Here is a 57,671-nt window from a genome sequence, read left to right as displayed (position 1 = left end):
CGATTGATTTTCAAGTACGGGAACCCGTGACGCCGCTTTTTGGCGCGTTAAAACACACCAATCAAATGTTGGAATTCCAAGTGACGCAAGAGTATACCGGACAACAAAAGCACATTTGCTGCTTACTACCGATGTGGAAAGATGTATTAGATTTTGATACGAAGCATCCACTTGAACACGCCACAGTAAAGAAGATTCTCCCAGAGCAAAGTCCAAATCCTAAATATTCTGGCGTGGCAGCAGTCGTCAATGTCGGCATGGATGATAATTGGACCGGACACAAGCTAGCGCAAGCGAACCTTTTTGGCTATGGCAGATTGATTTGGAACAATGAATTAAGCACAGAAGCTATCCTTTGCGAATGGATCGATTTGTCCTTTGAGTTAGATGATTCTGCAAAAAAACGACTACTTGCAATCCTCGCTACGTCCTATCAGACCTATGAAAATTATACTGCCCCACTAGGTATCGGTTTTATGGTTCGTCCCAATCATCACTATGGGCCTGATGTCGATGGCTACGAATATGATAGATGGGGGACGTATCACTTTGCAGATAGAAAGGGCATTGGCGTTAATCGAACGTTAAAAGACGGCACCGGCTATGTAAGGCAGTATGCGGATGCTTGGTGTGAAACATACGAAAATGTAGAAACTTGCCCAGATGAACTTGTCTTATTTTTCCACCATCTACCATACGATCATGTCTTACAAAGCGGCAAAACGATCATTCAACACATCTATGACACACATTTCGAAGGCTATGAAAAAGTAGAAGAATATGTTACCGAGTGGGCTTCCTTACAGGGACAAATCGATGAAGAAAGTTATCAAAACGTCGCCGAACGATTGCAAGAACAAGTTCGTTCTGCTAGAGATTGGCGGGATCAAATCAACACGTATTTTTATCGTAAAAGCGGCATTCCAGATGCACATGGACGTCAAATTTATGCGTAGAAAGAGAATCAAGTGCTAGGCTTCAAAGAAGAAATAGCCCGTTTAGATTACTAAGAAAAAAGATTTCAACCAGAGGTAAAATTTTTTGTAATATAAGTTAGTTTATCCAACTTACTAAAAAGAATCAGGAGGAAGAGTGATGAAAAAATGGAAAAAACAATTGATAGTGGTAGGTTCTTTGCTTTCGATATCGTTGGTGTTGGCTGGATGCAATGCTGGGAGAAAAAAGACTGAGACAACGGGGAGTGGTGATCGAGTAGAAATCAGCTTTAGTTGGTGGGGAAATGACGATCGCCACCAGGCAACCCAAGAGATGATCGCTCATTTTGAAAAGGAGCATCCTGAAATTGCAGTCAAAGGAGAGCCGAGCGGCTTTGGCGATTTGGATCAAGCCTTCACGACGAGGTATGCTGGCAATACTTTGGCGGATATCACGACTTTACTCTACAATTGGGTGCCGCAATTCGGGCAAAATGACGGGTTTTATGATCTTAATACAATCGATAGTTTGGATCTGTCCACCTATGATCCTGATTTTTTGGCATTCGGACAAGTTGATGGAAAGCAGGTTGCCGTTCCTTATGGGGAAAATACTTTAGTTATGTATTTAAACAAATCCGAATATGAAAGACATGGTATTGATGTCACTACGTTGAAGACGTGGGACGATTATGTGGAAGCCGCTAAGAAGTTACCAGAAGGGACCTTTTGTGTCGTATCCCCAACTTGGCGTTTTCCAGTAACCATTTGGTTGCAACAAAAGACTGGAACGTCTGAGTTTGATGAACAAGGAAATATGAATTGGACAGAACAAGACTATTTAGAAGCGATGACTTGGTATAAGGAAATGGCAGATGCTGGGGTCTTCGTTTCAAGACAAGATTATTTAGAAAATGTCGGCTCAGAACCGGTATCCTTAGCCACCAACAAAAAGTGGATTGAAGGACAATATGCGGGCGGCATCGATTGGAATGCCAGTATGTCTTCTAATTATGAAGCATTGAAAGAAGTAGGGGATGAAATGGTCGTCGTTGACTACCCAATCGCAGAAGGCGGCACCGAGGTGAATTTAATGTCAAAACCTTCACTGCTTTTTGCCGTTCGGAAAAATGTCGAACATCCAGAAGAAGTAGGCACATTTTTAAATGAATTTTTAAATGGCGAGGAAGCAAATAAAATTTTGGGTCTTTCCAGAGGGATTCCTGCTTCTAGCAAAGCGATCGAAGTATTGACAGAAGATGGACAATTATCAGGTGTGATGAAAGAAGGCTTTGAGTACGCCCAAAGTGTCGCAAAAATCAACCAGACGCCGTTCTATGAAGATGGTACCTTAACGACTATTTACACTGCAGAAATGGAAGCTGTCGAATTAGGACGAACGGATTTAGAAACAGCTGCTCGCAACGTTTACACGAAAACAAAAGAACAAGCCGAAAAGCTTGCGAAAGACTATAAATTGCAATAGACAACTATCCGCATACTTTATGGGGGGTGAATGGCTTTTGTTTGCTTCCATGAAGTGTCGTGAATCGTTGTCAAAAAGATTGGAGGGATTTTATGAAAAAGGAAAAAGTGGGCTTGATCTATGTAACCCCTTGGCTGATTGGCTTTTTACTGTTGACCGCTTGGCCGATCTTGTCTTCATTTTATTACTCACTGACCGATTATTCTTTGGCTCGTGTCGGACAGACACCTGCATTTTTAGGCATTCAAAATTATGTGAATCTCTTTAAGGATCAAACGTTTCTTGATTCGATGCGGGCGACATTAATTTATACAGTGTTTACTGTACCTTTTCAACTAGGGTTTGCGTTGTTCGTTGCGTTTATTCTGAATTTCAAATTAAAAGCCATCAATTTCTATCGGACGGCGTATTATATTCCCTCGATTCTAGGAGGAAACGTGGCCGTTGGTGTGCTTTGGCGATCAATGTTTCAACCAGAAGGTTTGGTGAATATTTTTCTAGGAACCGTTGGCATCGAGCCAATTAACTGGTTATCGACACCTACAGGCGCAATGGTCGTCTTAATTCTCTTGAAAGTGTGGCAATTTGGTTCCTCAATGTTGATTTTCTTAGCTGCATTGAAGGAAATCCCCCAGGATTTGTATGAGTCCTCGAGTTTGGACGGCGCATCAAGGGTGACCCAGTTTTTCAAAATTACGATTCCTTTGATCACACCAACCATTTTTTTCAACTTAGTGATGCAACTGAACAATGCCTTTCAAGAATTTAACGGCCCTTTTATTGTCACCGGTCGTGGTCCCCTCAATGCCACGTATCTGTCCTCAATGTTTATTTATGATAAAGCATTTAAAGAATTTGATATGGGCTACGCAAGTGCGGCAAGTTGGGTATTGTTTGCGTTGATTGTTTGTTCAACGGTTCTTCTTTTCACGAGCCAAAAACGATGGGTCTATTATTCTGATGGAGGTGGGAAATAAATGGAGGCAACCCCTATAGCATCTGCAAAAAAGAAGCACTCGAATAAGCATGGTCAAGCACTGATTCGCTATGTTTTGTTGACGGTCGTTGCACTGATTATGCTGTATCCAATTATTTGGATGGTTGGAGCGTCCTTCAAAACGAACACAGAGATTTTCACATCAATCGGCTTCATTCCTTCAACGATTGATTTCCAAGCATATATTGATGGTTGGAACACCAAGGGCGATTATACGTTCACCTTGTATTTTATCAATACCTTTAAATACGTCATTCCAAAGATTCTTTTTACCGTTGTCTCGGCGACTCTTACAGCCTATGGATTTGCTCGGTTTGACTTTCCATTCAAGAAAATCATGTTCTCGTTGTTAATGGCAACGATGTTTTTACCTCAAGTCGTAACCAGAATCCCCTTGTATCTCTTCTGGAATCGCTTGGATCTATTAGATACGTATGTTCCGTTACTGGCCAATTCATTTTTAGGACAAGAACCCTTCTTCGTGTTCATGATGATCCAGTTTATGCGTTCAATTCCACGGGATCTCGATGAAGCAGCGATCGTTGACGGTTGTTCTTCTTTCGGTGTTCTCTGGCGTGTCCTGATTCCGGCATTAAAACCTGCACTGATTTCTTGTGTGATTTTTCAATTCGTTTGGAGTTTCAGTGATTTCTTAGGTCCATTGATTTATATCACTTCACAAGACAAATTCCCAGTATCTCTTGCGTTGCGGCTCAACGTTGATCCATCTACTAATACCCCATGGAATCAAGTGTTTGCAATGTCGGTGATCTCATTATTGCCAGCAATCATCTTATTCTTCAGCGCGCAAAAGTATTTTGTCGAAGGTGTTACAAGTTCGGGTATCAAAGGATAGGAGGTAATTATGAATCCTTTCTTTCACGCTATTTCTGAGTGGACCGTTACCATCGTCCACTCAGCCTATCGGCTTTTGGTTTATCAGCTGTATTTCATCCTGTCGAATAGTTTACTCCTGATGCACTTGTTTTTTCTTCGACTGACTCTGAATAATATTGTCTTCTTTTGGGTACCCCTAGTATTTTTTATTGCAAGTCTGTCCGCTCAATTCGGCTTATTTAACAACCCAGAGCATTTATCGATTACAAAGAACTATTTTCAGTACTATCGAGAATGCTTGAAGAAAAACTGGGGATTATATTTCTTGTATTCTCTGATCATTCTCTTGATCCTCTTTGGACTGAAAACACTGATATTATATCAACGCTCTGTTATGTTTTTGCCATTTGTCCTGACGAGCTGTTTTTTATTAAGCAGTATGCTCTTTGTGTTACTGATCTCAAGCGATTCTCGCGTCACTCAAATCCCATTTAAGAAGAAAATAGAATGGTCGTTGCTGATAAGCTACCGTTTGCCTTTAGTCACGGTTTATAATAGTGCATTTATTGGACTGTCAATTTTGTTAATGCAGTATTTCTCTTTGGCGTATCTTTGTTTTCTTAGTGGTGCAATCAATTACGGCGTGTATCGTAATTTGATTCGACGATTTTCACTTGATTTGTTTTTTGAGGAGTGGGGCAACAAGGGCGAACGGCTTGAAATGAATACTAATCAAAAACTGTAGCTTAAATTTAAAAAAAGAGGTGTTCCTATGAAAATAAAAAATCCTGTCTTATCCGGCTTTCATCCTGATCCGTCCATCATCCGAGTAGGAGATACGTACTATATAGCTAATTCAACGTTCGAATGGTTCCCTGGGATTCGTTTGCACGAATCAAAAGATTTGGTCCATTGGAAACTGCTGGATGCTCCTCTCGATTCAGTAGAGATGCTAGACATGAAGGGAAATCCGTCGTCTGGTGGAATATGGGCACCAGACTTATCCTATGCAGACAATAAATTTTGGTTGGTGTTTACCGACGTCAAAGTTGTGGATGGGGCATTTAAGGACATGACCAACTATTTGACTACCGCAACGAATATCCATGGACCGTGGACTACACCGATTCGATTGAATGGTGTTGGCTTTGATCCCTCTCTGTTTCATGATGAGGATGGCAGAAAATACCTCGTGCAACAGACGTGGGATCATCGAGAGTATAAAAATCCTTTCAATGGCATTACACTGACCGAATTTGATGTAGAAACCATGCAGTTGAAACCAGAAACTGCTCGAATGATTTATGAAGGAACGAATGTAGGATTAGTTGAAGGACCGCATCTATACAAAATAAATGGGCGTTACTATTTATTTGTGGCAGAAGGTGGAACTGACTTTACCCATCAAGAAGTCGTAGCTAGGTCCTCTTCACTGGAAGCTGATTCGTTCGAGACCGATCCTCATGGACCGTTTCTAACCAATTACGATACGCCTCATTCATACTTGCAAAAGCAAGGACATGGGGCGCTTGTGTCTACTCCTTCAGGCGAATGGTACTATGCATCACTATGTGCCAGACCCTTACATCGAGAAAACGAGTCGGTGACAAATCCTCGCGGATGGTCAACTTTAGGACGTGAGACCGCCATTCAAAAAGTTGAATGGGATTCTGAAGACTGGCCAAGAATCGTTGGTGGACATGGGGGACAGACAAGCGTGGAGGCACCTAAAGATGCAGCACCTACCGAAGTTTTGAGTAGCCGCTCTCATTATGATGACTTTAGTGAGAAGCAGCTAAATAAAAACTGGCAGACCTTTCGTGTACCATTTTCAGCAGAGATGGGCAATGTAGGCGATGGGAAACTAGAACTAATTGGAAAAGGAAGCTTAACAAATCGCCATGATCTTTCAATGATCGCACGCCGTTGGCAAACCTTTTATTTTGATGCAACAACAAAAGTAAAATTTGATCCATTTTCTTACCAACAAATGGCAGGACTAACCAATTACTATAATGACCAACACTGGTCCTTCGTTTTTATTACTTGGAATGAAGAAAATGGAAAAGTAATTGAAGTAGCCGAAAATAATCAAGGAACCTATACGTCCTACTTAAGAGAAAATGCGATTACCATTCCAGATGCTGTGGATTTTGTATGGTTCAAAACAAAAGTCCGCAAGCAGACCTATAGATATGCCTATTCCTTTGATGGAGAAACATGGCAAGATTTACCAATCGAATTTGATTCTGCTATTCTCTCGGATGATTATGTATTACAAACTTGCGGCGGCTTCTTCACCGGAGCATTTGTCGGACTAGCAGCGGTTGACTATGCAGGCTATGACACAAAAGCTGTGTTTTATGAATTTGATTATCGAGAGATGGATGAGGAAGGGCGCAGTTAATTATTATATTGATTTAGAGTAAACTCATTTTTTGTGAGTTTACTCTTTTTCGCTAATTTCTTTCAGCTGGCGGAAAAAATGAATACTCCTAATTCCTGCATTTTTTTCAATCCTGATTGGCGACCTTAGTTTTCCGAGATTCCCCTAAAAAGCTCATCTAACAGCTCTTAACCTTATATACATTTACAAATTTAACTCTTATCTTTTCGCTTTTAGTTAGTTAAAAAGCAAAAAATAAATGTGAATCCGAGCTATTTTTAAATAATTAACTAGATAATCTTCCGATTGGAACGGTTAAACAGTGAATGATTGTTAGAAAAGAGATTGGGGAATGCAAGTTGTGATAAGTAAATTCATAAAAGAAGAATGCTAGAAAAGTAGAGAAAAAACAGGATTAATGAAATAATCGAGATCCTTAATTTTTAACAATTTTCGTAAACCATAAATGAATTGACGGAAGCTTAGTGTGGGTGAAAGAATAATTACAAAAAAATATTGACTTAAAAAAATGGCTGTGGTAATCTATAAACGAAAATAGTGGGAACGTTTCCAAAAAGCATCTTCGTTAAATTTTTATTTTTTTAAACGAAAATGGAAACGTTTCTAAAATGTATTGGGAGGAGATCGAATTGGAAAAGACATTGGGACCAGGTGGTGAGATAAGGGCGGTACAACGAGATAAAAAAAATATCTCGAAGTGGGAAAAATTAAAGAAACAGTTGCGGCGTGATAAGTGGATGTACTTGTTGCTCTTACCAGGTATCATCATGACGTTTATCTTTAAGTATGTGCCAATGTACGGTGCTGTGATTGCATTTAAAGACTATAATCCTATGCTAGGAATTTTGGAAAGTCCTTGGGTAGGACTAGATCACTTTAGGGAATTTATCAGTTCACCAAATTTTACGCTTTTGCTGAGCAACACATTAAAAATTAGCATTTATGGTTTATTGTTAGGTTTTTTTCCACCAATTATTTTAGCACTGAGCTTGAATCAAATTATCAATAAAAAAATAAAACAGAAAATCCAGTTGATTCTATATGCGCCGAATTTTATCTCAGTAGTTATTATCGTGGGGATGCTGTTTTTGTTCCTATCCGCAAATGGACCTATTAATGGGTTAGTAGAAAAGGTTACGGGGCAACCAATTATGTTCATGTCTAATCCAGCTTATTTCAGAACGATTTATATTTTATCGGGAATTTGGCAAGGAATCGGCTGGTCATCCATTCTTTACACCGCGACGCTGGCGGGAGTCAGTACCGATTTATATGAGGCAGCAAATATCGATGGGGCAAATATTTTACAAAAGATTTGGCATATCGATTTGCCTGCATTGAGGCCTGTGATGGTGATCAGCTTCATCTTGGCCGCCGGCGGTATTATGAATGTAGGATATGAAAAAGCCTACTTGATGCAAACTTCAATGAACATCCCTGCCTCAGAAATCATTTCCACTTATGTATACAAAGTCGGCTTGCAATCAGGTGATTATGCCTACTCTGCTGCTGTTGGTCTGTTCAATATGATTATTAATGTCGTTTTATTACTGATTGTCAACAATATAACCAAGCGGCTAAACGATGGTCAAGGCTTGTAATGAAAGGAGAAAATTATGAATAGTGCTTTATCAAAAATCGACCGTCAAATCTTATGGTTGAATCGAGTGATTGTAACTTTTTTAGTCGTCATCACCATTGTTCCGCTGATTTATGTACTGGTAGCTTCTTTTATGGACCCAGCTACTTTGATCAATAAAGGTATAAGCTTCAATCCGAAAGATTGGACAATACAAGGATATCAACGGGTATTTGCAGATGATTCCATTTTACGCGGTTTTGTAAATTCGTTGTTTTACTCTTTTAGCTTCAGTTTATTGACTGTATTTATTACGATGATCACTGCGTATCCTTTGTCTCGACCTAACTTGGCGGGGAAAAAGATTATTATGACTTTTTTTGTCATTACAATGTTCGTGGGTGGCGGCTTGATACCTACCTATTTATTGGTAAAGAACTTGGGCATGTTAGATAGTGTATGGGCGATTATCGTACCAGGTGCTATAAATGTGTGGAATATTATCTTAGCCCGTACCTATTTTAGTGCTTTGCCAAAAGAACTTTCTGAAGCTGCTACTATCGATGGCGCCAATGACTTGCAAATACTGTTCAAAGTCATGCTTCCATTAGCTAAACCAATTATGTTCGTATTGTTTTTATATGCCTTTGTTGGGCAATGGAACTCATATTTTGATGCCATGATTTACATCAAAGATCCCGACTTACAGCCGTTGCAACTCGTATTAAGAAATATTTTGATCCAAAACCAACCCTCACAAGACATGGTGGGAGCCAATACTGCCATGGCAGAAATGAAACAAATTGCTGAGTTGATCAAATACGCAACGATCGTCATTTCTAGTCTGCCATTAATCATAATGTATCCTTTCTTCCAAAAATATTTTGATAAAGGTGTTTTAGTTGGTTCTGTTAAAGGGTAAGAATTGTTCACTATTTGTATGAATAAAAATTATAAAGGAGATTTTAAGATGAAAGCAAAATGGATGCTGCCAATCGTTTTTACTTCCGTACTAATTTTGGGGGCTTGTGGAGGCTCAAAAGAAAAGAGTAAATCAAGCCCTGATTATGAACTAGAAAATGTCTCTTTTCCATTGAAAGAAAAAGTATCTTTAAAAATGATGTCTCAAAGTGCCCCTTTGGCTCCCAATGATCCTAATGACAAATTGATTTTCCAACGATTAGAAGAAGAGACCAATCTCCATATTGATTGGACAAACTACAGTAGTGATTTTGCCGAAAAAAGAAATTTGGATATCGCTAGTGGTGATTTACCAGATGCCATCTTCAACGCCGCTGCAGGTGACTATGATTTATTAAACTGGGCGGAAAGTGGTGTTATTGTACCGATTGAAGATTTGATCGAAGATTATATGCCAAATCTGAAGAAAATTTTTGATGAAAACCCCGAATACCGACAAATGTCTACTGCACCTGATGGTCACATTTACTCTATGCCTTGGATTGAAGAATTAGGCGAAGGAAAAGAGTCGATTCATACAGTAAATGGGATGGCTTGGATCAACAAGGAGTGGTTGGATAATTTGGGTCTTGAAATGCCGCAAACCACTGATCAGTTGATGACTGTGTTGGAGGCTTTCAAGACGCAAGATCCAAATGGTAATGGTGAAGCAGATGAAATTCCTTTTAGCTTTATTAACAATGGAGGAAACGAAGACTTAAAATTTTTAATGGGGGCATTCGGTCTAGGTGATAATGATGACCACTTAGTCGTTGATAACGATGGCCAAGTACAATTTACTGCTAACAAAGAAGGGTATAAAGAAGCCATCAAATATTTCAATGAAATGAATAATAAAGGTCTTATTGATAAAGAGGCTTTCGAACAAGATTGGAATACGTATGTTGCCAAAGGGAAAGAACATAAGTATGGCGTGTACTTTACTTGGGATAAAGCAAATATCACGGGTGCAGATGATAGTTATGACGTCTTGCCAGTCTTAGCGGGACCAGATGGAACGAAACACGTTACTCGTACGAATGGCATGGGTTTCTCAAGAGATCGTTTCGTAATTACTAGTGCGAATAAAAACTTGGAACTTACAGCTAGGTGGATAGATAAAATGTATGAACCGTTACAGTCTGTCCAAAATAACTGGGGAACCTACGGTGATGAAGCACAGGCGAATATTTTTGAATTAAAGGATGGTATGTTAAAACATTTGCCTTTAGAGGGGACAGCACCGGGGGAACTAAGACAAAAAACCGAAGCTGGAGGACCATTAGCAGTTCTTGATTCTTATTACGGCACAGTCACTACTATGCCAGATGATGCGAAGTGGCGTTTAGATTTGATGCATGACACGTATTTGCCATATATTACAGAAGACAATATCTATCCACGTGTCTTTTTAGAAAAAGAAGAAACAGATCGATTAGCAAAAATTGAAACAGATATGTGGGATTACATCTATCGCAAAAGAGCAGAGTGGATCACCGGCGGTAAAATCGATGAAGAATGGGAAGAATACCTTGCTGAATTGGAACGTGTAGGTTTGGAAGAATGGATTCAAATAAAACAAACTGGCTATGATAATTTTTTGAAGGGAGCACAATAAGTGTTAGTAGAAGAAACGGCGATTTTGGATAAAGCAAATCGATTTATTGAAATGATGCGAGGAAAAGTTAACCCTCAGTATCGACAAAACTATCATTTTTCCGCACCCATCGGGTGGATAAATGACCCCAATGGGTTTATATATTACAAAGGGCATTACCATCTCTTCTATCAATACTATCCTTACGATAGTCGATGGGGGCCCATGCATTGGGGGCATGCGCGCAGTAGTGATTTGGTCCATTGGGAAGATCTACCAGTAGCGTTAGCCCCAGATCAACCTTATGACAGCGGCGGGTGTTTCTCAGGAAGTGCAATTGAAAGAGACGGAAAACTATATTTAGTTTATACAGGCTGTCAAGAAATTGATGGTATTAGCCATCAGCATCAATGTTTGGCGGTCTCTGAAGATGGTATTCATTTTAGCAAATACAGTGGTAATCCTGTGGTAGCAGAAAAACAGCTAGGTGAGAATGGGCTGATACAAGAATTTCGTGATCCTAAAGTAATTGTTCACAACGATGCTTACTATATGGTAGTAGCTACTAAATCTACACAGTCTACTGGTAGAATAGTGATGTTTCAATCGTCAGATTTGTATACTTGGCACTTTTACTCTGTGTTGCTAGAAGGGACTTCAGAGCAAGGAATAATGTGGGAATGTCCTGACTTATTCCATTTAGACGGACGAGATGTCTTAATCATGTCACCGATACAAATCAAGAAGAACGGACTGGAATATCATAATATCAGTTCTACCATGGCTTGTATTGGTGAGGTAGACTGGGAAACAGGTCAGATGATAGTTGATAATTTCCATGAAATGGATTTTGGAATGGATTTTTATGCACCACAAACAACAACAGATCCTAATGGTGGACGGGTGATGATTGCTTGGATGCAGATGTGGGATCGTACATTGCCTACACATGAGTTAGGCCATCTTTGGGCAGGCTCTATGAGTTTGCCCCGAGAGTTAAGAGTGAAAAAAAATCGATTGGTACAAAAACCCATCTCAACTGTATATAGTCATTTAGTTTATCAACAAGGCAGTGAAAATATCGCAGTGACTGACACATCAGTCGTATTTCGAAACGCACTGTCGGATTCTTCATATTTACATCTAGTCGCAGATTTGGAGAAAGCAGAAGTTTTTACAATTGAATTACTGCGGTCTAAGACGGATTGTCTCAAACTAACTTATGACACTGCTAAACAGGTTTTTGAATTGGATCGTCAGAAACTAGGAAGAGAGCTTACAGGGGCGGAAGAAGAATCTCTGAATGTCCGAAAAGTTGAAGTACCTTTGATTGATAATCAGCTCGTTCTTGAGATTTTTAGAGATACCTCATCAGTTGAAGTCTTTATTAATGGTTTAGAAGTTATGACGGCTACTTTCTATGAGCTGGAAAAAGCTCGAGATATCTTGTTTCATTCGATTGGAGAAAGTCGTATTCAAGCTTTTGAAACAGCGAGTGTGAAATAAATGTTTGATTGCTTAGGCGGTGTATCAATTATTTAATAGGTTTTGAAGGATAATATTTTTAGAAAAGAACAGATAGCTAGATTTCCCATGACTTTGCTATTAGTATTTTGAAAAAATTAGTAATTTATGACAAAATTCATTATACTAAACTTGTGCAGAAATGTGAGGGATCAACTATGAAAGCAACAATGAAAGATGTCGCAAAATTAGCAGGTGTCGGAGTAGGAACTGTTTCCCGGGTATTGAATAACGGCTCTGTTAAAGCTTCTACTAGAGAAAAAGTTGAAGCAGCAATGACAGAGTTAAACTATCAACCAGATTTTTATGCCCGGGGGTTAAAGATGAAGCATACGAATACGGTTGCTTTGATTCTACCCACTGTATGGCATCCATTTTTTGGCGAATTTGCCTACCATGTAGAAACAGCATTAGAAAGACAAAACTACAAGCTTTATTTGTGTAACTCCAGTGGGAATAGTGAAAAAGAACAAGAATATATCCAGATGGTCAGCCAAAATAAAGTAGACGGCATCATTGGAATTACTTATTCAGATATCGATGAATACATTTCGAGTAATCTGCCTTTTGTTAGTATTGACCGTTATTTCACTGAAGAGGTGATTTATGTGACCGCTGACAATGCGGCCGGTGGACGTTTGGCTGCAAATGAACTTTATCGCCGAGGATGTCAGAATGTAGCATATATCGGTGGGTACCAAGAAACACCGAATGAAACGAAGAGTCGTCGAAAATATTTTGAGATCGAGTGCCGTCAACTGGGGATTTCCTATAAAGCGTTAGATATGTTAGAACCTTTAGACCATCTCTCAGAACGTGTAACAAATTTTTTGTTAGAGAATTCCGATATCGATGGGATTTTTACGATCAACGATCCGATGGCATTAGCTGTCATTGGTATGCTTGAAAAAATAGGGAAAAACGTACCAGAGGATGTCCAAGTTATCGGATTTGATGGTCAAAAGATGACAGAAGGAGACCCTTATCTCGTATCAACAATTGCCCAACCTACAAAGCAAATGGCGGAAGTGGCAGTGGCAAAATTAATTGCTGTCATTAATGGAGAGACAGTAGAAAAACGTACCGTATTGCCGATTGAATTTGGCGAAGGTGGCACAACGAAACCTTTAGTGAGAAACGATTTTGCTTAGTGCAAATACGTTTCTTTTTTTGAAAATGAGTGAATGAAAGGTGTAGATAAAATGTTATATGGTGGAATAGAAGCTGGTGGAACAAAGTTTGTCTGTGGGATTGGTAATGAACAATTACAAGTGATAGAACGGAAAAGTTTTCCTACCACAACACCAGAAGAAACGATGAAGCAAGTGTTTGATTTCTTTGATAAGTACAAAGGAAATATCGCATCAATTGGTGTAGGAGCATTTGGGCCAATTGATATTCAAATCGAATCAAGAACTTACGGATATATCACCAACACTCCGAAGGTAGCTTGGCAAAATTATCATTTTGTAGGAGCTTTGGAAAACGCCTTGTCGGTTCCCATCTATTGGACTACCGATGTAAATGCTGCTTGTTATGGAGAATATATGGCAGGGTATGGAAAAGGTAAAAATAGTGTTCTTTATTACACCGTTGGTACTGGTGTTGGTGGTGGTGCTGTAGTCGATGGAAAAATAGTCACAGGTTTCAGTCATCCTGAAATGGGACATATGCTCTTACAACGTCATAATGAAGATCAATTTGAAGGAATCTGTCCTTTTCATCATGATTGTTTGGAAGGGTTAGCCTCAGGCCCCGCGATTGAAAAACGCTTTGGAAGAAAAGCCCAGACCATTTCATTTGATCATCCTTATTGGGCGATTGAGGCAGATTATCTTGCTCAGTGTGTGTATAACACAACTTTACTATATGCACCGGAAGAAATAATTTTAGGTGGGGGTGTAATGAAACAGCCGCAACTACTCGAGTTGATTCGCCAAGCGTTTAAAGAAAAAATGGGTTCCTATGTGGATACCCCTGCTCTTGAAGAATACCTACTAACTCCAATGCTTGCTGACGATGCAGGTTTGATCGGCTGCTTAGCTTTAGCAATAAAGAAGTTGGAACAATAGCAGCATGTTAAAGAACGTGTGAGAGAGTTTTTATAGCAGTTAGGATAGATAAAAAGGTTAACTAAAATGAGAGCTAGTAAAAAGGATGGCTAATAATAGATGTTCATATATATTTTTTGCGTAATCGAATGTCGCAAATAAGAATTTTTTCTTTCGTTCTCGTCTTCAGTTATATTGTTGTCTAGCTGCCTCAAAATTACTTCTTAGTGCTTGTTTTTTTTCTATTAGCCCGAGCAAAGAAAAAGGAAACAGAATGTCTTATTAAAGCCAATTAGGCCTACGCCTAATTGGCTTTCTATATTCCTGTGCTAATTGTGTTTGGGTGGGATGAATATCCTTTTTATTAATAATAGTGACGGTGTAATGAACGGTTTTGCTAACGGTAAAGATTCAACTTTCTACAAACGCGAACATCCTTTGAATTTGATTTACTAAAAGCTGGGTAGCTTCTCATCAGTCATTCTCTTCATTGGGGTTAATAAAGTGTTGTCAGTCATCCTGCCCTATTCTCAACAAGTACCTGCCTAATGCCTTCTTCAAACGTTGTGATCTTAAAATGAGGAAATGCCTTTTTGAATTTATCAGAGACAAAAAGATTATCCACCGTGTATCTAGGTAATAACTCACTTAGTTCGCGCGCGTTTTTACTGAATAGCTTAGCAAGTTTAAATTGCCACAAAGGAATGACACGGTATTTCAATGGTTTGCCTTCAATTTTTTCGGCGAGATCGATCATGTCTTGGAAACTATGAGGTGTATCACAGGGCAAATGCCAAGTCTGGCCATAGGAACTAGGCGTATTTCCGATAAGGGCCATTGCTCGGCTAGCATCAGGTGTCCATATAAGTGTGCGTAAAGTGTCCTTATTGACAGGTATTTTGACGGGAGCATTGTGGACTATATTGTTTAAGACGAGTGTATTGGTAATGCTCTGGGTCTTGCCTGGGCCGTAAAACTCGGGGGCTCGACAAATCACCGCATCTAAACGGCCACTTTCCATCTCGGATAAAACCAATTGAGCCATTTTAGAGCGTACGAGGGACTTCCTGCCTGCTGGAGAAAATGGCGTGTCTTCCTTTTGGGGGGTACGATCCTTTGGATACATATAAGTATTATCAAAAAAAACCAGTTTGCTCTGTGCTTCTTGGCAAGCGCGGATGACATTTTCTGTGATTTTCATAAAATTGGTTTCCCACAGCTCTGCATCCATCGGTAACCCAACAGTGAAGTAAACAATCTCACTATGTTCAATCGCTTTTTTCGTTTGCGAAAAGTCCATCAAATCTGCGGAAACGATCTGATCTGTAGGATTGATTTTTTGAGGCTTCCGGCTAACTAGCCGAAGCTCATTTGTGTAATTTTTGTATAGTTCTTTTGCTAGTTCATAGCCGATTTGTCCATTGCTTCCTAAAATTGTTTGCATGACTGTACCTCCTCAAGATATAGTTTTGCTACAGCACGTACAGAAAAAGGATTTTGGCCAGTGATGATCCGCCCATCTTTTAGGGCAAATGCTTTATAAAAGCGTCTTTTTTTGAATTGAGCGTTTCTTTCTTCTGCGGCGGTTTGATTAAAGAAAGGAACTTTGTTCATTTTCCCGGCGAGAAATTCTTCGGTTTTCGTAAATCCTGTGATTTTTTTCCCAGAAATCAAAAAGCTTCCTTCTCTATCTTTTATATTTAGTAAACCAGCGATTCCGTGGCAAACAGATAAAATATACCCATTGTTTTCATAAATGGCTAAAGCGAGTTCTTGCAGCTCTTTATTATCAGGAAAATCCCACATGACACCATGCCCTCCGGTAAAATAAATCGCATGGTAGTCATTTGGATTTACTTCTGCGGGTTTTTTCGTTTGAATCAAGCCGTTTTGAATGAAATTTTCTTCCAGATAAATGTTCATAATGGCTTGATCTATATATTTCATGCTTCTTGGATCTAGAGGAACAAAGCCTCCTAATGGACTTACGAAATCAACATCAATCCCTTGTTGATAGACTTCATCTAGAAACTCGGCACTTTCTCCTAACCAAAGTCCGGTAGCCTCGCTCGTGCCAGCATATTTTTGAATGTTTGTTTCAACAACTAATACTTTCTTCATGAATGGTCCCTCTCGTTCATAATGTGAAGGACTTTCGTTAAAAAGGATTGGAGTTTTTTTATTTCTGTTTGCTCATGATCGAGATAGTAATAATTTTTTGTTCCTTCTTGTCTGAAATTCACGATTTTGGCTTCTTTTAAGATTTTCAAATGATGTGAAATGGCGGGTCTAGATAAATTGGTGGCCTCTAATAAGGAAGTGACCTGTAAGCCAGCACAATTTTCCGCTTCTAGCAACCGAATGATGATAGCTTGTCTTTTTTTGTCACCTAGCGCGATTAAAAAATCACTTAACTCAGAAAAATCTTGTTGCAGATTGGCATAATCTATCATAATTGTCTCTCCATTATCGTTTAAAAGTTTAAACCATTAAACCATTTAAAGGAGATTTTTGCAATGAAAGAAGCTCGAGAGCATTCCTCTTCTCCACCATCGCTAAGGAGATTAGAATGTTCTGTAAGCAAATAGATAATAATGGAAAAGCATAAGAGCATTTGATCCTTTTTTGTGTATAGAAGCAACTTATTTTTTTATGAAGTGATTAAGAGCCGTGTCTTGCTCATTTTTTGTTGTTGTGTTATGTATGTAACATCTAGACAAAAGACGTAGTGAGATATGAGGCGGAGAATATGAGAGACTTACAGTTAGCATTTATCAGTAATCGCACAACTAAGCGCTTATTTCGAGTTTTGAGTGTGATGGAGCGAGATCGTTTATTTACAATTGGTGAAATGGCAGAAAAGATGCAAGTCACACAACGCACAATTGCAAATGATCTCAAGTATGTGAAAGACTATTTTGGTGATTGTATCACCCTAACTTCGGGGAATAGTGGCTTTCTTTTTGAAGAGAAAAAACCTTCCGTGTACCAAGAAAAGAAACAAGATTTGCTAGAAAATGAGTGCTTATTTGAAATCATCGGTCATATTTTTCAAGGGGAATTGATGGATATTGACGAGTTGGCCCATCATTATCATTTTTCTGAGAGCACGTTTCGACGGTTGTTGGGTCAATCGAACAAAATATTGAGCAGTTATCGGTTAAAATGGGTGTCGAATCCATTGACAATTGAAGGGAGCGAAGCGGATTTACGGAAATTCTTCAAAGACTTTTATTACGAAGGGATTGATACTGCCCATACCCTTGTTCCCGACCCCGCATTGCATGAGTTGGTCTTAACCCAGTTAAACAACAAACTAGGACAATATGATATTGGCTCTGGAACAACACCAGCTGCTTTTTACTATACTTTTTTTATTGCAATCAAACGGGCGAGCCTTGGTTTTCCGATAACAGTCCCGAAATACTTGATTGAATTAGCCTACAAAGGAAATAGCTTCTCCCTCCTGTATTCTTTAAAAGACGGAATCAACAAGCTTTACGGCGTAGAACTAGCGAAGGAAGAATTTGCATGGATTTATTTAGTTACTATTTGTAAACGTACCTTAGATCGAGAAGCATCGGAGGAAAAGTTCTACCAGCAGTTTCATCAAGGATCAGAAATTGCCAAACTTACGGAGGCTTACTTACAAGAGTTTGAGCTCACAAATGAGAGCTATGCCAAGATAAAAATTTTCTTGCAATCCTTCTTTTTGTCTAGAAAAGTGAACTATGCGTTAGCTCCTGCATTGAACAAAGAGGCACAGGACATCAAAGAATCTCTCATGCGTTCTGACAATGAAAACTATCAACGGAATTTACGATTTTTAAAGAAGCATCAAAGAAAAGACTTTTTGGCTGCGCCATATCTTGAAGATATTTGTGTGAGTTTAACGATCTACAGTGATTTGATTTTTGATTTTTATTCACCGACAAAAAGAATTTATTTTCTTCTAGAAGGTGATCACTTCATCTGCCAACAGATTCGAACTCGTGCAATGCAACAGTTTGGTACAAAGCACACGTTGACCTTTTTGCCATTGCAACATCTGACACAAGAAATATTAAATGCCGATCATATTGATTTGATTGTCACAAACTATAATCGGTACCTCTTAGACTATATTATTGAAACAGATTACTTGTTATTGAAAGCTGTCCCAGATGAGCATGACTGGCGGAATCTGGAAAGAAAAATTGATCCGTATCGAAAACCATTTCTCTAATCTCCGTACACTCGTTAAAAGTATTAACGAGTGTTTTTTTTCATTTATTTCATCCGAATATGAAAATGTTGATTCCCATTTTATCTAAAAATCATGTAACCTTTATCATGTAAGAGATAGGTATGCATACAAACTTACAGACAAATGTATCAAAAACCTTCGTTTTTTAGAATAGACATTTGTTGTTTATTCTCTAAAATAGAAAACCTAATCTAATAACTTTTCCATGACATTCGATCGGATCGAATGTCTATTTTTGTTCTAATCTAAAAATCGAAGAAATTTGAGACTAATTAAGAAGTAGATATCTCTTTATTGGTTTAGGAAGGTTGTTTTTGGTGTTTTTCATCCATAAAGTATTCCACTTATTAAGTGTACAGACCTTTCTCGTTAAATGTTCTGAAATTTTTAAATATTGAATCACATTAGTACGAAAAACGAGGTGAAAGTGATTTGAATATATAGATCACTTGGTTAAATGACCTTATATTTATATGTTAGGAGGTGGTCAGGTGAAGAAAAGATTATTGACTGTATTATGTTTTTTGGTTGTTCAAGTTTTTCATCCTATTATTGTTTTTGCCGAGGTTCATGTTCGTCAAGAAGACGAAATTGCTCAATCCAAATCATCAAGAGAAGAAATAAATGAATCAGATAGTGACGAATATTCAGATGATACACTATTTGAGAGTGAGACATCAAAAGTAGTAGATAGCAATATATCAGAAAATTCACATGACAATGAACTAAAACAAGAAATAGAGTCTGTGGCAGTGGCACAAGAAAAAAGAGATAGTAAAGTTACAGACTCGATTTTAGTCAGAGGGATACCTACAGATCAAGGGTTATGGGGGACTGTACCTTGGTCTTATTACGAAGGAGAAGGAACAATCATAGTAGGTGGCGGAACAGCAGGGGCGGCAAGAGAGTCGCCATGGTGGCAGTATCGTCACATTCGCAAAATAATTTTTGAAGATCAAGTGATTTTACCTAGTAACTCGTCGGGGATGTTTAGGGAATTACAACTTTTAGAAGTCATAGAGAATGCAGACAAACTAGATGTTTCTAACGTCACTAATATGGAGAGTATGTTTCAAGTTACATGGCGGTTAAGGGAAATAGATGTTAGTAATTGGGACACGTCAAATGTGACTAATATGAGACTTATGTTTGGGAATCTGGCGGCCACACCCGCAGCTTTTACTAGGTTAGACCTTGCATCGTGGGATACATCAAGTGTCACGGATATGAGTCAAATGTTTATGAATGCTCAAAGTCTTACCACCTTAGATTTAAGAGCATGGGACACATCAAATGTCACGGATATGAGGGACATGTTTCTTCAAGCCAATAGTCTTACTACTTTAGATTTAGGAACATGGAACACATCAAAAGTTACGAATATGAGCCGAATGTTTAATTTAACCCGATCTCTCACACGATTGAATCTTAGTTCATGGGACACTTCCAGTGTTACAAATATGAGTCAGATATTTAATAATACTAATTTAAAATCATTGACACTCGGAGAAAACAGCTTGTTTTCAGCTGACACTCAGCTTCCAGCGATTCAACAAACAGACGGTTATACCGGTGGGTGGAAGTTGGAACCAGGTACAGAAAATCTTGGGATCAGGTATGCCAGTTCAAGTGAATTCATGACAAGTTATGATGGCCGTTTTCCAGGTACGTATACATGGGAAATATTTGAAATGTGGGGATCCGTTCCATGGCTATATGATGGTATCTCAGAAACGATCATCTTGTATGGTGGAGAAGCTGGAGCAGTTGCAACTGCTCCTTGGAAAACTTATCCATCGGTCAAGAAAATCTTAGTCAATGATTCTGTTACTTTACCAAGAAATTCTTCCTTCTTATTTGATGGACTAGCAGAATTGGAATCTATCGAAAATGCTGATAAGTTTGATGTTTCTCAAGTAACAGACATGAGATTCATGTTTAGTCAGGTCCGTGCACTGAATATACTAGATGTTAGTAGTTGGGATACTTCTCAGGTAACTAATATGCGAGCGATGTTTCAAAATGCGAATTCTTTAAAGAAGATAGATGTTAGCAATTGGGACACTTCACAAGTAACAGACATGGCATTCATGTTTACCGAGGCGAGTGACTTAGAAGAAATTGACGTCAGCAACTGGAACACCTCTAGTTTACTGTCTACACAAACTATGTTTAACAATGTGAATTTAGAGGAAATAGATGTAAGCAACTGGGATACTTCTCAGGTAACTAATATGCGAACGATGTTTCAAAATGCGAATTCTTTAAAGAAGATAGATGTTAGCAATTGGGACACTTCACAAGTAACAGACATGGCATTCATGTTTGCCCAGGCGAGTGACTTAGAAGAAATTGACGTCAGCAACTGGAATACTTCTCAGGTAACTAATATGCGAACGATGTTTCAAAATGCGAATTCTTTAAAGAAGATAGATGTTAGCAATTGGGACACGTCACAAGTAACAGACATGGCATTCATGTTTACCAATGCAAGTGACTTAGAAGAAATTGACGTCAGCAACTGGAATACTTCTCAGGTAACTAATATGCAGAGTATGTTTGGTAATACTAACACATTAAATAGAATAACATTAGGAGAACAATCTATTTTTTCTGCTGCTGCAAACTTACCAGCAATCCCAAGTACTGAACAATATACTGGACGCTGGACGCTAGAAGAAAATTTGTCGGGTGATGGTTCGGTTATAACTTTTGAAAACTCAACTGAGTTTATGGCTAACTATGATGGTAGTTCCCCAGGAACCTATATCTGGGAGCGAGTAGCTCCAGAACAGCTTGTCGCAAGCATTGATCGAGTAAGCGATCAGTCCCAAACTATTACTGGATATGCAACAGAGTCCGTAGATGAGTTGACTATTAGTTACCAAACGACGTCTGGAGATAAGGTAGTTCTTGAAAAAGATGATCCTCGAATTGTTTGGGGCGATTATCAAGAGTCAAATCAACAAGTCCGACAGTTCCAAATTGATTTGATAGGGAATGAACGTCTTGAGACCGAGACAAAGGTAACGATTACAGTTTCGAAACCTTCTGTTGAAACGACCGGTGATAGAACGGAAGAACAAACAGTCATAAAAGGAATTAATTATCGAGCGAATAACTTCACTTTAGACCGTTTCAAAATTAATGAATTAAGCACGCAAGAAGAATTAGATGCTTTGATCCTTCAAGAAAGTCGCGCGCAAGCCGTAAATGTGTTGACGGAAGCGGATATGACGGATGACTTTCGCATCGTAGAAACGGATCTTACACGAGAAGTGGACGAAGACGGCAGTTACTTCGCTGTTCTTGAGGTGGGGAATAAAGCCTACCAGATGACCATCGGTATCGATGTGACATCGAAACTGGAGCATATGCGAGTGACAATCCCGACCAAAATGGTCTTTGAATCCTTGTACAATACGGCGGAATCGAATCGTAATTTTGAAAGCCAAGCGTATGAGATCCGCAATCAATCGCCACTTGCTGTGGATACCTATATCAATCAATTGGCGATCGATGATAGTGCCGGAATCGTCTTGTTAGAAGAGGGAGAAGATCCCCTCGATTACGCTGAAAGCGAAGAGGAAGACCCAACCCTTACTTATGACGATATCTCAACCCCGCTGTTGCGACTGAACCTAAAAACGGAAGAAACCCAGATTCAACTCTATGAAGCGATGGAAGAACAACACTTGGTTCGCTTAGAAGAAAGAAGTCGCGTGCCGATTTCCTTAACAGGGGATTTCTATGGGAATTACCCGCAATGGGTCGTTGATTCAGAAGCCGATCAAGGCGGATATTATGAAGACTTGCTCGTACCGAATTATCGCATCGTCTTACGCTTTGTTCCACGAGACTAAGAAAAAAAGATCGTACCAAATGGGAAGGAGGTGAATCCATTGGAGCAAACGAATCAAACCGAAAATAAAAAACGACGGAAATGGCTCTGGTGGTTGTTGCTATTGGCCGTACTTGCCGGTGGACTCGGGTACTATTTCTATCAATCAAAAGAAGCAGTTCCGTTGATCAGTGCAGACCTTTTGCCTGAATCTGGCGATGCCACCGATCAGCGATTATCTGAACGGGCGCAGGAAATTGCAGATGCGAATTATTTCACCCTGCAAATCAATCCAGAAGCCATTTTTGAAGATGGTAAAAGCACGGGATCCATCGAAATCGTTAATCCAGGCACCAATGTGTACCCAATCGCCGTGGATATCTCTTTACTGTCGAGCGGGGAAGTCATCTATTCTTCCGGTGCGATCTATCCAAATCAATTTGTTGAAAATGTCGCCTTGGCGACACCATTGGCAAAAGGCGAGTATCCTGCCAAAGCCACCATCAATATTTACGACCCTGAAAGCAAAGAAAAACAAGGGGTCACTGAAGCTGAATTAACGATTATCGTTAAGAATTAAAAAAAGGAAAAGTGAGGAAATAAAAATGAAAAAATTTGTAGCAGCTATTCTAAGTACAGCAACGATCGCAGGAGTAATCGCAAGCGGCACCACCGCTTTTGCGACACAAACTATTGACGGACGTGAAGGCGATACGTCAGGAGATGTCCAAGTAAACGGGATCATCGGTGAATTCGATAATACAACACCTGGACCAAATCCCGATGATTTGAACCAATGGATCAATGTAACGATTCCAACGACTGCTTTGTTCTATACGACAGAAGCGTCAAGTCATACAGAGATCGTTTCGCCTACGTACACAGTGACAAATAACTCAGCAGTTGGTGTGATCGCTTCTGTTGCAGGCGTTGATACACCATTGAATATGTCTGAAGTAGACTTGTTAAACGTAAACGGGATTGAGTTGTTTGAAAACGGCACACCAACTGTAACAGAAACAGAATTGTTTACCCTTGAAGGCAACCAAGGAACGAATGAAGGGACGTTTGCGTTCACTGGTGAAGCAACACCTGCCAATGCATCAGAAGAATCAAACCCAAGTTTCAAATTGGTCTTGAGTTTTGCGCCGGATGTAGAGGAAGACTAAAAACTGAAATCCCAGTAAAGAAGGGATCTATCGTATGAAAAAACGAAAAAGAATCATTTTTTTCATCGCTGCATTACTGGCTCTGACTGTCTGGGATCTATCAGAAACCATTGTCGCAGAGGCGACAACAGGGCAGGTCACTGTGACTGGTCGAATTGGTGAAACAGCGAAGAAAGAGGAAGAAGCAGACGATGACAATAAGAAAACGATCGTCGCAGATGCTTCTCAAATCGGACAAGGGAAATTACCGCAAACAGGTTCTTCAAACACAAGCAGTTTGATCATCCTGGGGTATGCACTCATAGTATTTTCTATCTTATTACTATTGAGTAAAAGCAGACACATTTATGGAACGACTGATTACTATAATTAGTGAACAAATAAATGAGTAGGCAGAGTATTCTATAATTACTTATGCCCTATCAGAACACCTCGATGGAGCTGATAGGGCAGTTTTATTTAATTGTTATAAAAAGGAAGGCAAGATAATAGCGTTTTGCTGATACAAATAAAATTTTAGGAAAAATACATAGAAAGAGGGGCAAATGAATGGACGGTGGAAACAACCACGAACCCTTTTCTTACTACTTCAATTTTAAGAAAATAAAAAAAGGTATTGAACGTGAAAAATTGGAAGCATATTGCGAAAAACACCTAACTGAATTCGGTCAGCTGATTGAATCGATTTCAAAAGATAATTTCTGGGAAGTGCTCCCAAAAATTCTAGGACTTGATGCAAAGATGAATCTAGTTTCAGAATTATCTCGATTCGACGATTTCTCAGCAGATGAGATTATTAGAATTACTGAGAATGATTACAAGACATATTTCAAAGAAATCTGTGGTTATGATCTAAGTGTAGAAAAGAAGAATTCTATCGTATTCAATGTGTCATAGGTTTTGCATAAATAAAAATTATCTTAAAAAAGGCTTCGAAAAAAAAATTTTTTGAAGCCTTTTTTTGTTTTCCGCAAGTATTAAGATTAAGAACTAACGCTACTGTCTAATGACATAGTTAAGGGAAAACGTAAAGATCTGATGTCAAAGCTAAACCTTAAAGGAAAAGATAGGAAAAAAACGAATAATTGGGAAGTTACTATTTTTCGCTAATGAATTTAGACAGCAATATTATGGAGATAAAGGAATCACGATTAAGAAAGTTCACGATTGATAAAAACTTGCTAATAAATGAAACTATTTGACCTGTTCTTTCGTCATACCCTATAGAACAACGAAAGAGAGGAAATACTATGAGAAAAAAATTATTGTTAATAGCTATATTCTGTGCACTGATTCTTACGTTAGTAGTGGGTGCCATGTATAAGTACCTAATGAGTCAAGTGTATGGAGAAGAACAAACAAATTTTGAAACGCAAGTCGAAAAAACAATTAAAACTGAATTTTTTGATCGTGATATCACTCAGATTGAAGAATCAAAGAGTGGCGATAATCAATACAATAAATATTACCTGTACTATTCTGCGACTGAAAATAAAAATATTATAAAACAATTGGAAGCTCAAACTCAGGTTGCCTCGAAACAATTGAAGGATTCTCGGTCAATGGTGCTTTCCTATGTCAATGAGGAAAAGGTGAATGATGCCCTTATTAATCGACAATTAGTAACAAAGGAATATATTTGGGATGATAAAACAAAGTCTTTGAAATATTTAGGTGAATTAAAAGAATTATCTGAAATACTCTTATCCAAAAATCGAAATGAACCTCGGTTAAAAGATATTGTCAACGATGAATCAGACTTGCTTGCGATAAACAGAATTGTACAAGAACAGCTACTTAGTACTCGAACTAAATTAAAATCGACAATTGATGAAGAAGAATTAGATCAAGTGTTAACAAATGACTTTTTAAGCAAGGATAGTAAGATAACCATTCTCCCTCACTCAATACAAATCGCTTTTGATAAAGAGGTCTTAGGGGTGACAAAGATGAATGTCGACATTGAAAAAATTCTGCCTTTTATTGATCCAGCGATCGTTTCTGATAATAATCTGCCAAAAAAATCCTTAGACCAAAAAAGAAACTATGTTGCGCTCACCTTTGATGATGGACCTAACGATACGTCTACGAAAAAATTACTAGGAGAGTTAAAAAAAGAAAAGATCAAAGCGACTTTTTTTGTTTTAGGTCAGATGGTTGATAAGAACCCAGAGGTCGCGAAAAAAATAGTGGGAGAGGGGCATGAAATTGGCAGTCATTCATACACTCACCCAGACTTAACTCAAGTAACTCTGGATAAAGTCAAAGAAGAAGTACTGAAGACTGATAAGGCAATATTTCATGCTACAGGGGTATTGCCAAAACTCTTTCGACCACCTTACGGAGCAGTAAACGGTGCCGTTGCCAAAACCATCGGATTGCCTATTATTCAATGGAATGTAGACTCTGAAGATTGGCAAGTCAAAAATAAAGATTTGATTGTAAATAAGGTAATTGATACTGTAGAAAATGGATCAATCATTTTGATTCATGATATCCATGAACGTTCCGTAGAATCCATTCCAGAAATGGTAAGTCAACTAAGAAAAAGAGGCTATGAGTTTGTGACTATAAGCGAATTGCTCTCTTATGGACAAAAACCACTAAATCAGTATTTTGGTTTAGCTGACCAAAGAGAAATTAAATAGCAGTCTTTTCTAGTCCCTTGGAGAGTTGTTGAAGGAGTGATCTTTATTTTTAAGAATAGAAGTCAAACAAAAAAAGTGCGCTATTATGAGCATCTACTAGAAGAACTGATAGAAGGTAAATATGATCAAATGTATCGAATTGCCTACAGTTATGTTTATGATCATGAAGATGCTTTAGATGTCCTGCAGGATAGCTTTCAAAAGGCGTTAAAAAGCTTTAGAAACACAGTAGAAATTGATAATTTTCAAGCATGGTTCTATAAAATTTTAGTAAGAACCGCGATTGATCAATGGCGAGTGAAGAGACTAAGACCATTTGGGTTAGCCTTTGAAGAAACTATAGAACTAAGTCATTTTCGTTTCGATCAAAGTGAATTTCTTGAACTAAAGGAAATTCTAGAGAGAACGCCTAGTCCGGAAAGAGATATCATCATTTTAAAATATTTTGATGGATTTACCTTGCAGGAAATTGCTCAAATACTTAATTTAAATGAGAATACGGTGAAAACGAAGATGTACCGTTCTCTTGTTCAATTTAAGCATCTTTTAAATTAAAAAAACAAGATATGAAAAGGAGAATGAGCGAAATGAAACAGCACACGTTTGATGGAGAAAACCAGGAACAATTAAAGCGTGAAATAGTTGCACGTTTTCAAATAGAAAAGGCAAAGGTATACGAAGAAAAGAAGCGAAAAGTACTTAGAAGAGGCGTCGAAAGCGTGATCTTGGTGGTTTTTAGTTTTTTGATTATGCTTCAAAATACTACCTTTAGAGGTTTTGCATCAGAAATACCTATTTTGGGGGATTTGGTATCAATTATAACTGGGGAAACGCTTCTGTTCAGTCAAGAGGAAGCAGAAATCACTATTGATGTGCCTAAGATAACAGAAGAAAATCAAGTGTATTCGCAATTAAATGAAAAATATCTCCGTGAAGGACAACGAGCATATCAAAGTTATACAGACGTAATAAATAAGGTGGACGAAAAACAAATGTATGTCAGTGGTACCTATGATGTGAAAGTCAATGATAATCGATTTTTAGTAATCGACCGTACGTTTGAAGAGACAGTGGGGAGCACCAATGTCGAACATCGATTTGATACATTCGATAAAAAGAACGAGGTCTTATTATCATTAAAGATGTTATTTAAAACGGAAAACTATTTAGAGGTGCTGGCTCAGGAAATTGAGCACCAAATGAAAGAGCGGATGAGAGTAAATAGCGATATCAAATATTGGGTTTTAGACTATAATGATACAAATTGGTTGGAGAATGATCCGAATTTTTATATTAATGAAAATCATGAACTAGTTATTTCGTTTGATAAATATGAAGTTTCGGCTGGATACATGGGGACACAAGAGTTCATAATACCTACTACAGTATTGAAGCCGATCTTAGTTGACGCAAATTATTTTAATTAGATCGATAAATCAGTTTAAGCTTATTCGGAAAATGATTTCTGGATAAGCTTTCTTTTTTTCGCTAGCAAGAGCGGAAAATAAAGCCTACTTTTCTAATTGGCTGTGATACCATGAGGGAAAAAATCGACGAACCCAGGGCTCTTTTATACACGTTTACTAAAAAGGCAATAAAAAGTCCCTTGTTGTCTGCTTTTGTCAGTAACTTTTCCACAGTGTGGAACTCCCTAGCCTTACTACCATTATTGAATTTGAAAATAATTAGAGGTCTAATTATTAGGTAGCGAATCTTTTTATTGACTTTCCTTTTTAACCGGTGTATATTCTTTTCGAATAGTTAGATATCTAACATTTGGCAAAGGGGGAGTCGTTTTGGAGGAACTGATCGTTTCGAATTTGATGCGGTCCATTATGAATAAGTCACGGGAATCGATGGAACTGCGTATAAAAGACCTGGATATCAGTCAACAGCAAGGAAGAATGATTGCGTATATCGCACAAAATGAAGACAAGGGATTGATTCAGAAGGATTTGGCCCAAGTGTTTCAACGTCGTGATGCCAGTATCACAAGTATGCTTCAAGGGTTAGAAAAAAAAGGGTATATCGAACGCCGCATCCCAAAAAATAATGAGCGGCAAAAAAATATATACGTTTTACCTAAAGGAAAAGCGTTGATTGATCAAACCAATGAAGCTTTTTATGCGGCAGAAAAAGAACTGGTCCAAGCACTGAATGCAGAAGAAGTCGAAGAACTAACTCGTTTGTTAAGAAAAATCGATCAAAGTCTATGAGCAATAAGCAGTCAATCACTGCTTATTGCCTTAAAGTTAGAATTCTAACAGTTAACTATCTAATAGAAGGAGGAATCATCATGGAAGAAGTCACAATGAATGAATCCAATATTTACTACTTAAGCGAAAGTCCGGTGCGAAAGGCAATTGCCCATTTATCGATCCCGATGATGGTTGGTATTTCAACCACGACGATCTATAATTTGATTAATGCCTATTTTATTGGATTGATCCATGATACCAATATGATGTCGGCGATTACCTTGGCGATGCCCATTACGATTCTGTTGATGGCGGTTGGGAACATGCTGGGTGTTGGTGGAGGAAGCTATATCACACGACTACTAGGCAATGGAGACACTCAAAAGGGCAAGAAAGTTGCCGGCTATGCGTTTTACTCAAGCATCCTGCTCGGTGTGATCATAGGGATTGTCACAGTAATTTTCATGGATCCGTTTATTCATTTACTAGGAGCAAGTGGGCAGACATTTTTGTATACAAAACAATATTCACTGATTTTGTTTGTAGGTGGAGCATCGTTCATTTTAAATTTTGCTTTGGAACAGTTGGTGCGTTCAGAAGGGGCATCAAAAGAATCAATGTACGGCATGTTTGTCAGTGTTGCAGTGAGTATCCTACTGGATGCATTATTGATTCTCGTCTTTAACCTACATGTGATCGGTGCAGGGCTATCACTAGTGATTGCGAATATCGCTTCAACAACGTATTATGTCTGGTTCCTAGAAACGAAAAGCGAGACATTGAAGGGCTTTTTAAAGAACATGAAACTTTCAATCAAAGATCAGCTAGAAGTTTATAAAATAGGGATATCCGAGCTGTTTAAATCAGCTTTCATGATCGTCACCACATTATTATTGAACAATTTTTCTGCTGAATATGGAGACAATGTTGTGGCTAGCTTTGGTATCGCTGTTCGAATCACGCAATTACCGGAATTTTTAACAATGGGTCTATTTTTGGGCGTCATACCGTTATTTGCCTACAGTTTCTCTGCCCATAACACGAAACGAGTGAAAGAAGCACTGAAAGAAGTATCTTTGTGGATAGGTGGGATCTCCATCCTTTTTGCATTGATTGTGTATTGGTTGCGAGTGCCTGTGCTGGGGTTATTTACAAGTGATCCTCGTGTGATCCAAGTTGGCTTAACGATTTTAGGGGCCCAGTTGGTTTCTTCGATCTTTAATGGTTTCTCTGGTTTATTCACGGGCATCTTTCAGGCATCTGGACTAGGTGCTCAGACCGGAGTGATGTCCACGATTCAAGGAACATTCTTTATTCCGATCGTTTTATTGCTGCATCATTTCTATGGATTGGATGGATTGATTTGGTCAATGACGATTACAGAAGGTATCGCGTTTGTTGCGGGTGTCTTAATGATGATTCCTTATCTAAATAAACTAAATAAGAATGATCTGCCCGCCATGCAAAACCAACAGCGTATATGAATCAGATACATTCGGAATATTTGTTTATGGAAGAAAGGAAAACGAAAGGTTTCTTTTCGAACATCCTATAAGGAAAGCCCAACGAAGCAAATTTCGTTGGGCTTCTTTACTTGCTATATATTTCCTTTTCGTTAAAGTAAGAGGAGATGTTGATTCTGTTGTACTTACTATTGAAAAAAACTTCATTTCAAGGATAAACGATCTTTTTCATGTATCAGATAGAAGAAAAGCGTCTAAAACAAATGCTATTAGCAAAATTATCAAGCGATTGAGGAATCTACTATGCAAAAAAAAATTTATAAAGTTGTCTCTGTCTCGAATAACAGTCGTCTGTTTGCGATTTTAATGGCTTTTTCAGGTGGGGCATTAGATGTCTATTCTCATAATTACTTTCATGGATTAGTTGCTACTCAAACTGGGAACATTATTTTGATGGCTTCGAATTTATCCCAATATAATTGGCAGCAAATGCTGCCTAAAATCGTATCGATCATTTTGTTTACGGTAGGATTTTTATTAGGTATTCTTCTAAAGCGCAGCAATTTCAGTCATTATTGGCGCAGTTATACCATGTTGCCTGTTATTTTATCGAGTTTGATCATTCCATTATTGTCTCAAAATCTACACCTTTTTAAAATTGGTCTGCTTGCTTTTGGCAGTGGCTTGCTGATGCTGACGTTCACTGGAACGCAAATCGAAGGAAATCCTTATACGATCATGATGACCTCAGGCAATTATCGGAAAATGCTAAATGAATGGTATCTGTATCTGACCTCACGGAATAAAACGTCGCTTCAAAGACGCAATGCCCATAACTATACGATCGTCGTGCTCTCATTTGTCATTGGTGCTTGTTTACTAGCCTTTGTCAGTCTTGTTTTAAAAAAATATTCAATTTGGATCGTAACCTTCACGTTTCTGCTTGCTCTTTTTATTGAAATCCATCAAGCGAAAAAGACGATTCGATAGTCAAAGAAAAACCGTCAGAGGGACTCCTGCTGACGGTTTTTCTTATAAGCTGAAACAGGAATATTTTTTAGAATGTCCTCACAGCTCCGCAATCTTCCGTACGGTATTGATGGTTCGAATCGTAATCTGTTTGCCGACGCTGGTGCTGGCTGTTTTTTTCCACCAATTGGTTTTTTGATAGTCTTTGCGGAGGTAAGACCAGAAGACGACGTCTTTGTAAGGGAAAACCTGTTCAAGCTCGGCATTCGGAGCCCCGAGTTTTTCAGATAACTCCTCGTAGGTCAGCGAAGGCATCAAAAAGATCAGGTTGTCATAGATGGTTTTATCTTCCGTTCCTGACCAGTCGGGCATATGGGTCAAGCGTTCCTGCAGCTCTGATTGGCGAATGATATAAATAGCGATATCAAAGGAAAAGTCGCGTTTGACCATTGCTTTAATCGTTTCGGCAAGGGCTTGTGGATCATCCTCTTCACTGGAAAAAATCACATTGCCGCTATTCAAATAAGTGACCACATTGCTAAACCCCAATTCTTCAAAACCGGCTTTCAATTCTTTCATAGAAATTTTGTTCTTTCCACCGACATTGATGCCTCTTAATAAAGCGATGTATCGTTGCATGGATAACCCCTCCTTTAAACCCCTTCTTTTAGCTGATTATAGAATGGATGGAGCGGAAGCACAATCCTGGCTTCTCAGCTACCCAAAATACGTGAGCGAGAAACGACGAATGCAAGCTTATTGGTGGAGTGGCTATGGCGCATGTATTTTTGCGCTGCTAATTAGTAAAAACGAATAAACAGCCTGTAAATGATAACAACCCTCACAAATCTGCTCAAGCAAGCGAATTTGTGAGGGGCACTTTCAGTCGTTTTCTCTGTTTCTGGCTTCGTTGCTAATCCACCGCAATCCTCACAGACACGGTCTGTACGGGGACATCATAAAAGGGATCTTCTCGTCGGCCTAAAAAGTCTTGGGCTTGTTGAGGGAAGAGGGCGTACATCAGCACGTCTTCTTCGCTTTTGGCATACTCAGCGATTTCTTCCCGAAAGGCTGGCAGTTGTGGTGCCAGTAGATCAGCTGGTCTGACGGTGATCACTTCAGCATCTCCGATGATTGTTTCTTTGATTTCGTCGGTGATGGGTGCTGGCGATTGACCGTAAAGTCCTTTGACGTAATCTTTGATCTCACTTGGGACAAGTTTGTAACGTTCTCCTGAAATCACATTCATCAAGGCTTGGGTACCGACCATTTGCGACAATGGGGTCACTAGTGGCGGATAGCCCAAGTCTGCTCTGACTTTTGGTACTTCTGCTAGGACTTCTTCATACTTGTCTTGCAATCCTTGTTCCGTCAATTGGCTGAGTAGGTTTGACAACATGCCACCAGGTACTTGATAGATCAAGGTTTTAGGTTCGATATCTTTGACTTTCGGGTTCAGTAGTCCTTCTTCGCGGAAACGATCACGAACGGGATTGAAATGTTCAGCAATCTCAGCGACTTTCTGCAAATCAAGTCCCGTAGCAAAGCCGCAATCTTCTAAGGCGATTGCCACAGATTCGGTTGCTGGCTGACTGGTGCCGCCAGCAAAAGAGGAGATGGCGGTATCAATGATGTCTGCACCGGCTTCCGCAACTTTCAAGTAAGTCATCTCAGCGATGCCGCTGGTGGCATGGGTATGGACTTCTAGCGGCAGATCGACGGCATCTTTGATTCGGCTGACCAGCTCATAGCCGGTTTGCGGCGTCAAAACGCCGGCCATATCTTTGATACAGATGGAATCGGCGCCGAGGTTTGCCATTTTGTTGGCAAGGTCAACGAAGTAATCCACGGTATGGATTTGGCTAGTAGTATAAGAGATTGCCGTTTGACAGTGTCCACCGGCTGCTTTTGTGGCGCGGATGGCGGTTTCTAAATTGCGAACATCATTTAAGGCGTCAAACAAACGAAGAATGTCGATGCCGTTTTCGACCGATTTGGTCACAAAGTCAGCAACGACGTCATCGGCATAGTTTTTGTAACCTAAGAGATTTTGTCCCCGTAAGAGCATTTGCAATTTGGTATTTTTCACTTCTTTGCGGATCGCCCGCAATCTTTCCCATGGGTCTTCATTTAAAAAACGCAGACAAGCATCGAAGGTCGCGCCGCCCCACATTTCAAGGGCATGATAGCCTGCTTGATCCATGGTTTTTAAAATCGGCAGCATATCACTGGTAGGCATTCGCGTGGCGATCAGACTTTGTTGGCCGTCCCGCAAGACGGTTTCGGTAAATTGGATTTTTTTCATTCTTTCACTCTTTCCTGAATGATTTTACGGATCTGCTGCTGTATATCTGCTACGCTATGAGTTCTAGAACGGCCACAAACTTTGGCATCTTGTTCACAGACGTAGCAGCTTCTTGCCGGCAGTCCGATTTCGGTGCGGCTGATAGGTAAAAGCTGGTCTTGGTTTTTGGCTAAGACATCCAGATCCACCAATCGACCATAAGGATGATGGGTCTCAATCTGAACCATCATTCGTTTTAGTTCATAAGGATCTGTGGGCAGTACGAGATAATATTCCGGTCCAGTTTCCAAACTACGGTAGAGGTTTGCCAGTGGAATCAGTTCCTTGACGGCCTCTTCGATTTCCGTAATGAGTTCTTCAAAAACGGCGGTCAATGGGACAGAATTTTTCACGGGACCGGGAATATTCATGGTGGCAACAAGCAATGCCGCTTTTTCATCCGCAGCGAGAAGCTCCCGTTGAAGGGAGTTTCTATTTTCTCGCGCCTGCAGCATATCGGTTAGCGTCACAGGGGTTCCTGAAAATAGGGCATCAGACATTTTTGACCACATCAATGATCGTGCCATCGCGGTATTCGATCAAAGCGACGGTTTTTTCCCCGTACTTGATTGGTTCGGGTTGACCGACAATGCTGTAGGCTTTTTCTTTTAATTCTTCAATGGTGTATTGGGGAATATCCAATGCTTCAAAATGGCTGATCAGGTCTTTGCGAGCTGGATTGATGGCGATCCCGATTTCTGTGACGACGACATCAATGCTGGCGCCTGGCGTGACGATCGTGTTGACGGTATCGACGATCGTTGGGATCCGTCCCCGCACAAGAGGAGCGATCACTAAGCTCATTTTGCACGCCATACTGGTATCTGAGTGGCCACCAGAAGCACCGCGGATCACACCGTCAGAACCGGTGATGACATTGATATTGAAATCCGTGTCGACTTCCAGTGCGGAAAGAATGGCGGTATCCAATTGATTGATAAACGCCCCTTTGCTTAATGGTGAGGCATACATATTGGCATCGATCTCGTAATGATTGGCGTTTTTCCCTAGCGATTGTGCGGAAGGGTGATCAAAGTCTTGGACATCGATCAGTTTTTCCACTAATCCTTCTTCTAACAGTTCCACCATGGCATTGGTAATGCCGCCGAGGGCAAAGCTGGCTTTGATCTCATCTTTGATCATTGCTTCGCGTAAAAAACGAGAAACGGCTAATGCGGCACCGCCTGTTCCGGTTTGGAAGGAGAAGCCTTGTTGGTAGTAAGGCGAGCTCGTGATGACCTTGGCTGCATACTCAGCAATCAGTAATTCCTTTGGATTTTTGGTAAAGCGGGTCGCACCTTTTGCGATCCCTGCAGGATCACCGATGGCGTCGACTTCCACGACATAATCGACATCCGTTTGGGGAATGCTGATTGGGGTATTTGGAAACGGCACCAGGGTGTCGGTGATGATCACGACTTGGTCGGCGTATTTTGCATCGACCATCGCATAGCCCAATGAGCCACAGGTTGCTTTTCCGACGGTACCATTGGCATTGCCATACGCATCTGAGCTAGGCGCCCCTAAGAAGGCGACATCGATGTGGATATCGCCGGCGGCAATCGCACGAGCCCGACCGCCATGAGAACGGATAATGACTGGGGCATCCATAATGCCTTCGGAGATTGCGGCACCGACTTTGTCCCGCAGACCGCTGGAGGTGATATTGGTAACGACCCCAGATTTGATATGTCCGATCAATGGTTCATGGACATTGGCGATGGAACTAGGGGCAATCGCAAGATTCTTGATGCCCATTTTTGCGATCTCGTCCAAAACGAGATTCATGATAAAGTCCCCTTCGCGAAAATGATGGTGGAAGGAGATCGTCATGCCGTCCGTTAACCCTGTTTTTTCAATGGCTTCACGAATACTGCCCAAGACCTTGCTTTTGCCCGGCAGGACTGGCTCGATCTTGCGACTCGCTTCTTTGTAGGCATGGATATTGGCTGTTTCATTTTCGAAGACCCCGTATTGGTTGGCATAGCATTCAGGGATGTCTTTTCCTGCTTTGTTTAACACCATAATTACACTTCCTCCTCGGTAATCAATTTCGCTGCTTTGGCAAGGGCAATCACGCGTTCCGCTCGCTCAACGATTGGTTTATCGACCATTTTGCCATTCAAGGAGATCACACCAGAACCTTTGCTTTCGGCTTCACGAATGGCCCAGATCACTTCTTTGGCCTGTTGGATCTCGGCTTTTGAAGGCGCATAGATCCCATTGACTAGGGGAATCTGCCGTGGATTGATCACTGATTTTCCGTCAAAACCAAGCTGCTTGATGCGAGTCGTTTCAGCGAGAAAGCCATCGGTGTCATTGATATCAGAAAAGACGGTATCGATGGCGGCGATCCCTGCAGCTCTAGCTGCATGCAAAATCATACTGCGGGCAAACAACAATTCTTGCCCATCTGGGTAGCGACGGGTTTTCATATTGGTGACATAATCTTCTGCCCCTAAAGCGATCCCGATCAAGCGGTCGGAAGCTGTGGCGATGTCTCGGGCATTTAAAACGCCTTCGGCCGACTCGATGGCAGCCATCATTTTGGTGGTTCCTACAGGCAGATCGTTTTCTTCTTCTACTTGTGTGATCACAGCGGCAACGTCAATGATATCTTGGGCGGTTTCGGTTTTCGGTAGTCGAATGACGTTGACCCCCGCTAGGACCATCGCTTCGATATCAAGGGCACCCACCGTGTCGAGGCCGTTGATGCGCACGACGGTTTCGATGGCAGAATAGTCAAAGGTTTTTAAGGCAAAATGCACCAGGGTCCGAGCAGAGTCTTTTTCATTCAAGGAGACCGCATCTTCTAAATCAAACATAACGGAATCGGCGCCATACAATGGCGCATCCCGTAGCATGGCAGCGTTAGCTCCTGGTACAAACATCATCGTTCTTCTTAAACGTTCCATGTGTCGATCTCCTTCCAAGCATACTGTTCTTGTTCGGCTGCCCGATGAACGGCTGTCAGAGTTCGGGCTTTGATGGTACAGTCCAATGCGCCTTTATCGGTGGCGGTGATTTTGGCCTGTGTCACGCCTAGATGGTTCAGCGTCTCAAGGATGACGGCGCGAATTTGTTTGCCGAATTGTTTTTCGACACTGCTATCGAGGGTCAGCTCGATGGTTTGGGTTGTGGTGGGCTCGATCGCGATCAAGATATCACTGGATTCAACGGAGCCGGCAACCGCACTTTTTTTGATTTCCACTTATTATCACCTCTAAATATAGTTATGCTGCATTAAAAATGAGAACGTTGTTTCTGGCAAAAATTGCTGCAAGGAAGGTATATCTTTTTCTGCAATCGCTTTCCGAACTTTAGTAGCCGAAACGGTTGATTGGTTGATCTTCAGACGGTCGATCACGATCAGTTCAAGCTCGGGAGAAAAAACGGCAGCCATGGCCTCATTGTAGAGTTGGGTCACGGGTGAGTAAGGCTCTGAGCCTACAAAACGCGTGGTGATCGCCAACAGCGGGGCAATTTTTTCTTTGAAGAGGGTTGCATCAAAGGCGGCTTGTTTTTTGGCAATCGCCTCAGGTGCTTGCTCTTTTAAGAAATAACTGGGAAAAACTGCCGAAGAGACGAGATAGTTGTTGGTCGGCAGCACCGTTACATTTGACAGGTGAGCCAAGCCCTCCGTCACCATCTGCAGCCGTTCACTGGCAGAAAACTGTGAGCGGTCTTCTGACAAAACGAACACATAAACCTGCTCTTTTTGACTCGCAGCTGTTTCAACTAAGTACAAATGTCCCTTGGTAAAAGGATTGGCGTTCATCACGATCGCGCCGTTGTTTTGTCCGATTCGCTGCCGTTGCAGTTGTTGGGCATAGCTTTCATAAGAAGGAACGCCTTGTTCCATGAACAAGATGTCTTGCGCAGCGAGCACTTCACGAAACCCGAGAGATTCAAAAAACAGACGATTTTTCGGTGCTGTATAGACGAAGGACTTGGTATAGCCCTCGTCTTTGATATGATCGCTAAGGTGCGAAATCAATTGCGTCAACAGCTGTTCGGAGCGTTTTTTTTCACAGACCACCACATACTTGATGATATTGGCATAGCAAGAAGCAGTAGCAATCAAGGTTTGCTGGTCAAAAATGCCGACGGTATAGGCTACTTCTTCACCGACGGCTAAGCCAGCACGGGTGATCAATTTTTGCCATTGCAAAAAGACTTCCGGATCTTTTTGCAGCCAGATTCTTTTTAGGGTATACATACAATGCCTTCTTTATTTTTTTACTGGGAAGAGCTTCGACAAAAGCAAGGATGCGAAGTAGATGATCAGGATCACGACAAAGACGCCGCCCCAACCGAATAACAACAATTCAAATGAAGTCAGTAAATCTTGACTCATAATTTTCCTCTCCTTTCTAGTGACCTAAGCAATCAGTGCCAGCAGTAAGCCACCGGCGATGACCGAAGCAATCTGTCCTGAAACGTTGGCACCGGCTGCATGCATCAAGATAAAGTTTTGCGGATCTTCATCTGTCGCCATTTTTTGGATGACACGACTAGACATTGGAAACGCAGAGATACCAGCTGCACCGATCATTGGGTTGATTTTTTCTTTACGGAACAAGTTCAGCACTTTCGCAAACAACACGCCGCCGACCGAGTCCATAATGAAGGCAACCAGCCCTAAACCAATAACCATCAATGTATCGACTTGTAAAAATTCTTCATATTGCATTTTCACAGAAATTGATAAACCTAGGAGGATACTGATGATATTCACCAGTTCGTTTTGAGCGGTGATGGACAAACGATCTAAGACACCACATTCCCGCAAGAGATTTCCGAACATCAAAAATCCGACCAATGGCAATGAAACAGGAGCAATCAACCCTGCTACGATCGAGATCACGATCGGGAACAAAATTTTTGCCGTTTGCGAAACTTCACCGGCACGATACGTCATGCGGATTTTTCGTTCGTGCTTGGTCGTCACAGCTTTGATGGCTACCGGTTGAATGATCGGTACTAGCGCCATGTAAGAGTAAGCTGCTACCATGATCGCACCCATATATTTCGAGTTCAGCGTATTTGCGACAAAAATCGACGTTGGTCCGTCAGCGGCACCGATGATCCCGATGGAAGCTGCGTCGTTTAAATCAAAACCAAGCAACACGGCAACGATGATCGTAAAGAAGATCCCGAATTGCGCAGCGGCACCAAACAATAAAAGAAATGGATTTTGCAGCAATGGACCGAAGTCGATCATCGCACCAATCCCGATAAACAAAAGCAAAGGGAACAATTCAGTTGAGATCCCCATATCAAACAATACTTGGAACGGGCCAGCTTCTCCACCAGCACTTAACACACCTGAGTTCGGGAAGTTCACTAACAACGTGCCCAATCCCATAGGGACCAACAAGGTTGGTTCATATTCTTTCTTGATCCCCAAATACATCAATAGACCACCGATGAGCATCATAACGATCCGTCCCGGCTCCGATCCTAACCCGACTACACCTTCAATTAACGTTTCCACTACGTCACTTCCTTTTCAATAAATTAGCCGATCGTAATCAGCAGTTCTCCTGGGTTGACCATATCGCCCGCATTGACTGCAATGGCAACCACGGTTCCGGCTTTTGGTGCCACGATCTCATTTTCCATCTTCATGGCTTCTAAAATCATCAACGACTGGTTTTCTTGTACAGTATCACCTACATTGACCAAGAGACGTAAAATCGTTCCCGGCATCGGAGAATGAATCGGCTCGCCATCAGCAGGAAGCGTAGCTGACGCTGGCTGTGGTGCTACTTCTGGTTCTGGTGTGCTGACTGCCTCTGGTTGAGCAGGTACCGCTGCAGGAGCCGGTGTTGGCACTGCTGGGGCAGGAGCGGTAGGTTGCGGGGCACCGATTTCTTCCATTTCGACAAGGTATTCTTGCCCATCGATCGCTATTTTAAATTTACGTAACATGTTTTTCCCTCACTTGTTTTCATTTTTTTTGGCTATTTTTTTGATTGTGAACTGAGAATCAGGCAGCTCTCCTGCGGCAATACTGGCGGCAATCAGGGTGACTCGCTTAAATTCAGGATTGCGTTTCTCAATTCTTCGAATGACAAACTGACTTTCAGGGGAACACTCGGCACCTAGTGCGGCGGCTATCAGACTGACTAACGGATAATCTTCTGCAGGCGCCGGCTGATAGCCCGACACTTCTTGCCAATCAGACGCGGGTGGGTCCGCTATCATTTCCCTTGGCTTCAGAGGAGGACTGACAGGCGCATCTGGTTCATCATGCGTTTTTTTGAACAATCTTTTAATAAGATTCATGGGTTTCTCCTTTCTCAATGATTCGTTCCCTTTCATTATAGAAACTCCCGTTCAATCAGCGAGATTTATTTCGGCTGAAAATTGTTTTTTCAGTGTTCCTTTTTTGAGAAAAGAGTGAAAAATCGATATAAACGTTGATTTATCAAGGTTTTTCTTGCGTTAATATTCTGTTAAGAACTTTTTAAACGAAAAATAAGATTTGAAAAGAGAAATTGTTTTTTTGCTGTTCTTTTTTTAAACGGGTCTTTTTTTCTATTTCTTGATTGTTTATTCTTAGACGTGTAAAGCATTCAATAACATTATTTCCTTTAAGAAAAGAAAAATATTCACAAACTAGTGACGCTTGTCGCTAACAAATTACGGGCCTGTAATTTTTTTAAAATGTTTTTTGACAACGCTTACACATTTCGATGCATGAAAGGAAGAAGAAAATGTTCTTAACAATTTTGTCCTATGCCATGATTATTGTCTTCATGTTTGTCATCATGAAGAAAAAAATGTCACCCTTTACATCCTTAGTAATTATCCCATTACTATTTACCCTCGTTGCGATGGTTGCTGGTGTTTCCGAAAAAGGCAACATCGGTGATTTTGTCCTTGAGGGCATCTCGACAACAGCCAACACAGGAATCATGTTGCTGTTTGCGATTTTGTACTTTTCCATTATGTTGGATGCCGGTTTGTTTGATCCAATCACGAAAAAAATGATTTATTTTGCTAAAGGCGATCCGATGAAAGTCTTGATGGCAACGGCAGTCGTTGCCGCTGCGGTCTCTTTGAACGGTGATGGAACGACCACTACCTTGATTTGTTGTTCTGCGTTTATTCCCATCTACAAGAAGCTGAATATGAAAATGATGAACCTTGGTGTCTTGATCATTTTGCAAAACACCATCATGAACTTATTGCCATGGGGCGGACCGACTGCCCGAGCAATGGCCGTGCTGGAAGTTGATGCGGATATTCTTTCTTATTTGTTGCCAGGAATGATTTTGTCTCTGTTATATGTGATTTTCTTCGTGGCTCGCAGAATGGGGATCCAAGAACGGAAACGTTTAGGGGTTACGGAACTGACGAACGATGAGATATTAGAAATGACGACTGTGACTGATCCTGATACATTAGCGATCCGTCGTCCGAAAAACTTTGTCTTCAATGGTATCTTAACGATCGTCTTGATTGGCTGGTTAGTAGCAAGCTCCTTTATTTCTAGTATCGCTTTACCACCAATCTTGTTATTCCTTGTAGGTACTTGTATCGCATTGATGGTCAACTACCCAATTTTGAAAGATCAATCGTCACGGATCGGTGCCAACGGCGGCGATGCTGTTCAAGTAGTAATTTTAGTTTTTGCAGCAGGCGTCTTCATGGGCTTGTTCCAAGGCTCTGGGATGGCTACTGCCTTAGCGAATAGTTTCACGCAAATCATTCCTAAACAATTGGCTGGTTTCTGGGGCATAGTTATCGCCCTGATCTCTGCACCTGGGACTTTCTTTATTTCCAATGATGGGTTTTACTTTGGGGTTCTACCGGTCTTAGCAGAAGCGGGTCGTTCGTATGGCTTCACCAATATGCAGATGGCCTTGGCGTCCTTAATGGGCCAAGCGTTCCACTTGTTAAGTCCATTGGTTGCCTTCATCTACTTGCTATTGCGCTTGACTGGCTTAGATATGGGGCAATGGCAAAAAGAAGCGGCGAAATACGCACTGGGGATTTTCGTGATCTTTGTCGTTACGATCGTACTATTGGGTCATATGCCGTTTTATATTCCACAGTAACTTCATAAAGAAACTATCGAGCAGGCTGCCATTTTGCTCGGTAGTTTTCCTTGTTTATCGATATATCTATTTTTTCCCAAAAATCTCATTTGTTTTTAGTATGATAGGAGTAAATCATGAATCCAATTATTGATGCAGTAAATAAAAATCTGGATCTGACCAAAAATAAACCATTAAAAGATTTGATCTATGAAGCGTTCAAAAAAACCATCATTTTAGGAGACATTCCCGCAGGCTCTCGCATCAATGAGAAAGAATTTTCCGATACGTTAAACATCAGCCGGACCCCAATTCGTTACGCCATGACGCAGCTGGTGGCTGAAAAACTGGTGGAACACGTACCAAAAATCGGCATCGTCGTAAAAGGGATCAGTATCAAAGATGCTTATGAGATTTACGATATCCGCAAATCATTGGATACATTGGCGACTATCAAAGCAATGGCCTTGATGAGTGAGGAGGATTTCCGGGAGATGCGCTGCTTGTTAGAACATGGCGAACAGCTGAATCGTGAGGATGATGTGGATGGGGTCTTGAAAAACTTTTCTGACTTCAATGCGTTTATTTACGAAAAAAGCCAGATGCTGCGGTTAAAAAGTATCGTGCTGGATCTGCAAGCGTACCTCGTTTATTTTCGTGACATTGCGATTCGCTCTTCTAGAAGAAGGGATGCGGCATTGGCGGAACATTGGCTGATTTATCGCGGCATGAGAACCAATGACACGGAACAGATCACGTTGTTGACCCATGAACATTTGGATCACTCCCTGCAATTTATTCTTGCTGAAATGGAGCGAAGAAAAATTGACTGATTCCCGTCTTTTTATCGCCAGCAGCTATGCAGTCAATGCGCTGCATTATGAGGTAGCGTTAGCACCCAAGCCTGGTTTAGTAGATCCTTGCTCCTCTGGTGCGCATCAGGACATGAATGTGTTTACCTTTATCAATAGTATCACTTGTTTGGCGCCTTTTTTTCAGCGCTATAGCCAAGCTGGCTTTGCCCATACAGGCGCCCTGATCCAGCTGTTTGACCAGTTACGTGGGATCGGTCAAGAAGCAGAAGAAGCGATGCTTCAGGCAACCAAAGGCATCAATACCCACAAAGGGGCGAACTTTTCCTTTGCAGTTTTGTTGGGGGCGACAGGAGTCTATTATCAACAGCATGACAAGGCTGTGCTGACGGCTGAAGATACCAATCAGATCCTGCAGCTTGCCGCCGACATCTGCCAGCATTTGGTCAAGCAAGACCTGCAGCAAATCACCCACAAAGACCAGTTGTCTTACGGAGAAAAAAATTATTTAACCTACGGCACGATGGGGATTCGTGGAGAAGCCGCAGCTGGTTATCCAACGGTTAAAAAATTGCTGGAGTACTTACGGCAGCAACCACAAAAAACCTCCGTTTCCTTGTTGCGAGGGTTGGTCTATCTAATGAGTGAAACCGAAGACAGCAACCTCGTCCACCGAGGCGGCTACGAGGCGATGAAGACCGTGCAGCAGGAAATGCAAAAAATTCACCAAGCCAATCTGTCGGATACAGACTTGCTTCGTGAATTAACGACCTATGATCAATTGTTGATCGCACGCCATTTGAGTCCTGGCGGGTCGGCGGATCTTTTAGCCTTGGCCCTTTATTTCTTGCAGCTAGAAGGCGTCTCCTTCTGGTAAAAAGGTATAGCCGATCCCCCAAACGGTTTTCAAAAAACGGGCTTGCTTCGGCTCATCTTCAATTTTGTTTCGCAGATGATTGATAAAAACCATCACGGTATTGGCATCGAATTGGCCATCTTGCCAAACATTGCTGTAAATCTGTTCTTTCGAGAACACTTGATCCGGATTTTCCATGAAAAAGCGCATCAGCATGATTTCTTTTGAAGACAACTTGATGGGCTGGTCATTTTTGAAAAACTGATAGCGTTTTTGGTCAAAACGAAACATGCCGCTGCACAGATCCCCTTCCGGTTTGGCGATCCCTTTTTCTCGCAGCACGTTGCGGCGATCAAGAATCGAAACGATTTGTGCTTTTAAGAGTGCTGGTGAAAAAGGCTTCGTAATGTAGTGATCGGCACCGATCTCATAGCCGTTGATCATATCTTTTTCGTCACTTTTACCGCTCAAAAAGACGATCGGCACCGTGGGGTTTTCTTCTCGAATCAGTTGTGCCAAATGATAGCCGTCATTTTCATGCTCCAAACTGATATCCAGTAAAAAAAGATCAAAGCTGACACGAGAATTGATCGCAATCGTTTTTTCAACGGAATCAGTCTGGTAGATCAAAATGCCCGTCGATTGTAAAGATTTCCAAATCAGCCGCCGAATAGCAGGGTCATCATCAACGATTAAAATTTTTTCATCTCGCAAAATATCCGCCTCCTGTATCAATAGTATTATAGTAAATATGAAAGGGGTTTACAATGAAACCGCCATCAAAGTTTTGGCTGTATTTAAGCGTGGTCGCTACCTTATTCATTACATTGATTGGACTTATTTTTACCTTTACAAGTTATAAAAGCGCACAAAGACAAGCTGAAACCGTCGGGTTGCGGCAGTTAGAAACGGTCAACCAAGCGGCGATCAAGCTGATCAGCCGTAGTATCGAATCGTACCACATGGCTCTTGCCAATTATGCCGATGACCACCTTGAAGGCGCCGCCTTGGCTGATTTGCAGCGTCCCTTAACGTTACCAGTGATCAATTCCGCGAACAATGCCATGGTCGGATTGTTTTTGATCGACCAACAAGGTCAGGTCATCGCCCAAAATACCGCAACGGCGGTCAATAAACCAGAAGACCCGCCGGTGCAAGAATTGTTATTCAAAGATCCATCCTTAGACAAAGTATTGGCGGGTCGGCAGGTACAAAATGGGCAAGTCTATTTCGATGGTAAAGAGGCCTATTTAAATGTGTATCAGTCCCTAACCCTTGACGACAAAGAAGCGGTTCTTGTGATGCCTTTGAATCTGCAGCGCATGTATCATCATGAATTTACCACCGATCGCAATGTCTCCGGCTATACGATGGTCAAAAACGCCGATATGCGGATCGTTATGCACCCATCGGACGAACAAATTGGTTTTTCCATCGTTGAGAGCCGCAAAAAAGAATTTCCAGAGCTGGATTTCACCGATCTTGAGCGCTTGGAGCAAGAACAAATCGACAATGAAGAAGGCACCTCCGTCTATTATTCTTATTGGTGGAACGAAGAAACACTGCAAAAAGTGCTGAAATTGGCTGCTTATCAATGGATCACCATCGGCGACAGTCGGCTGATCGTCGCCAGCAATGCCGATTTTTTGGAGCAAAGCGGTCTCTTTTTACAAGACAACTTGATTTTGATTGGCCTACTGGGTTTGTTGTTTGTCATTATGATTTTATTGACCGTCCTGATCAAAAACTACATGAAACGCAATCAAGCCTATGTCGAAAACCAAGCACTGAAAGAACGACAACGGCTGTTAAAAGAAAAGCACGAAATCGAAAAAAACATTTTGCAAGAATCAAAACTGGAAACCATTGGCTTGCTAACGACCTCAATCGTCCATGACCTAAACAACTTTTTGACGCCTATGATTGGTCATCTGCAATTGCTGATCGAGGAAAACCAACACGATGAAGTCTTAGTGGAGGACTTGCAAGAAGTCTGCAAAGCGGCGGAAAAAGGCAAAGAGTTATCCAGCAATGTGCTACGTTTTTCGAAACTCGAAAGTGCCGATAAAACTGTGCAGTCGATCGCTACTACCTTGACAGAAGCCATCGATACTATGCGCGCACTGTTGCCAAAAGCCTTTTCCCTTACGTATGATATCCAAGAAGTAGGATATGCCGTCTACGAGAAGATCGATCTGCAAGTCATTATTTACAATTTGTTGATGAATGTGTACCAAGCAAATGCCGATTGCAGCATTCGATTGAGTCACACTTCGACAGAGAGCGCCACCTTTCCGTTTCGTAAGAAAGCTTTCTCCGCACAACAGGAGTTTGCTTTGATCGAAATCGTCGACAACGGTCCCGGCATACCAGAAGCAATCCAAGAAAAAATCTTTACCCGCTTTTTCACGACCAAGAGTGCCACTGGCGGTACTGGTCTAGGACTCTTCACTGTCTCTTCAATCGTGGAAAAAAACGACTGGTTGATCGATGTTACAAGTACGCCTAAAGGAACCACCTTTTATATTGGTATTCCTCTAACTGATCCCGAAAAAGCCACTGAACCCAACTGATCCGACGGGCTAGTTTCAGTGGTCTTTTTCTTGGGCATGCTGGAAGGCATTGATTTTTTGCAGGACTAGCAAGACCAGTACCAAGACAAAAATCGCTAGAGCAAAAAATAGGGCATCGTTCGCCATGCCTTGCGTTAACAATAGCTCGCGCAAAATCGCAGTAATACTGATCAAAATCAAGTAACGGACGGGAATATGGTGTCCGTCCTTCATATACCGCAGCAACATCAAAATGATTTCTAACAAAATGAATAACGTGGCAATTTCTTCAATCAAAAAGGACAGGTGGGGCGCTTCACTTAAAGGAAAGAGCGTCGTGCTGATCATAAAAATCGCTTTTCCCATAAAAATCAAGACGACAACGACTAAGATCGCTAACATGCTATCAATACAGATACTGATCACTCGCTCGAACATCCGGTTCAATTTTTCCATTTGTCACTCCATTTCTGCTTTTTCTTTTATTATACAAAAGAAGGCGCAGGACAAAGGGAAAAGAACAGTGAAAGAACAATCGCGGCAATATCTTTTTGACCGCGAACTTAACGGTCATTCTATGAGCGGGACCTTTGTGGCAGCTTTGAATAGCAGAAAGTAGCGAGGAAAATATAGTATCTTTTTCCGATAAAATTAGAAAAAGATGAGAATTGATAGTTAAAATATACACAAATTATTACGAGACACTTAGTTTCTTTTTTTGTTACAATGGTTAAATAAAATAGAACGCTGTTGAAACGTTGCTTAAACAATGTTTTTATCGCTATCGAATAGAAAAATAGTCCGATCGCAAGATGTTTACCATTGTTAATAAAGTAACAAGTTAAGCGGGGTTCGCAAGAAAAATGCTTCTTTTCTCATCATTTATGACGGGGATCAGTGAGGAGAAAAGGGCAAAAAGAAAAACGGAGGGAAACAAATGAAAAAAAGTGGATGGTCAAAATGGGTGATTGGGGCAGCCTCATTATTGTTGCTTAGTGCATGTGGTGCCGATGGCGGAACAAAAGCCAGCAGCAGTGCGGCAAGCTCTTCTTCAGAAAGTGAAGTCACTTCAGGTGCTTCCCAACAAGAGTATACCGATCCAGTAGAGTTAAAAGATCAATATGATATCGTCATCGTTGGTGCTGGCGGTGCAGGGATGGCAGCAGCCTTGTCGGCTAAAGATGCTGGAATGAATCCAGTCATTTTAGAAAAAATGCCGATCGCAGGCGGAAATACCTTGAAATCTTCTGGCGGAATGAACGCATCAGAAACCAAATTCCAAGAAGCCCAAGGCATTGAAGATTCGAATGAACAATTTTTTGAAGATACCCTTAAAGGTGGTAAAGGAACCAACGATCAAGCATTGCTACATTATTTAGTAGACAACTCTGCTTCAGCGATTGATTGGTTGGATTCAATGGGGATCACTTTAGACAATATCAGTTACAGCGGCGGTGCCAGTGTAAAACGGATCCATCGTCCTCACGACGGTTCAGCAGTCGGTACGTATTTGGTGGATGGCCTGTTGAGAAACATTCATGAGCAAGAAATTCCTTTATTTGTAAATGCTGATGTGACAAAAATCAATGAAACAGACGGCAAAGTCACTGGCGTCAACGTGAAAATCAATGGCGAAGAAAAAGAAATCGCTGGTGATGCAGTGGTTGTTACTACTGGTGGTTTTGGCTCCAACAAAGAACTGATCGAAAAATATCGTCCAGATCTGAAAGGCTATGTCAGCACGACTTCTGAAGGAAGTACAGGCGATGGTATCAAGATGATCGAAGAATTAGGCGGCGCAACGGTTGATATGGATCAAATCCAAGTCCATCCAACAGTGGTTCAAGATACAGGTATGTTGATCAGTGAAACCGTTCGTGGAGAAGGCGCCATTTTGGTGAACCAACAAGGAGAACGTTTCTACAATGAATTAGAAACCCGCGACAATGTTTCAGCTGCCATCACAGATCTGCCAGAAAGCTATGCCTACTTGATTTTTGACAATGCGTTAGCAAGTAGAGCCAAACAAGTCGATTACTACAAAGAACAAGGTGTAGTGGTAGAAGCTGACACCATCGAAGCGTTAGCTGAAAAAATCGATGTCGATCCAGCAACCTTGAAGAAAACTTTAGATACATGGAACCAAGCAGTGGCAGACAAAGCCGACAAAGATTTTGGTCGTGAAACGGCGATGGACTATGATTTGACGGAAGGGCCATTCTATGCGATTCAAATTGCACCTGGGATCCACCATACAATGGGCGGCGTCAAGATCAATACGAAGACCCAAGTGTTGAAAGAAGATGGCACACCAATCACTGGCTTGTATGCAGCAGGTGAAGTGACCGGCGGTATCCACGGACAAAATCGAATCGGCGGCAATGCTGTAGCCGACATTATGGTCTTTGGTCGCCAAGCAGGCGCGCAATCCTCTGACTATGTGAAAGAAAATGGGAAATAAGCGGCTGTTTTTTCCTAAAAAAGATCGTCTATAAAGAAAGAAACTTGGAACGAATCCTCTTAAGTGATTAGGAGGAGAATCGTTTCAAGTTTTTTTGTATTTCTAACTGAAAGGACGGAAAACTAGTCATTATAATCTTATAATGATTAAGTCGTTTATCATACATATATAAATAAACTATTTATATATGTAGGGTTTGCTTTTCAATGAATCGGAATCAAGGAATAAACGGATAGGATTGGTTTATTCGATGATAAAAAATTTTAGGAGGCAGAGTATGAAAAACGCATTGGTAAAATGGTCGGTCGGGGTGGCAATCTTACTTGGAGGGACCTTGTTCTTCACAGGGAAACAAGTATTTGCTCATGGTTATGTGGAATCACCGGTCAGTCGGGGCTATCAAGGGTCTTTGGATCGCAATACGTTAGGGTGGAGCGCTGCGTTTGAGAAATATGGCAATGTCATTTCAAACCCACAATCATTGGAAACTAAAAAAGGCTTTCCAGAAGCAGGACCAGTAGATGGTCGCATCGCTTCGGCAGATGGTGGACTCGGACAAATCGGGGACTTTGTTCTTGATGAACAAGGAACCAATCGTTGGACCAAACAAGACATCAATCAAGGACCATTGCGGGTCAATTGGCATTATACAGCGCCTCACAAGACCACAAAATGGCATTACTATATCACGAAACCAGGTTGGGATCAAAACGCGCCACTTTCAAGAGATAGCTTGGAATTGATCGCTACTGTGAATCACGATGGTTCGGCTGCCAGCAATAGCCCAAGCCATACCATTACCATTCCAGAAAATCGTCTCGGTTACCATGTCATTTTAGCGGTCTGGGATGTTGCAGATACGCCAAATGCCTTTTATAACGTGATCGACGTCAACGTTTCCGGCTCAACGGTCATTCCCGAAAAACCAGCAGCACCAGCAAATGTCCGCTCAGAACGAGTGACTAGCAGCACGGTGGCTTTAGCATGGAACGGTCAAACCGATGCGAAAGAATACAACGTGTATCGCGATGGTGCCTTAGTGGCAACGACTACTGAGCCAACTTTTACCGACACACAATTAAAAGCCAACACAACCTATAGCTATCAAGTAGAAGCAGTTGGCTTTACTGCGTTAGTTTCAGAAAAAAGTGCTGCAGTGAAAGTGACTACCTCAGCAGACAATCAAGTCGAAACACCTTCGACACCAGGCAACCTGCACCAAATGAGCGTGACAGACAGCAGCGTGTCCTTAATGTGGCAAGCATCGACTCATACAAATGGGATCGCTGGATATGATGTTTACCGCAATGGCGTCAAAATTGCTACGGCCACAGGAACAACCTATGAAGACACGAATCTAGCAGCGGATACAACCTACAATTACCAAATCAAAGCAATCAGCAAAACGGGCGAACAATCCGCTTTCAGTAACCAGCTGAGCGTGAAAACCAATGCCAAAGAAGAAACTGAAACACCTGGAGGCGGGGAGTCAGAATACCGTGTGTGGAAACTAGGTACTTTCTCTGCACCAGAAGTGTATACAAGTGGTGAAATCGTGAGCCATAAAGGCAGCAATTATGTCGTGATTAACACCCACTCAAATTACGGAGACACCACTTGGTCTCCTGATCAAGCACCAACCTTGTTTAAGAAGCTGTAACCCTTGAATGAATCAGGAAAGCAAGAGCAGTGCGGAGGCACTGCTCTTTTTGGCTCTTTTATGAGTGAATGGCTGAATCTTTGTTCGATTCGTGCAACCAATTGGACGAATTCGTTTGAGGAATGCAAAAACAGGTGCTGCTATGCATCATGCGTAGCAGCACCTGTTTTTTGTTTTAGATCAAGAATAGAAGAAACGGATCAAGATTCCACCTAGAATCAGCACGATCGCACCGCATAAACGGTTGGCCATTTGGGCAAAAGCAATCATTTCCATTCTATCAGAGGCAGACAATACAGCGATATTACCTGTTCCCCCCATCGAGTTGTTGATCATACCGGCGCCAATTGCGGTTTCAACGGGATACATCCCTAATACCATCCCGAAGAACCAGCTGGCAGCCCCCATAGATACGACACTGGTTAGGCAAAGCACGACAAATTGCCAAGTAAAGGCAGAGGCCAGTGTTGACAGATCGATCAATGCCAAACCAATCCCCGCCAAAACCGCGTGGGTCAAATTCGTCATTACAACATTGTTGAACATCACCACAGAATCTTCGAGTTTCTTAGGAACAATATTCAAGGCTTTCAGAATAAAGACAATCACGATCATAAAGGCATACTCGTGAATTTTAGGGAAAAAGTCGCTTAAAATCGCACCAACAACCAACAGTGAAAAGGAAAACAGCATCCCGACCCCGATTTGTTGGGCATCAAGCGTTATTTTTGGTTTTTCTAATTCTTCTTTCGTGGCATTGATCAGGGTGCCATGGCCATTGTATTTGGTTTTAGCAAAGGCCTTTGCGATAAATAAAGCACCAATAATGGCAAGAATATTCCCGAAAGTAACTGCTGGCGCTAATTGAGAAAAGATGGCGGCTTGATTGCCGTTTGCCAAGCCATCAGCATAAATTTGTGAAAGTGGGGTGATTCCCGCCCCCATCCCGCCAGACATCATTGGTAGAGACACATACATCACCGAATCAGCGAATCCATTGCCTAGCAGCATACCGACAAGGCCGACGGAGAAAAAGCCTACTACCATTGTGATCAAAGCAACAGGAATGAATTTCGTAGAAGCCTTCACCAACAAATTGCGGTTCATACCTAAAATCGAGCCGCAAATCAAAGCGGCAATATAGAAATCAAGAAAACCAAAACCGCCCCCCATGAAGTCACTGACCGCGTCAATGACTTTCGTGGGAACGAGATGGAAGGAGGCCAAAAGGGTGGCACCAAGCAGGGTAAAAACTGACCCACCGCCAAGATAAGAATTCATGATCGGGAGTTTTTCCCCAATGAAATACAGCAGGTGTCCTAAGGCAACCAGTAAAATGGTGATCCCGACCATATTTAATGGCAACTTGTCTAAGGCAATCGCACTGAATATGACAACCATGAAAAAGAGATACAAGGGAAGACTAATTCCCGAAATCGTCATCGTTTTTAATTTATTCATTTTTCAGACCTTCCTAGTATGTTGGATACCATTTAAGATTTTGGACAGCTTTTGCCATATCGGTTTCTTGCGCTTGGGCTAGTCCTTGTTCTTTGGCTTTATTGGCAACTGCTTCAGCCACTTTGATAGAAACGTCCGCAACGTATTCAAATGGTGGGAGAACAGGTGCACCGGGTTGGCTCAAATCAACCAAACCACTTAATGAGTGAGCAGCGGCACCAATCATTTCGTCGGTCAAGAGAGAGGCTTCTGAAGCCAACATACCTAACCCTAGACCAGGATAGATCAAGGCGTTGTTTGCTTGACCGATTTGGTAGTCGACTCCTTTGTATTGGATCGTTCCTGAAGGGACACCGGTTGCCACAAAGGCTTTTCCATCAGACCATTCGATTACTTGTTCAGCCGTTGCTTCTAATTTTTTGGTTGGATTAGAGATAGGGAAAATCACTGGACGAGCAGTGTTTTCACACATCGCTTCCACAACTTCTTTGGTAAAGGCACCCGCATTGGTTGAGGTACCGACCAAAATCGTTGGTTTTGCGACTTTAATGACATTGATCAATTGCGTCATATCGCCAGCATTGGCAAAGTCAGCCCGTTTTTTGGCAAATGGTTTTTGTGCAGGAGTCAAATCGGACATATCATCGAACAAAAGCCCTTGTTTGTCAACCATAAAGAAATGATTGTAGGCTTCTTCTTCTGAAAGACCTTCGCTGACCATTTCCGCATGGACTCGACTGGCAATCCCGGCACCAGCGGAACCACCGCCATAACATAAGTAGACTTGATCCGTTAATTTTTCACCTGTAATATCCAGTGCACCGAAGATACCGCCCAGCACAACGATTCCCGTTCCTTGGATGTCATCGTTAAAAGTTGGAATTGTTTGTTTGTATTTGTCCAAAATCGTTGCAGCATTTGAACGGCCAAAGTCTTCCCAATGCAAGTAAAGTTTAGGGAACAATGATTCTGCCGTTTGAACAAATTGATCGATGAATTGGTAGTAGGCATCACCGTAGACACGTTCTTGACGATTGCCTAGATACAAATGATCCTCTAACAATTCTTTACGGTTGGTACCGGCATCGATCACGATTGGTAAAACAGAAGCAGGGTCGATCCCAGCAGCTGCTGTATAAATCATCAATTTACCGACAGAAATATCGACACCTTGGACACCCCAGTCACCAATCCCAAGAATCCCTTCAGCATCTGTGGCTACGATCAAGCGAATGTCCCGATCGCCAGCGGCATTTTTCAACGTTTCTTCGATGTTCTCTGGATGATTGATATCTAAGTATGCTGCATATTGAGGATCCACAAATAGGCGGCTGTAATTTTCAATGGTATCAGCAATCGTTGGATCATAGACGATCGGATTGAATTCAACGATATGTTGATTGAACAAATAGTAGAACAATGTCCGATTGGTATTAAAGATTTCCATTAAAAAGTGACGTTTTTCAATGTCTGATTCTTTGGTGACATATTGCAAATAAGCTTGTTCTGCTTGTTCTTCGATCGTTTGCACGTGAGGGGGCAATAAACCGATCAGCCCTAGTTCTTTTCGTTCTTCTTGTGTAAACGCGGTTCCTTTGTTCAAAAATGGGTTATTTAAGATGTCATGTGCTTTCATTATGTTCCTCCAATGGATATATTTTGAGTACTCGTTCATTTCCATTAGCTACTTTAATCCTCGGACAGAATTATAGTCAACTATCGGTGGTATAATAAAAATTATTTATAACAAAACCGCTGCTAGTTTAAACCGGTTAAGGGAGGAATCAGACGATGAATATACGAGATTTAGAATACTTTAACGCTTTGGCAGATATGCTTTCTTTTACCCAAGTAGCGCATAAATTTGCGGTCAGTCAACCAACCGTCAGTTACGCTGTCAAACGCTTGGAAGAGCATTATGGCTGTGATTTGATCGTGCGAGAAGCCTCACATCGCTCCATCTCATTGACCACGGAAGGGGAAATTTTGAAGGCTCATGCGCAATATATCTTAGATGAATTTGTGACCTTGGACCGAGCCATCGATCATGCCAAAAACAACCGCACCCATATCGGTCTGCCACCGATCATTCGTTCCAAAGTTTTTTCAAAACTCTTAGATGAAAAAGAGATCATCCGCTTTATTTCGAAATTTCACTTGGTATCTGGGGGATCCAATGAATTGCTTTCAAAACTATTGTCAGGAAAAATCGATTTTAGCTTGCTGGGCAGTGTCAATCCCCTCGTCCACCCGAATCTGCAGGTGAAATTATTGCATCAGCAAGAGTTTTTTATTTTTGTGTCAAAAGAAAATCCATTGGCTAAGAAAAAGGAAATCTCATTTGAAGAAGCTGCCGAATATCCCTTTATCCTATTGGAAAAAGGCTATACCCACATGCGCGCCTTTCAGAATTTAAGTGAGAAATCAAAGAAGAAGCCGGAAGTCCCCTTTTATTTTTCAGACGTCCAGACGATTGGCCAGCTGGTCAGTTCCAATATCGGCATTACCTTGATGACGGAATTTCCTGTGTTTCAAGAAATGGAAGGCTTAGTGAAAATACCGCTAGTCCCTGAAGATAAGGAAATTTTTTATATTCAATATGCCTATTTAAAGAGTGCGATGTTGAATCAAGAGGTTCAAAAGTTGATTAGGATCTTGGATGAGCTGTCTTGGGAGGAGGAAAGGTGAGGAGTGGGGATTTCTTGAGGTAAGGTCAGAGAAAAATGGTGCAGGTGCGTGTTCTTCGGATGTTGAAATAAAAGGGATCTTTCAATGCGGGACAAGACGAATGGATGGTTCCTTTAACCAATGAAACTAGAAAAAAATCCCTTTACTTAGACCGTTCTTATCGCATGAAAAAACGCTAAAAACCTTGATAACTATCGGTTTTTAACGTGGATTTTTGGTATAATAGTAGGACAGTAAAGTTTGTGACGGTGGCTATCTTTTGAAAGGTGGTGGTGCTTATGAAAGTAAGTGCTAACTCTTTAGAAAGGAGAAGCCTTTTGTCTGTAGCTGAAGCATTAGGGCTAATGATTAGTTTCGGTTCTTTAATCGCAACGATTATCTTTGGCATCCTAACTGCAGCAAAAAACGACAAAAAAAGTAACCAGTCACTAAACTTTGGCGAGTTGACTGATTACTAAAATAATATAAAACTTGCCACCGTCTTAAACGGTGCTGTAGGGGAGTTGTTGACGCAACTCCTCTTTACACAGTAATTATAGCAAGATTTCAGTAAGATATCAATCATTGACGCTACAGACGTGCTTTGCACGTCTATTTTTTGTCCTCCTAAGTGGTGGGGAGCAGCTGGAAGGTGGAGGGCAAAAAAGATCGCTTTTCTTTCTTTAAAAAGGTCTAAGTACCACCATTTTTCCGCAATTTAACCATCCATTTTCTCGGTATTCTTAATCCATCAGGTACTTGAAATACCTTTCATGCGCATGAAGAAACTGAGTGAACAATGGAAAATGGTACAACAGAAAATAAAGGCACCTTTTTAGATCTTTTTCAGGAATCGAAGGATTTCGTTTAGGGATGGAACAAGCTGGCTACCGATGTGTTGGGTATTGTGAGATCGATGGCCATGCCAGAAAAAGTTATCAATCAATTCCTGACACAAAACAGGAGGTAGAAATGTATGATATCACAAAATTTTCAGATGAATTTATTCGAGGAATCGGACGTGTGAACATTATCGCGGGAGGATTTCCGTGCCAAGCTTTCAGCCTTGCTGGAAAAAGAAAGGGTTTTTCAGATACTAGAGCAACTCTCTTTTTTGATAATGCACGCTTAGCATCTACCTTGCGACCTAAGCTTTTATACCTTGAAAACGTCAAAGGACTTCTCAACCATGAACGAGGGGCTACGTTTGAGACAATCCTCCGAACCTTGGATGAATTGGGGTATGACGTGGAATGGCAACTGTTTAAAAGCAAAGAGTTTGTCGCCCAAAACAGAGAGCGTTTATTTATTATCGGACATCTTAGAGGAGCAGGTACCAAAAAGATTTTCCTATCACAAGAGAAGAAGGATCAGTTGATCAAAAATCAGGAAGGATCCATTTAGCTGGCGTCACATGCAGCGAATGATTTAAGTCGATTTACACGAGAAAGAACGTAATATACAGATGGTCTGATGGGGACTTTGACCGCAACGGACTACAAAACACCGAAACAAATCGTTGTTGGCAACGTCAATCCAAGCGGTGGAGGAATGAATGGCCAAGTATATGATGCTTCAGGACTTAGTCCTACGATCACCACAAACAAAGGGGAAGGAAATAAAATTGCGATTCCGATCCTAATGCCAGATAAAGCCACTATTCGCCAAAACGGCCGTAGAATGAAGGAAAATGAAACACCGATGTTTATCTTAACCACACAAGATCGTCACGGAATTATCGTGGCAGGGTCGATCGATGGTTCCTATCGATCAGCTGCAGCGATCCATTCCGTAGATGGCTATGCCCTACACTTACCACCATGAGTGGTGGCGGCCACAAACCCAAAATACTGGTGAAAGCAGCCACGAAAAAAGGCTATACTGCAGTACTACCAGCCGATAGTATCAATTTCATTTATCCTAAATCTACAAAACGTTGGGGACGTGTGGGAAATCAGCAAGCAAATATACCCACGTTACAAGTGATCAGCAAGCCGTAGTAACCGATGTTTTTCAGATCCGGAAACTAACACCACTTGAATGTTGGCGACTGCAGTTGTTTCCTGATTGGACCTTTTTGTCAGCGAAATTCGGTAGTAGGCAGATTGCTGAAGAAATAATCAGTAACGGGCTTGATCACTATAACTGCAGATACGATCAAGAAACTTCGAATAGTCAGCTGTACAAACAAGCTGGAAATTCGGTTACTGTATCAGTCATTTATTTCATAGCAAAGCACTTCGAAATAAACGATACGACGGCTTTTGATCGCTTTAGCGAAAGGTAAAAAATTATAGATAGTTCTTGAAAAGAACGGTATGCCGTGATATAATAAATATACGGTATACCGTTATTTTATTTAGGTTAAGGAGGGGTTTTATTAAAAATAGACGGAACAAAAAAAGCATTTATTCTGCTGGGAACAGAATAAATGCACAGTAACAAATCCTTTCACGGGACGCTACTACTCAAAATATACCATAATTGCGAGTAGTGGCAAGCTTTAATTGTCACACTCCTTTCAGGAGGAAAAAATATGTATGCAGATAAAGAAAAAATTGAATGGCTGCTATTTAAAAGCGGTCACTCGATCACTGAAATCAAGAATAGATCCGAAGTCAAAGCAATGACTGTCTCTGATTTGATGCACAAGAAATCTTCTATAGAAAGAATGCGATTCGATAACGCTGCAAAGCTTACAAAACTTGCGGATCAATTAAAAGAAGAAATCACTGAATAATCAGGGTTTTGCCTTGTAACTCCTTATCTTTAGGAGGAGAAACTATGAACGCCGTTTTAAATAAGAAAAAATGTATTGTGACATTTGATCACTATGAAGATAATAACAATGTAGCGATTCAACTGGTTAAGAAAAGAAGAGGTCAGTCTGAAGAAGAGCTGCTTGCTACGGCTACGGTGAACACGAGTGTCGGAATCAAACAAGATTTCGTCGCAATCAAAGGGTGGTCTGAAAATACGGGCATTGAAGATGTACTGATAGAAGCTGGTGTCATTTGTGAGGAAGCTGTAGGGGCAATTCCTTGTGGCATGGCTGTTGCAAAAGTCTTTCCCCTTACAGAAGAAGCAAAGGAAGTCATGAAAAACAATCAGTAGAAAAGAGTCCGTTCAAAGCTGCGGCGAGTGTGGTTACACGCTCGCTGCGTCTTTGATTAAATCTTTGATCGTTTCAATGAAGGAGAGCGAGTTATGACCATTGCAAAAGGAAACACACGTCTTCCTGTAACGCTTAATGAAAAGAGGAAGCAGGGACTGAAGCACTTGAACACCAAGTACAAGAAAAGTGAATCGAAATTAATGTGTATCGCTTTAGATATGTTGCTTGAGCAAGAAAAAGCGGGATTTGAGATTCCTGAGCTTAGAAAGTGACTGCACTTTATTTTCTATTTTATTGAAGTGCTATCACTTATCAGTGAAACCGTTATCCAATACGTGGTAAACTAAAATCAGACAAAAGGTGAGATCCAATGGATGAAAAAGCCAAAAAGAAAATCGTAAAATTATTAGCACTTGCAAATGATGGAAAACTTCGCTCGTTGGTTAATTTTGTCCAATGAGAAATCAATAGTAAAATGTGATTTGATGGCAGATTATCCAGAGAGGAGTAGTGAATTATTGCTTAGATCTATATTTTGTTTACTGATTAATACTTCTATGATTTAAAAAAATAAGGTGAGAGATACAATATTTAACCATTAGATATATGGTCTAGTGGTGGTGAAGCATGGTATCAGCTGGACAATAAATCGGTGGGATTAAATTGAAACTTTACTGGAATAATTTTAAGAAAAATCAATAATTTAATATTTCTAATTTTATTTTTAAGCTATAATTTGTTTGTCAAAAGACTGTATAATTTAAAAAATTATTGATATAGGTTTATAT

At 41.0% G+C, this 57,671-nt stretch carries 55 protein-coding genes and 1 pseudogene (1 of these 56 only partly in view); 38 read left to right on the top strand and 18 right to left on the bottom strand.

From position 1 onward, the window contains the following. The 12 genes from A5877_RS08375 to A5877_RS08320 form a co-directional block, all read left to right on the top strand. Positions 1-956: the end of an alpha-glucuronidase gene (locus A5877_RS08375; protein WP_086317450.1), read on the top strand. Its footprint begins 1,003 nt before the window's first position; only the last 956 of its 1,959 coding nucleotides appear in the window; its start codon lies off the left edge, out of view; the stop codon is at positions 954-956. A 139-nt stretch (positions 957-1,095) separates the two neighbouring features. Next, positions 1,096-2,421 carry an ABC transporter substrate-binding protein gene (locus tag A5877_RS08370; RefSeq protein WP_016621140.1) on the top strand — a complete coding sequence of 442 codons (1,326 nt, stop codon included), beginning with the start codon at positions 1,096-1,098 and terminating at the stop codon, positions 2,419-2,421. Positions 2,422-2,513: 92 nt separating this feature from the next. After that, on the top strand, positions 2,514-3,398 hold the full coding sequence (locus A5877_RS08365; RefSeq protein WP_016621141.1) for a carbohydrate ABC transporter permease: 885 nt from the start codon (positions 2,514-2,516) through the stop codon (positions 3,396-3,398). Continuing rightward, complete coding sequence (locus A5877_RS08360; protein WP_016621142.1) at positions 3,399-4,274, top strand: carbohydrate ABC transporter permease; 876 nt, start codon at positions 3,399-3,401, stop codon at positions 4,272-4,274. 9 nt (positions 4,275-4,283) lie between these two features. Further along, on the top strand, positions 4,284-5,000 hold the full coding sequence (locus A5877_RS08355; RefSeq protein ID WP_016621143.1) for a hypothetical protein: 717 nt from the start codon (positions 4,284-4,286) through the stop codon (positions 4,998-5,000). 27 nt (positions 5,001-5,027) lie between these two features. Then, positions 5,028-6,662, top strand: coding sequence for a glycoside hydrolase family 43 protein (locus tag A5877_RS08350; RefSeq protein ID WP_086316689.1), 1,635 nt, complete (start codon positions 5,028-5,030; stop codon positions 6,660-6,662). Positions 6,663-7,270: 608 nt separating this feature from the next. Continuing rightward, complete coding sequence (locus tag A5877_RS08345; protein ID WP_005233042.1) at positions 7,271-8,263, top strand: sugar ABC transporter permease; 993 nt, start codon at positions 7,271-7,273, stop codon at positions 8,261-8,263. 15 nt (positions 8,264-8,278) lie between these two features. Continuing rightward, the gene (locus tag A5877_RS08340; protein ID WP_005230433.1) at positions 8,279-9,163 is read left to right on the top strand and encodes a carbohydrate ABC transporter permease; all 885 of its coding nucleotides are present in this window, start codon (positions 8,279-8,281) and stop codon (positions 9,161-9,163) included. A gap of 48 nt (positions 9,164-9,211) precedes the next feature. Further along, positions 9,212-10,819: an ABC transporter substrate-binding protein gene (locus A5877_RS08335; protein WP_010729375.1), complete on the top strand. Its 1,608-nt coding sequence runs from the start codon at positions 9,212-9,214 to the stop codon at positions 10,817-10,819. Continuing rightward, entirely contained in the window at positions 10,820-12,304 is a 1,485-nt protein-coding gene (locus A5877_RS08330) for a glycoside hydrolase family 32 protein (RefSeq protein WP_086316688.1), read from the top strand. Between the two features lie 176 nt (positions 12,305-12,480). Further along, positions 12,481-13,473 carry a LacI family DNA-binding transcriptional regulator gene (locus A5877_RS08325; RefSeq protein ID WP_086316687.1) on the top strand — a complete coding sequence of 331 codons (993 nt, stop codon included), beginning with the start codon at positions 12,481-12,483 and terminating at the stop codon, positions 13,471-13,473. A 51-nt stretch (positions 13,474-13,524) separates the two neighbouring features. Next, positions 13,525-14,394, top strand: coding sequence for an ROK family protein (locus A5877_RS08320; RefSeq protein WP_086316686.1), 870 nt, complete (start codon positions 13,525-13,527; stop codon positions 14,392-14,394). Positions 14,395-14,887: 493 nt separating this feature from the next. Here A5877_RS08320 and A5877_RS08315 read toward each other — a convergent pair whose 3' ends face one another. The 3 genes from A5877_RS08315 to A5877_RS08305 are packed head-to-tail and all read right to left on the bottom strand — an operon-like array spanning position 14,888 to position 16,826. Beyond that, positions 14,888-15,817 carry an NAD-dependent epimerase/dehydratase family protein gene (locus A5877_RS08315; protein ID WP_061053449.1) on the bottom strand — a complete coding sequence of 310 codons (930 nt, stop codon included), beginning with the start codon at positions 15,815-15,817 and terminating at the stop codon, positions 14,888-14,890. Further along, positions 15,802-16,494, bottom strand: a complete 693-nt coding sequence (locus A5877_RS08310) for a type 1 glutamine amidotransferase domain-containing protein (RefSeq protein WP_086316685.1) — start codon at positions 16,492-16,494, stop codon at positions 15,802-15,804. The genes A5877_RS08315 and A5877_RS08310 overlap by 16 nt, the downstream gene beginning before the upstream one ends. Further along, positions 16,491-16,826, bottom strand: a complete 336-nt coding sequence (locus A5877_RS08305) for a helix-turn-helix transcriptional regulator (RefSeq protein ID WP_086316684.1) — start codon at positions 16,824-16,826, stop codon at positions 16,491-16,493. The genes A5877_RS08310 and A5877_RS08305 overlap by 4 nt, the downstream gene beginning before the upstream one ends. Positions 16,827-17,122: 296 nt before the next feature. Here A5877_RS08305 and A5877_RS08300 point away from each other — a divergent pair, with 296 nt between their 5' ends. From A5877_RS08300 to A5877_RS08240, 12 genes are all read left to right on the top strand, one after another. After that, positions 17,123-18,598 carry a helix-turn-helix domain-containing protein gene (locus tag A5877_RS08300; RefSeq protein WP_034872175.1) on the top strand — a complete coding sequence of 492 codons (1,476 nt, stop codon included), beginning with the start codon at positions 17,123-17,125 and terminating at the stop codon, positions 18,596-18,598. Between the two features lie 512 nt (positions 18,599-19,110). Next, on the top strand, positions 19,111-22,482 hold the full coding sequence (locus A5877_RS08295; protein WP_176273443.1) for a BspA family leucine-rich repeat surface protein: 3,372 nt from the start codon (positions 19,111-19,113) through the stop codon (positions 22,480-22,482). 39 nt (positions 22,483-22,521) lie between these two features. Continuing rightward, positions 22,522-23,040, top strand: coding sequence for a hypothetical protein (locus tag A5877_RS08290; RefSeq protein ID WP_008377885.1), 519 nt, complete (start codon positions 22,522-22,524; stop codon positions 23,038-23,040). A 25-nt stretch (positions 23,041-23,065) separates the two neighbouring features. Then, positions 23,066-23,629, top strand: a complete 564-nt coding sequence (locus A5877_RS08285; RefSeq protein WP_086316682.1) for a hypothetical protein — start codon at positions 23,066-23,068, stop codon at positions 23,627-23,629. Positions 23,630-23,663: 34 nt separating this feature from the next. Continuing rightward, positions 23,664-24,002, top strand: a complete 339-nt coding sequence (locus A5877_RS08280) for an LPXTG cell wall anchor domain-containing protein (protein ID WP_086316681.1) — start codon at positions 23,664-23,666, stop codon at positions 24,000-24,002. Between the two features lie 176 nt (positions 24,003-24,178). Beyond that, positions 24,179-24,526, top strand: coding sequence for a hypothetical protein (locus tag A5877_RS08275; RefSeq protein WP_005233047.1), 348 nt, complete (start codon positions 24,179-24,181; stop codon positions 24,524-24,526). Between the two features lie 353 nt (positions 24,527-24,879). Next, complete coding sequence (locus A5877_RS08270; RefSeq protein ID WP_086316680.1) at positions 24,880-26,277, top strand: polysaccharide deacetylase family protein; 1,398 nt, start codon at positions 24,880-24,882, stop codon at positions 26,275-26,277. A gap of 36 nt (positions 26,278-26,313) precedes the next feature. Further along, a complete protein-coding gene (locus A5877_RS08265; protein ID WP_005233050.1) occupies positions 26,314-26,832 on the top strand; it encodes an RNA polymerase sigma factor in 519 nt (172 codons plus the stop codon). Between the two features lie 32 nt (positions 26,833-26,864). Further along, positions 26,865-27,704 (top strand): RsiV family protein, encoded by an 840-nt coding sequence (locus tag A5877_RS08260; protein WP_223273055.1) that lies wholly within the window; start codon positions 26,865-26,867, stop codon positions 27,702-27,704. Positions 27,705-28,073: 369 nt separating this feature from the next. Then, positions 28,074-28,493 carry a MarR family winged helix-turn-helix transcriptional regulator gene (locus A5877_RS08250; RefSeq protein ID WP_034872418.1) on the top strand — a complete coding sequence of 140 codons (420 nt, stop codon included), beginning with the start codon at positions 28,074-28,076 and terminating at the stop codon, positions 28,491-28,493. An 80-nt stretch (positions 28,494-28,573) separates the two neighbouring features. Then, entirely contained in the window at positions 28,574-29,959 is a 1,386-nt protein-coding gene (locus A5877_RS08245) for an MATE family efflux transporter (RefSeq protein ID WP_061053438.1), read from the top strand. A gap of 282 nt (positions 29,960-30,241) precedes the next feature. Next, positions 30,242-30,928, top strand: a complete 687-nt coding sequence (locus tag A5877_RS08240) for a YoaK family protein (protein WP_086316678.1) — start codon at positions 30,242-30,244, stop codon at positions 30,926-30,928. A gap of 78 nt (positions 30,929-31,006) precedes the next feature. On the opposite strand, the gene A5877_RS08235 is transcribed toward A5877_RS08240, so the two are convergent. The 11 genes from A5877_RS08235 to A5877_RS08180 all read right to left on the bottom strand — a co-directional run bounded on the left by A5877_RS08235 (position 31,007) and on the right by A5877_RS08180 (position 39,542). Further along, a complete protein-coding gene (locus A5877_RS08235) occupies positions 31,007-31,546 on the bottom strand; it encodes a DUF1697 domain-containing protein (RefSeq protein WP_086316677.1) in 540 nt (179 codons plus the stop codon). Positions 31,547-31,820: 274 nt separating this feature from the next. Then, on the bottom strand, positions 31,821-33,212 hold the full coding sequence (locus tag A5877_RS08225; protein WP_086316676.1) for an oxaloacetate decarboxylase subunit alpha: 1,392 nt from the start codon (positions 33,210-33,212) through the stop codon (positions 31,821-31,823). After that, a complete protein-coding gene (citX, locus tag A5877_RS08220; RefSeq protein WP_228085352.1) occupies positions 33,209-33,751 on the bottom strand; it encodes a citrate lyase holo-[acyl-carrier protein] synthase in 543 nt (180 codons plus the stop codon). Before citX ends, A5877_RS08225 begins: the two co-directional genes overlap by 4 nt. Continuing rightward, complete coding sequence (citF, locus tag A5877_RS08215; protein ID WP_005233060.1) at positions 33,744-35,276, bottom strand: citrate lyase subunit alpha; 1,533 nt, start codon at positions 35,274-35,276, stop codon at positions 33,744-33,746. The genes citX and citF overlap by 8 nt, the downstream gene beginning before the upstream one ends. 2 nt (positions 35,277-35,278) lie before the next feature. Continuing rightward, positions 35,279-36,166: a citrate (pro-3S)-lyase subunit beta gene (gene citE / locus A5877_RS08210; protein WP_005233062.1), complete on the bottom strand. Its 888-nt coding sequence runs from the start codon at positions 36,164-36,166 to the stop codon at positions 35,279-35,281. After that, on the bottom strand, positions 36,154-36,462 hold the full coding sequence (gene citD, locus A5877_RS08205; RefSeq protein WP_005230465.1) for a citrate lyase acyl carrier protein: 309 nt from the start codon (positions 36,460-36,462) through the stop codon (positions 36,154-36,156). The genes citE and citD overlap by 13 nt, the downstream gene beginning before the upstream one ends. Before the next feature lie 12 nt (positions 36,463-36,474). After that, complete coding sequence (gene citC / locus A5877_RS08200) at positions 36,475-37,470, bottom strand: [citrate (pro-3S)-lyase] ligase (protein ID WP_086316674.1); 996 nt, start codon at positions 37,468-37,470, stop codon at positions 36,475-36,477. Positions 37,471-37,482: 12 nt separating this feature from the next. Beyond that, complete coding sequence (locus A5877_RS17355; protein WP_008381833.1) at positions 37,483-37,608, bottom strand: OadG-related small transporter subunit; 126 nt, start codon at positions 37,606-37,608, stop codon at positions 37,483-37,485. 24 nt (positions 37,609-37,632) lie between these two features. Further along, entirely contained in the window at positions 37,633-38,748 is a 1,116-nt protein-coding gene (locus A5877_RS08190; protein ID WP_005233072.1) for a sodium ion-translocating decarboxylase subunit beta, read from the bottom strand. A gap of 23 nt (positions 38,749-38,771) precedes the next feature. Further along, positions 38,772-39,185, bottom strand: a complete 414-nt coding sequence (locus A5877_RS08185) for an acetyl-CoA carboxylase biotin carboxyl carrier protein subunit (RefSeq protein ID WP_086316673.1) — start codon at positions 39,183-39,185, stop codon at positions 38,772-38,774. Between the two features lie 9 nt (positions 39,186-39,194). Continuing rightward, a complete protein-coding gene (locus A5877_RS08180) occupies positions 39,195-39,542 on the bottom strand; it encodes a hypothetical protein (RefSeq protein WP_008381839.1) in 348 nt (115 codons plus the stop codon). 431 nt (positions 39,543-39,973) lie between these two features. On the opposite strand from A5877_RS08180, the gene A5877_RS08175 reads away from it, so the two are divergent. From A5877_RS08175 to citG, 3 genes are all read left to right on the top strand, one after another. Then, complete coding sequence (locus A5877_RS08175; protein WP_008381841.1) at positions 39,974-41,320, top strand: CitMHS family transporter; 1,347 nt, start codon at positions 39,974-39,976, stop codon at positions 41,318-41,320. A gap of 116 nt (positions 41,321-41,436) precedes the next feature. Further along, the gene (locus A5877_RS08170) at positions 41,437-42,132 is read left to right on the top strand and encodes a GntR family transcriptional regulator (protein WP_005233081.1); all 696 of its coding nucleotides are present in this window, start codon (positions 41,437-41,439) and stop codon (positions 42,130-42,132) included. Beyond that, a complete protein-coding gene (gene citG / locus A5877_RS08165; RefSeq protein WP_223347141.1) occupies positions 42,125-42,988 on the top strand; it encodes a triphosphoribosyl-dephospho-CoA synthase CitG in 864 nt (287 codons plus the stop codon). The genes A5877_RS08170 and citG overlap by 8 nt, the downstream gene beginning before the upstream one ends. On the opposite strand, the gene A5877_RS08160 is transcribed toward citG, so the two are convergent. Further along, complete coding sequence (locus tag A5877_RS08160; RefSeq protein WP_008381846.1) at positions 42,965-43,681, bottom strand: response regulator transcription factor; 717 nt, start codon at positions 43,679-43,681, stop codon at positions 42,965-42,967. The two genes, citG and A5877_RS08160, sit on opposite strands and share 24 nt — an antisense overlap. Positions 43,682-43,734: 53 nt before the next feature. Here A5877_RS08160 and A5877_RS08155 point away from each other — a divergent pair, with 53 nt between their 5' ends. Then, positions 43,735-45,540, top strand: coding sequence for a sensor histidine kinase (locus tag A5877_RS08155; RefSeq protein WP_086316671.1), 1,806 nt, complete (start codon positions 43,735-43,737; stop codon positions 45,538-45,540). 15 nt (positions 45,541-45,555) lie between these two features. Here the strand turns inward: A5877_RS08155 and A5877_RS08150 are convergent, their stop codons facing one another. Beyond that, positions 45,556-45,975, bottom strand: a complete 420-nt coding sequence (locus A5877_RS08150) for a phosphate-starvation-inducible PsiE family protein (RefSeq protein ID WP_086316670.1) — start codon at positions 45,973-45,975, stop codon at positions 45,556-45,558. Between the two features lie 481 nt (positions 45,976-46,456). Here A5877_RS08150 and A5877_RS08145 point away from each other — a divergent pair, with 481 nt between their 5' ends. Together A5877_RS08145 and A5877_RS08140 are read left to right on the top strand one after the other, a co-directional pair. Then, positions 46,457-47,980, top strand: coding sequence for a flavocytochrome c (locus A5877_RS08145; RefSeq protein ID WP_086316669.1), 1,524 nt, complete (start codon positions 46,457-46,459; stop codon positions 47,978-47,980). Positions 47,981-48,257: 277 nt separating this feature from the next. Continuing rightward, positions 48,258-49,640, top strand: coding sequence for a lytic polysaccharide monooxygenase (locus A5877_RS08140; protein ID WP_176257016.1), 1,383 nt, complete (start codon positions 48,258-48,260; stop codon positions 49,638-49,640). A 180-nt stretch (positions 49,641-49,820) separates the two neighbouring features. Here the strand turns inward: A5877_RS08140 and A5877_RS08130 are convergent, their stop codons facing one another. Both A5877_RS08130 and A5877_RS08125 read right to left on the bottom strand, forming a co-directional pair. After that, positions 49,821-51,101 carry a 2-hydroxycarboxylate transporter family protein gene (locus A5877_RS08130; RefSeq protein WP_005230514.1) on the bottom strand — a complete coding sequence of 427 codons (1,281 nt, stop codon included), beginning with the start codon at positions 51,099-51,101 and terminating at the stop codon, positions 49,821-49,823. Positions 51,102-51,114: 13 nt separating this feature from the next. Continuing rightward, positions 51,115-52,776: a malolactic enzyme gene (locus A5877_RS08125; protein ID WP_276525021.1), complete on the bottom strand. Its 1,662-nt coding sequence runs from the start codon at positions 52,774-52,776 to the stop codon at positions 51,115-51,117. A gap of 116 nt (positions 52,777-52,892) precedes the next feature. Here A5877_RS08125 and A5877_RS08120 point away from each other — a divergent pair, with 116 nt between their 5' ends. From A5877_RS08120 to A5877_RS08085, 8 genes and pseudogenes are all read left to right on the top strand, one after another. After that, positions 52,893-53,789: a LysR family transcriptional regulator gene (locus A5877_RS08120; RefSeq protein WP_005233094.1), complete on the top strand. Its 897-nt coding sequence runs from the start codon at positions 52,893-52,895 to the stop codon at positions 53,787-53,789. Between the two features lie 278 nt (positions 53,790-54,067). Then, complete coding sequence (locus tag A5877_RS08115; RefSeq protein ID WP_034872427.1) at positions 54,068-54,247, top strand: putative holin-like toxin; 180 nt, start codon at positions 54,068-54,070, stop codon at positions 54,245-54,247. Positions 54,248-54,641: 394 nt separating this feature from the next. After that, positions 54,642-55,118, top strand: a pseudogene (locus tag A5877_RS08110) (DNA cytosine methyltransferase); the annotation flags it as partial. Positions 55,119-55,241: 123 nt separating this feature from the next. Then, positions 55,242-55,592 (top strand): hypothetical protein, encoded by a 351-nt coding sequence (locus tag A5877_RS08105; protein ID WP_005233100.1) that lies wholly within the window; start codon positions 55,242-55,244, stop codon positions 55,590-55,592. A 112-nt stretch (positions 55,593-55,704) separates the two neighbouring features. Next, positions 55,705-56,055 carry a DNA cytosine methyltransferase gene (locus tag A5877_RS08100; protein ID WP_223273059.1) on the top strand — a complete coding sequence of 117 codons (351 nt, stop codon included), beginning with the start codon at positions 55,705-55,707 and terminating at the stop codon, positions 56,053-56,055. Between the two features lie 249 nt (positions 56,056-56,304). After that, positions 56,305-56,508 (top strand): hypothetical protein, encoded by a 204-nt coding sequence (locus A5877_RS08095; protein WP_005233104.1) that lies wholly within the window; start codon positions 56,305-56,307, stop codon positions 56,506-56,508. 44 nt (positions 56,509-56,552) lie between these two features. Continuing rightward, positions 56,553-56,882 carry a hypothetical protein gene (locus A5877_RS08090; protein WP_005233105.1) on the top strand — a complete coding sequence of 110 codons (330 nt, stop codon included), beginning with the start codon at positions 56,553-56,555 and terminating at the stop codon, positions 56,880-56,882. A gap of 93 nt (positions 56,883-56,975) precedes the next feature. Next, a complete protein-coding gene (locus tag A5877_RS08085; RefSeq protein WP_005233106.1) occupies positions 56,976-57,155 on the top strand; it encodes a hypothetical protein in 180 nt (59 codons plus the stop codon). The last annotated feature ends 516 nt before the right edge of the window (positions 57,156-57,671 follow it).

Origin of the sequence: Enterococcus sp. 3C7_DIV0644 (genome assembly GCF_002141235.1) — a bacterium.
In the GTDB taxonomy this organism is placed as follows: Bacteria; Bacillota; Bacilli; order Lactobacillales; family Enterococcaceae; genus Enterococcus_D; species Enterococcus_D entomosocium.
This window is presented reverse-complemented; position numbering and strand designations above follow the sequence as displayed.

Excerpts from the sequence above, each read along its gene's own strand:
- citX (WP_228085352.1), bottom strand. The coding sequence starts at position 33,751 with ATGTCTGATGCCCTATTTTCAGGAACCCCTGTGACGCTAACCGATATG.
- A5877_RS08225 (WP_086316676.1), bottom strand. The coding sequence starts at position 33,212 with ATGAAAAAAATCCAATTTACCGAAACCGTCTTGCGGGACGGCCAACAA.
- A5877_RS08345 (WP_005233042.1), top strand. The coding sequence starts at position 7,271 with ATGTATTGGGAGGAGATCGAATTGGAAAAGACATTGGGACCAGGTGGT.
- A5877_RS08305 (WP_086316684.1), bottom strand. The coding sequence starts at position 16,826 with ATGATAGATTATGCCAATCTGCAACAAGATTTTTCTGAGTTAAGTGAT.
- A5877_RS08095 (WP_005233104.1), top strand. The coding sequence starts at position 56,305 with ATGTATGCAGATAAAGAAAAAATTGAATGGCTGCTATTTAAAAGCGGT.
- A5877_RS08090 (WP_005233105.1), top strand. The coding sequence starts at position 56,553 with ATGAACGCCGTTTTAAATAAGAAAAAATGTATTGTGACATTTGATCAC.
- A5877_RS08370 (WP_016621140.1), top strand. The coding sequence starts at position 1,096 with ATGAAAAAATGGAAAAAACAATTGATAGTGGTAGGTTCTTTGCTTTCG.
- A5877_RS08085 (WP_005233106.1), top strand. The coding sequence starts at position 56,976 with ATGACCATTGCAAAAGGAAACACACGTCTTCCTGTAACGCTTAATGAA.
- A5877_RS08355 (WP_016621143.1), top strand. The coding sequence starts at position 4,284 with ATGAATCCTTTCTTTCACGCTATTTCTGAGTGGACCGTTACCATCGTC.
- citE (WP_005233062.1), bottom strand. The coding sequence starts at position 36,166 with ATGGAACGTTTAAGAAGAACGATGATGTTTGTACCAGGAGCTAACGCT.
- A5877_RS08115 (WP_034872427.1), top strand. The coding sequence starts at position 54,068 with ATGAAAGTAAGTGCTAACTCTTTAGAAAGGAGAAGCCTTTTGTCTGTA.
- A5877_RS08170 (WP_005233081.1), top strand. The coding sequence starts at position 41,437 with ATGAATCCAATTATTGATGCAGTAAATAAAAATCTGGATCTGACCAAA.
- A5877_RS08245 (WP_061053438.1), top strand. The coding sequence starts at position 28,574 with ATGGAAGAAGTCACAATGAATGAATCCAATATTTACTACTTAAGCGAA.
- A5877_RS08140 (WP_176257016.1), top strand. The coding sequence starts at position 48,258 with ATGAAAAACGCATTGGTAAAATGGTCGGTCGGGGTGGCAATCTTACTT.
- A5877_RS08280 (WP_086316681.1), top strand. The coding sequence starts at position 23,664 with ATGAAAAAACGAAAAAGAATCATTTTTTTCATCGCTGCATTACTGGCT.
- citC (WP_086316674.1), bottom strand. The coding sequence starts at position 37,470 with ATGTATACCCTAAAAAGAATCTGGCTGCAAAAAGATCCGGAAGTCTTT.
- A5877_RS08365 (WP_016621141.1), top strand. The coding sequence starts at position 2,514 with ATGAAAAAGGAAAAAGTGGGCTTGATCTATGTAACCCCTTGGCTGATT.
- A5877_RS08360 (WP_016621142.1), top strand. The coding sequence starts at position 3,399 with ATGGAGGCAACCCCTATAGCATCTGCAAAAAAGAAGCACTCGAATAAG.
- A5877_RS08300 (WP_034872175.1), top strand. The coding sequence starts at position 17,123 with ATGAGAGACTTACAGTTAGCATTTATCAGTAATCGCACAACTAAGCGC.
- A5877_RS08320 (WP_086316686.1), top strand. The coding sequence starts at position 13,525 with ATGTTATATGGTGGAATAGAAGCTGGTGGAACAAAGTTTGTCTGTGGG.
- A5877_RS17355 (WP_008381833.1), bottom strand. The coding sequence starts at position 37,608 with ATGAGTCAAGATTTACTGACTTCATTTGAATTGTTGTTATTCGGTTGG.
- A5877_RS08185 (WP_086316673.1), bottom strand. The coding sequence starts at position 39,185 with ATGTTACGTAAATTTAAAATAGCGATCGATGGGCAAGAATACCTTGTC.
- A5877_RS08105 (WP_005233100.1), top strand. The coding sequence starts at position 55,242 with ATGGGGACTTTGACCGCAACGGACTACAAAACACCGAAACAAATCGTT.
- A5877_RS08150 (WP_086316670.1), bottom strand. The coding sequence starts at position 45,975 with ATGGAAAAATTGAACCGGATGTTCGAGCGAGTGATCAGTATCTGTATT.
- A5877_RS08130 (WP_005230514.1), bottom strand. The coding sequence starts at position 51,101 with ATGAATAAATTAAAAACGATGACGATTTCGGGAATTAGTCTTCCCTTG.
- A5877_RS08125 (WP_276525021.1), bottom strand. The coding sequence starts at position 52,776 with ATGAACGAGTACTCAAAATATATCCATTGGAGGAACATAATGAAAGCA.
- A5877_RS08275 (WP_005233047.1), top strand. The coding sequence starts at position 24,179 with ATGGACGGTGGAAACAACCACGAACCCTTTTCTTACTACTTCAATTTT.
- A5877_RS08335 (WP_010729375.1), top strand. The coding sequence starts at position 9,212 with ATGAAAGCAAAATGGATGCTGCCAATCGTTTTTACTTCCGTACTAATT.
- A5877_RS08180 (WP_008381839.1), bottom strand. The coding sequence starts at position 39,542 with ATGAATCTTATTAAAAGATTGTTCAAAAAAACGCATGATGAACCAGAT.
- A5877_RS08315 (WP_061053449.1), bottom strand. The coding sequence starts at position 15,817 with ATGCAAACAATTTTAGGAAGCAATGGACAAATCGGCTATGAACTAGCA.
- A5877_RS08270 (WP_086316680.1), top strand. The coding sequence starts at position 24,880 with ATGAGAAAAAAATTATTGTTAATAGCTATATTCTGTGCACTGATTCTT.
- A5877_RS08350 (WP_086316689.1), top strand. The coding sequence starts at position 5,028 with ATGAAAATAAAAAATCCTGTCTTATCCGGCTTTCATCCTGATCCGTCC.
- A5877_RS08240 (WP_086316678.1), top strand. The coding sequence starts at position 30,242 with ATGCAAAAAAAAATTTATAAAGTTGTCTCTGTCTCGAATAACAGTCGT.
- A5877_RS08325 (WP_086316687.1), top strand. The coding sequence starts at position 12,481 with ATGAAAGCAACAATGAAAGATGTCGCAAAATTAGCAGGTGTCGGAGTA.
- A5877_RS08340 (WP_005230433.1), top strand. The coding sequence starts at position 8,279 with ATGAATAGTGCTTTATCAAAAATCGACCGTCAAATCTTATGGTTGAAT.
- A5877_RS08155 (WP_086316671.1), top strand. The coding sequence starts at position 43,735 with ATGAAACCGCCATCAAAGTTTTGGCTGTATTTAAGCGTGGTCGCTACC.
- A5877_RS08285 (WP_086316682.1), top strand. The coding sequence starts at position 23,066 with ATGAAAAAATTTGTAGCAGCTATTCTAAGTACAGCAACGATCGCAGGA.
- A5877_RS08260 (WP_223273055.1), top strand. The coding sequence starts at position 26,865 with ATGAAACAGCACACGTTTGATGGAGAAAACCAGGAACAATTAAAGCGT.
- A5877_RS08120 (WP_005233094.1), top strand. The coding sequence starts at position 52,893 with ATGAATATACGAGATTTAGAATACTTTAACGCTTTGGCAGATATGCTT.
- citF (WP_005233060.1), bottom strand. The coding sequence starts at position 35,276 with ATGGTGTTAAACAAAGCAGGAAAAGACATCCCTGAATGCTATGCCAAC.
- A5877_RS08175 (WP_008381841.1), top strand. The coding sequence starts at position 39,974 with ATGTTCTTAACAATTTTGTCCTATGCCATGATTATTGTCTTCATGTTT.
- A5877_RS08235 (WP_086316677.1), bottom strand. The coding sequence starts at position 31,546 with ATGCAACGATACATCGCTTTATTAAGAGGCATCAATGTCGGTGGAAAG.
- A5877_RS08145 (WP_086316669.1), top strand. The coding sequence starts at position 46,457 with ATGAAAAAAAGTGGATGGTCAAAATGGGTGATTGGGGCAGCCTCATTA.
- A5877_RS08310 (WP_086316685.1), bottom strand. The coding sequence starts at position 16,494 with ATGAAGAAAGTATTAGTTGTTGAAACAAACATTCAAAAATATGCTGGC.